Below are 55,182 nucleotides of genomic sequence, written 5' to 3'. Positions count from 1 at the left end.
CATGTTTCCAGGTCGTTGATGAGCCGATCCACGCGCGGATCGTGCGGATCCCAGTCGACTGATTGATCGCATGCGAGATACAGGCGAATCTTCTCGGGGTCGTCGAAGCCGGCGTTCTTGTCCCGTATCCACTGCGGCACCGCATGCGGGTCCGACGCCTGCATCAGGATCGACCAGTCGCGTTCGAGTCGGACCGTCCGTTCACTGACTCCGAGACTGCGAAGCCGGTTCAGTATGGCGACCATCTCGGGGTGCAGGACAAGCTCTTCGCCGCTTGCCAATTCGGCGATGCGGCGGCGATGCTCGGTGAGCTGCTCGATCTTGGTCTGCAATGCGGTGTCGATATCGGTGATGGCAGCTGCGAATTCGGTTGGTTGTGCGTGCAGCAGCGCATCGATGCGGGCCAGCGGCACTCCGGCATCGGCAAGAGTCCTGATCCGGACGAGATCTACCGCCGCCTGCGCGCTGTACCGGCGGTAGCCGGAGGCATCGCGCTCAGGCTCGGGCAACAGGCCGACCTGGTGGTAGTGGCGGACGGTGCGTACGGTAACGCGGGCGGTTGCCGCGAGCTGGCCGATCGTGAGCACCGTAGGCCTCCGGTCTTCGGGAAACATGGCCAAGCCGAGTTCAGGCGCGAGCCACCTGGTCGACGACGTCGCGGATCGCCTGGACCACGACATCGGGGCGCGTGAAGCACAGCTGGTGGTGGCCGACATCGGAGACGACGCGATGTTCCCCGAACGACACCGTGCTCACCACGGCCGTGGCCATCCTCCGTATGCCCTCCTGTATCGCACATATCGTCTGCTCCGGCATCGACGCCTGCGGGCCGGGGTCGGTGCCCTCGGCGGTGAGCGCGACCACCGGTACGTCGGGAATGTCCGGCCCGGCACGCAGTTCGTCGGCGAGTGCAACCAAGCTGCCCCGTTCGGCGATGCCGACCCGGAGCCATTCGTCGCTGACATGGGCTTCGATCAGCGGCTGCCGCATGTGTCGCGGGTAGTCCGCCACCAGTCCGGCGAACATCTCGTGCAGGGCTGGGCGCATCTGCCGGATCTGCTCGGGATCGAGCGCCGGCTGCCGGCCGGCAGCCGGGCTCGCCGCAGCGGGCATGAAATCCTCCCAGTCGCGGTGGAAGCCATCCAACCAGACCAGCCCGGCCGCCTCCTGCGGGTACAACTGCGTGAACCGATGCGCGTAGGCGCCGCCGAGGGAGTGCGCGACCAGGACGTACGGGGCTTCGAGGTCCTGGGCGTGCAGCAACTCGTGTAGTTCCATCGCGACCGCGGCGGCGGTGCGCGGCAGCGGGACCGGATCGCTGTACCCGCTGCCGCCACGGTCGTACACCACTGCGGTGCAGAACTGCGAAACCCCTTGCTGCACAGCGAAATAGTCCAGACCGACCGCACCCGCGCCCGGCAGGAACACGACGGCCGGCCCGCCACTGCCCAGCCGATGCACGAAAACGCGGCGGCCGTCGACCTCCTGAAACTCCCCGATCGGCGGAGCAGGCCGAGCCGCGGAAGCGATGTTCTTCGTCATGAAGCAAGGGTGCAACCCCGACGCAGCGTCAGGGTCAAGCCTTCCCCGACACCCTCGGGCTGTCGCGGAGTGGGGATCGAGTGCCCAGATCTGCGAAAAGCACTGTGTCATAGGCCATTTTGTAGGCCCTTTGATCTATGCCGATGATTTTTTGATGGTGACGCACCGACCGTTGTCCGAGGGTCCGCCGATGCCGGGGGCTTGTGCGTTCAGCGCGATTATTCGCGGGTTGCGGGGCCCTCGATCAACCCGTACTCGACAGCGGCGGGGGTCGTGAGTGTCCGTTGCTGTTCGAGGTCTTGACGGATCTGGTCTGTGTCGCGACCGGTGAGTTCCGCCAGTCGAGCGAGCAGTGTGTCGAACATGGCTCGTGCGTGTTCGAGTCGCGGTTCGACACGGCTGAGCCCGCCCTCCAGACGTACCGATGGCTCCCGCAACACGAACTGGGCACTTCTGTAGGCGTAGCGATGCTCGCACGATGCGAGCACTCCCAGCGCTGCACCGCCGAGCGTGCCGCTCACGTAGGCGCTCACGGGCGCGCGAAGCACGTCCAGCACATCGGTGACAGTGCTGGCGTCGAGCAGATCCGCTTCCAGCCCGTACATTTCGAGCCGGATCGGTCGGGCGCTCTCAGCGTCCAACGTCAGCAACCGAGCGCACAGCTCGGTGGCAGCCGCGGCGTCCAAATGCCCGCGCGCGATAACCGTCCGCTGCATGAGCAACGCTTCCGCCGGTCCGTCCGGGCGAGGATCGATCCACACCTGCGTCGAGGGCGGCGGGACCGGAACAGGCTGCGGTTGTTCACGTTTCGCCGGGTAGTAGTTCGGAAACTCCGACGGCCAGGGCTGCCACTGAGAAGTGGGTGTGCTCGTCTCGATTCTCAAGGTTGTTCTCCGATCCGATTCGATTCAGCTGTCGTACTCGTCACTTGCAACGTGATGCGGCTGTCGACCGCAGCGGCATACCGCTGCAGCGTCGAGGTCCGCACATCGACGTTCTCCGTCTCCAACCGCGCCACCGCCGACTGCGACGTACCCATACGGGCAGCAACTTCGGTCTGCGACAACCCCGCCGCCCGCCGCCGCTCCACCAGTTCGGCAATCAGCCGCGCACGATCCTCCGACATCCTGCGTAGCGCCATCTCCCGGAACCCGGGCAGCACCGGGAGAGGTTCCTCGCCCGGCGACTGGGTCACCTCCTCGCTCATACCTACAACGATATCTCACTTTAGATATAACGCCAGGTCCTGAACCGAAGCGTGTCAGCTGCACTAACGAGAAGGATCCGACGAAATCCACAATCCGCACCGCCGCGCCTTCTAACGTGCTCATCGGCTACAGGCGAGGGACCGGATTCGGTGCCGATGGACTCGGTGGTGTGCTGAGACTGGGAATCGACCACTGCCATGGTCCGCCGCGGCGCGATAGTGCGGCGTGTGGATTTCCTTGCGCCACAGAACGTTCAGGTCTTGATCGACCAGGCAGTGAAACGTGTTCTAGTATCTCGGCGAGCATCGCCGCGATGCGGCATAAGACCGGGAGGGGCGCGGGACGGTGGGTTCGTTCCGCTCGAAGCAGCATGGTCGGGGAAATTCTTGCGGCACTTTGGGACACCCGCGATCTGTGGTGGACCGTGATCTCCTGGCATGGCGGCATCTATCTGTTCGCGCCGGCCGGGGCCGCCGGCGCGGCAAGCGGCAGGAGCGGATGTTGCCCCGCAGAACTGCGTCCGAAAGGATGAGCCGCAACGAATCTGATACCGAATGTAGACAGGTGAAGTGATGTCCGCCTCAGCAGAGCGTCGATCGTCCGATTCCATCGCTGGGAGCCGAGGCACACGAGAATTGCCCAGCCCCAAGGTACTTCGGCTGATTATGAGCGCATATCCGCCACTCTTGTTCGCTGGTGTGCGCGTCGCTCATATCGCGGACGACTGGACCTCTGTGCGCGCGACCCACAGAGTTCGTCCATGGAACTGGAACCCCAACCGTTCCGCATTCGGTGGCACCTTGTACTCGATGACAGATCCGTTCTTCGGGATCATGGCCCGCGGTCAGCTCGGGCGCGGCTATCGTGTTTGGACGAGCGCTGCAAGCATTGAGTTCATCGCGCCCGGCCGTGAGATGGTGACCGCCACCATGTCGCTCCCGTCTGATCACGTGGCGGCGATCCGTGACGCTACGAGCGAGGGCGGCAAGTCGATCACAGCTCACACCGCCGAAATCGTTTCCGATCAAGGCGTTCTAGTTGCCCGAGCCACCCAGCAGCTGTACGTGCGTCGCGTCAACCAGTGACCACGACATGGCCCCACCACCTTCAATGCCGACACACAACGTCCTACACTCGACAGTAGCGGATGTTCCTGTGCCGCAGTCGGTCTCATCGTCAGCCGTGCCGCGCCGGCCGGTGCGGTCAGCGCGGTACGCGGTGCGGGATGGGATGTTGGTTGATCAGTTTGCGGCCGACGCGTGGCGTGCGGCCGACATTGGCTGACGGGCATCTGCAACGGCAGTCACCACACAGGTGCCCAACCGGCCGACGCGATCGTAGAGCGTTGCGGTGCCGACTGCGATCCCGTCGCCGGTGACCTGATCCTGAGCCTGAAGCCCGAGTTCGGGACCTTCGGGCAACCGCGAGAGCGTCAAGGTCATGTCGGTGTTGATGTAGCCGATCCCCGCAGATCCCCAATGGCAGACGAAATTCGTGGCGTCTCCCATAGCAGCTGCTCGCTGAAACGGGGAGATCGGTTCGCCCTCGATCAAGGGAATGAGATTCTGCCACAGCACTTTACGGTCGGCGTTCCGGCCTGCGGTCAAGTTGTCGGTCCACTCGGATTCGCCGCACTTGAGCAACGGCGGCTCGCCGTGCGGCGATGTCAGCTGAGCCTGCGGTGCGGGCAATGACGCCTGCGGCTGCCACATCTCACCCGGTGCCGCAGAAGCTGAAGCGAGGAAGACCACACTCGCCCGCGCACGGAGTTCGCCCTGCTGCACGATGGAGGCATCGGCGACGATCACCCGCGTGCCCTCGCGGATGACGGCGCTGCGCACCGCGATCGGTTCGTTGAGTAACGGCCGCAGCATATCGACTGTGAGCCGCGCGGGTATGAAGCCCTCCGCGGGGCAATGCGTTTCAAGCTGACGCGCCAACAGTCCACACACCGCCGGCCCGTTCACCTGCTTCGAAGACCACTGGCTGACCCCGAAGCCATGCGCTTGGTACCGCCCGTCTCGCGCCACGAAGAACGAAACCACCGCGATCGGCCCCCTCTGTTTCCGACTCGTCAAAACGCATCGATTAGAACACGTTTCATGGCCTCCCAGAAGATCATCCGACTCTAGTCGAGCGCACGGAATTCGACAATATGGCGCGTTGGCCAGGGCGCCCAGCGCGGCTGCCGAAGTGGTGTGGGACATCGGACCGCCGACAACACAGTGGGTCGGGTCGCCCCGCTTTCGGCCTTCCTGGCCAGGCAACGGCACGGGGCCGGTGCCGCGGATTCTGCGGCACCGGCCCGGCTTGATCGATTCGCTTACTTTGAGCCGATTCGGCTCGAATCGCTACTTGCGGCCGGTGAATTCGTCCATGGAGTGGTAGACGCCCACCGTGTTCAGGTAGAAGTCGCGGACCTTGAGCGGGAGGAGGCCGGAGATGGCGCGGTTGAGGCGGGAGGTCCAGGGTAGGACTACCAGGGCGGAGCCCTTCTTCATTTCGGTCCAGGAGGTGTCGACGACTTCCTCCTGGTCCAGGATGGGGGTGAACCAGAAACCCTTGGCGCCGTCGAACATTCCGGTGTTGATGTAGGTCGGGCAGACCGTGGTGAACTTCACGTGCTCGTTGCCGGACTGCTCGAGTTCCAGGCGCACCGAATCCGACCAGCCCAGTGCCGCCCACTTGGAGGCCGCGTAGACGCTCATGCGAGGGTTGGCCACCAGCCCGGCGGAGGAGGCGATGTTCAGAACGCGGCCCTCGACGCCCTTGTTCGCCACCATGGCGGGCAGGAACTCGAGTGTGATGTACATGGGCGCAAGCGAATTGATCGCCATGGTCTTGTCGATGTCGGCACGGTTGCCGGTCTCCCAGAAGTACCCGTTGCCGCGCACGATGCCCGCATTGTTGACCAGCACGTCGATTCCGCCGACCTCGGCGCGTACGGCCGCGCCCGCCTCGGCGATGGCGTCGCGGTCGGACACGTCCACCACATAGTGGTGAATCTTGCTGCCGCCCAGCGCCGCCAGCGCGGCCGCGGTCTCCTCGAGCGCCTTCTCGTTGATATCCCACAACACCACGTCGGCGGCCTGCTCGGCCACCGCGCGCTGCGCGAACGACTTGCCCAGGCCCATGGCCGCCCCGGTGACCAGGACCTTCTTGCCCGCTACGGTCTTCATACCCCTCTGTACCCCTGTCGAAATGAGCTGCGGAATCACTTCTGCCGCAGCGTCTTCATGACGCCCAGGTAGAGCGTCATCGTCTTGGCCCACAGCTGTTCCGACATGCCCGGCAGCGGTGCGATGGGCAGCACCCGCTGCACCGCGATGGTCTGGGTGTCGATGTACTTCAGCAGGCCCTCGGGCCCGTGCCGGCGGCCGGTGCCGGAGATGCCGAGCCCGCCCGAGGGCGCCGCCACCGAGCCCCACGCAGCGATGAAGCCCTCGTTCACGTTCACCGATCCGGCGCGCACCCGCGCGGCGACCTCGCGGCCGTGGGCGGTATCGCGGCTCCACACACTGGCATTGAGGCCGTAGGCGGTGTCGTTGGCCTGGGCGACGGCTTCGTCGTCGCTGGACACGCGGTAGACCGACACGACCGGTCCGAAGGTTTCCTCGCGGTAGACGGTCATGCCCTCGCGCACGCCCGCGAGAATGGTGGGCTCGTAGAAGTAGGGGCCGAGGTCCGGCCGCGCCTTGCCGCCGGCGAGGACCGTGGCGCCCTTGGCGACTGCGTCGTCGACGTGCTTGCTGACGGTGTCGATCTGGCGCGGGAAGGTCAGCGACCCGATCTCGTAGCTGTAGTCGAGAGTCTTACCGAGGCCCAGTTTCTTTGTGTGGGCGACGAATTCGGTGACGAACTGGTCGTACACCGTGTCGTGCACATAGATTCGCTCGATCGATTCGCACAGCTGCCCGGCGGAGGCGAAGCAGGCCCGCACCGCGATCTTGGCGGCGGCCGAGACGTCGGCGTCCGCGAGCACCAGCAGCGGGTTCTTGCCGCCGAGCTCGAGCGAGTATCCGATGAGCCGCTCCCCCGCCTGCTGGGCGATGGTGCGCCCGGTGGCACTGGATCCGGTGTAGTCGACGTAGTCGGCGCGCGCGATGACCTCGGTGCCGACCACCGCGCCGCGCCCGAGCACCGCCTGCCACAGGCCCTTGGGCAGACCGGCGCGCTCGGCGATGTCGATGGCCCAGAGCAGGGTCAGCGCGGTCTGGTTGTCGGGCCGCCCGATGACGGCATTGCCGGCCAGCAGCGCGGGCAGCGCGTCGGAGGCGCCCAGCGCGAGCGGGTAGTTCCACGGCGAGATGACCGCGACCACGCCCTTGGGCCGGTTGCGCACCTCCACCTGGGTGAGGACCGGCATGACGCCGCGCGGCTTGCGGTGCGCCAGAATCGATTTGCCCTCGGCCGCGTAGTAGCGGGTGTTCACCGCGACGTCGGAGACCTCGTCGAAGGCGTGCACCCGGGACTTGCCGGTCTCGAGCTGGATGATGTCGAGGATGGTGTCCTGCTCGGCCAGCACCAGGTCGTGGATGCGGCCCAGCAGTGCGGCCCGCTCCCCGACCGGCACGGTCGCCCATTCCTGCTGCGCGGCGCGCGCGGTGGCGAAGGCCGCCTCGATATCGGTGACCGAGGACTGCGGCAGGTCGGTGATCTTGGCGCCGGTGGCGGGCGCGAACACCTCCACCGAGGGCGCACCGCCCGCGACGGCGTGGCCGAGCAGGCGCTGGACCAGGTCAAAAGGCAGCGCATCGGCGGCGGCGAGCTGCGGGGCAGTCGTCATTGGTCGCCCTCTCGAGGAGTCGGGTGCGGGTGAAACCCATTATTAACTGAACATCGGTGTTACATGAACACTGGTGTTAGATTAATAGACGTGACGCACACCATGTCAAGCCCTCCGGCGGGCAAGGGCACCCCGGCTCGCCGCGGCCGGCCGCCGCAGACGGAGAAGCAGGCCGACCAGGTGCGCGCCCGCATCGTGCTGGCCACCGCCGAGGTGTTCGCCGAACAGGGTTCGCGCGGGCTGAGCGTGGCGCGGATCATCGAGAAGGCCGGGCTGGCGCGGCCCACCTTCTACCGCTATTTCGCCAATGCCGTCGAGCCGCTGCATGCGGTGCTCACGGTCTCCAACGAGGACCTGGTCGGCGGCATCCGGTCCGCGCTGGAACGCAGCGAACAACCGGTCGATCTCGGCATCAATATGATCGAGGCGTATCTGCACTGGGCGGGCGGCCACGGCCGGATGCTGGCGCCGCTGTTCGCCGAACTGCACGATCCGGGCTCGCCGGTGTCGGCCTATCGCGAGCAGGCCATCGACGACATTCGGGACCTGGTGCGCACCAAGATCACCGGCCTGGGGCGACCGGCCCCCACCGATCTCGACCTCGATACCGCGCTGCAGACCTGCGAATTTGTCGTCTACCGCATTTCCGCGGACGCACCGCACGGCGAACCCGATCAGGCCACCATCGACGCGGCCCGGCTGACCATGATCCGCGGGGTGCTCACCATGCTCGGCACGCGCGCGGATGTCGAATACGCGCTCACGATTCCGGGGTTGTTCGAAGCCACCCAGGACTAACCGGTCCAGCAGGTTAGCCATCGGCGACGTCCCGGGCTAGGCTCGGCGCATGCCGGAAACCACGCCGCCCCAATCCTTCTCGGCCGTCACCCGCACCATCGTCCAGGACATCACGGTGACGCCCGCCAAGCGCACCGACCGCATCCAGACCCGCCGCATCTCCATGCCCGCGGGCACGGCGGCCGGCCTGCACACGCACAATGGTCCCGTGGTGGGCAGCATCGTGTCCGGCTCGGTGGCCTACCGGATCGAGGGCGAACCGCTGGTCGTGCTGCGGCCGGGCGATGTGTTCTTCGAACCGGAGGCTGTCCGCATCGCCCAGTTCGACGCACTCGACGAGGACGTCGTGTTCCTGGGCCATTTCCTGCTCGGATCGGATCAGGATCCGGCCATCGAATTCCCAGGAAATTAGCCGACACCGCGCAGTCGCCCGTCCTATCGTCGATTCGTTCGTACAACGAAAAGAGCTGAGGATGAAGGCTATTCGCACCCGCGAGCCCGGCATCGACGGATTGGTCTACGAGGATGTCCCCGACGCGAAACCCGGTCTCTGCGATGTCCTGATCAAGGTCGAGGCGTGCGGTATCACGCACAACGAACTGGACTGGCCCATCTGGAACTGCCGCGCCGGCCACCCCCGGGACTCGGTCATTCCCGGCAACGAGGTCTCGGGTGTGATTGCCGCGCTCGGCTACGGCACCGCCGGATTCGCCGTCGGCGACGAGGTTTTCGGCCTCACCGACCAGCTGCGCAACGGCGCGGCCGCCGAGTACGTCGCCGTCGAAGCCCGCAATATCGCACGCAAACCCCGCACCCTCGATCACATCCAGGCGGCGGCGGTCCCGCGTGCCGGGCTCACCGCCTGGCAATCCCTGTTCGACCACGGGCACCTCGAAAAGGGCCAGACCGTCGTCATCCACGGCGCGGGCGGCGCAGTCGGCTCGATGGCCGTCCAGCTCGCGCACTGGGCCGGCGCGCACGTTATCGGTACCGGCCGCGAGCACTCCCGTTCCCTGGCACTCGAACTCGGCGCCGACCGCTACCTCGCCCTGGACACCGAGCAACCGGCCGACGCCGCAGGCCAGGCCGACCTGGTGGTCGACACGATCGGCGGTGACGTCCTCACCGGTTCATCGATCCTGCTCCGCCCCAACGGAACCCTCATCACCATCAAGGCAGCCGCCGAATTCCCCACCGACCGCGACGACATCCGCAAGGTCGTCTTCGTCCAGGAATCCAACCGCGCCCAACTGACCGAACTCGCCCGCCTCATCGACGAGGGCCGCCTCCGCCCCCAGGTCGGCGCCGTCTACCCCCTCGAAGAAGCGGTGAAAGCCTTCAGCGCCAAGGCCGCCGGCGGCCTCCCCGGCCGAATGATCCTCCAGCCGTGAACCGCTCGCCGATCACAATCACCATCGGATCGTCGGCCTCTCCCATCGCATCCATGGGGACCGTGTACCGGTTGCCGGTATCGGCGCAGATCACGTCGGCGATCTTGACCAGCGCTGGAAGGTCCCCGCACTCGAAATGGGCGAGACTCGGCATGATTACCTCGCCGACTCCCTCGGCGTAGGCGAGGTTCATCAGGCGGTTGATCGGCGCGCCCCGACGTGTTGGATCGGACGGTCGTCACGGCCGCCGAGCTTGATCGACTTCGGTCAACTCAGTGGTTTCATTGCTGCAGCCTTCATTGCTGCAGCTCGGGAATGGGTTGTTCTTCGAGGACCACGATTTCGCACTGCTCGGCCCAGTGCAGGTGGTGGTGATCGCCGACCATTTCCAGCGCCTCGTCCATGGAGGTGGCCTGGAGGATGGACATTCCGATCACTCCGCTGTCGGTCTCGGTGGTACCGGTCGGCGTGATGCGGCGCGCATTGCCGAGGGGTTTGCCCGCGTCGACGAGGCCGGTGCCGATCCGGTTGCTCCAATCCGCCCACAGCTGCATGCCTTTCGCGGCTTCCGCGGGTGTGGCCTGGGCGAATCGTTCGGCGACCGAGAGGGGTGCGAGGTAGAGGACTATGTAGCGTTTCATGTTTCCGAAGATAGGTGACCAAATGGTCACATGTCAACGCTCATGTGACCGATTGGTCTCGTATAAAGTGGGGGCGTGGACGAGGATGTGGTGTTCAAGGCGCTGGCCGATCGCACCCGGCGGCATCTCCTGGACGCGTTGTTCGCCAAAGACGGCCAGACGCTGACCGAGCTGGAATCCGGGCTGGAGATGACCCGCTTCGGCATCAGCAAGCACCTCCGTTTGCTCGAGGAGGCGGGCTTGGTGACGGCGGTCCGCAGCGGGCGAAAGAAGTTGCACTACCTCAATCCCGTGCCGATCCGGCTGATTCACGATCGATGGATCGACAAATTCACCGAACAACAGCTCTCCGCACTGGCCGATCTGAAGAAGGACCTGGAATCGTGAGCTTCAAGAACGTCCTCTCGCGTGCACGCCCGGAGACGACCCAGATCCATCGCGTGATCATCGCCGCACCGGCCATGCGGATCTGGCAAGCCGTGACCGATCCCGACTGGACCGTGCGTTACGGATTCGGCGGCCGCAGCGTGCTCGAGCCTCGGGTCGGTGGCGCGTTCACGGTCTTCGCTCCCTCCGGACCTCGTCCGATCGACAGCGAACCGGAGGTCATCATCCGCGGCACGGTCACCGATTACGACCCTCCGGTGTTGTGGGGTGCGCGCATACGTTTCCTGGGCGATGAGAACCTTGCCGCGGAGCCGGAAACCTATCTGCGATACGCAGATTCGTGATCGCGGCGACGGCACCTGCGCCCTGACCGTCATCCACGATGTCGCCGGCGCTCCGCTCATCTCGATCATCGTCTCCGGCGATCTGGAATCGGAAGGCTTCGGCGGCGGCTACCCGTTCATGCTCAGCGACCTGAAATCCCTGCTGGAGACCGGGCGGTCGCTACCCGTCAGTCGCCCCACCAACAAGAGCTGATCACATGAACTGCAATGGATTTGCTTCCACCGGGGTCAGGCCCGCTCGAAACGCATGGCGGGGTCGGTGATTCGGCCGTAGCGGAGTTTGGGGAGGTCGCGAAGGTAGTTCATGTAGAGGCGCCAGGGGGCGCGGTCGCCCGTTTTGGGGAGGATGTCGAGGGCCCGGAGCACGTAGCCCGGCTCGAAGTTCAGGAAGGGCGCGGTGCCGATGGACGGGTCGCGCACCGGGGTCGCCGTGGCGTAGCCGTGGGCGTCCATGTGGCGCAGCAGGCGAACCACGTACTCGCACACCAGATCCGCCTTCAGCGTCCAGGAGGCGTTGGTGTAGCCCATGATGAAGGCGAAGTTGGGCACATCGGAGAGCATCGTGGCCTTGTAGGCCATGGTGTCGGGGAGGTGGACCTTGCGGCCGTCCACCACCAGTTCGACGCCGCCGAAGGGGATGAGGTTCAAACCCGTTGCGGTGATGATGAGGTCGGCCTCGAGGTCGCGGCCGGATTCGAGGCGCAGGCCGGTCTCGGTGAAGGTGTCGATGCGGTCGGTGACCAGCTCCAGCCGCCCCTCGCGGATGGCGCGGAACAGATCGCCGTTGGGCGACAGGCACAGTCGCTGATCCCACGGCCCGTAGGGGGGGTTGAAGTGGGTGTCGATGTCGTAGCCGTCGGGCAGCCAGCGCTTCTGAAAGCCGCGGATCCAGGCCCGCATGCGCTTCGGATAGCGTTGCGACAGTTGGTACATCAGCGTGCTGAGGGCGACGTTCTTGGCGCGGGTCAGGCCGTAGGCGATGCGCGCGGGCAGGTACGCGCGGGCGCGGTCGGCGAGGTCGTCGCGGTCGGGCAGGGAGATGATGTACGACGGTGACCGCTGCAGCATGGTCACGTGCGCGCCCTCCTCGACCAGGGCGGGGCCGAGGGTGACGGCGGTGGCGCCGGAGCCGATGATGACGACCCGCTTGCCCTCGACATCGACGTGGGCAGGCCAGTGCTGCGGGTGGATGATCGGGCCCGGGAAGCGTTCGGTGCCTGCGAAGTCCGGGGTGTAGCCCTCGTCGTAGCGGTAGTAGCCCGAGCAACTGAACAGGAAGTTCGCGGTCATGGTCACCGACCGGCCGTCATGGTCGGCGGTGACGGTCCAGCGGTGGTCCGCCGAGGACCATTCCGCCCGAACCACCCTGTGCCGGTAGCGGATGTGCGAGTCGATTCCGTTCTCGGCCGCGGTGTCGCGCACGTACTCCAGGATCGAGTCGCCGTCGGCGATGGCCTTCTCCCCCAGCCACGGCCGGAACCGGTAGCCGAGGGTGAACATGTCCGAGTCGGAGCGAATCCCGGGGTAGCGGAACAGATCCCAGGTGCCGCCGCTGGCCTCGCGCATCTCCAGAATGGCGTAGGTCCGCCACGGGAAGGCGCGCTGCAGATGGTAGGCGGCATCGATACCGGACAGTCCGGCCCCGACAATCAGCACGTCGACGTGCTCGGGCGTAGTGGCCATAGCCCCAGCCTATCGACCGCGGTGAGCGAGACCACTACGAACGCGACAAGAATTCGCCCACCAAGCCCGCCACCCGATCCGGATCGCCCTTGTCGATGCCGAAATGGTCGAGTCCCGGCACGGTGACGCGTTCGCAGTGCGGGATCACCGAGGCCAGCCGCTCCTGATCGGAGGCCGTCCACGCGCGCCGATCCTTGTCGCCCTCGAGCAGCAGCACCTCGGCGGTGATCTCGGCGTAGTGGTGGTAGGTACCGTCCAGCCGCACGTACTGGCGGTGCTCGGTGAGATTCAGCGGCAGCTGCGCGATGACCATGTCCATCTCGGGCGCCTCCATGAACTTGGGCATCATGCGGCGGAACATCCAGCGCGGGACCTTGCGCGCGCCGTCCGGGCCGATCGCACGGATGAATTCGACGAAGGCGTCGAAGGGTTTGCCCTGGGCCAGGTACTTCTCGTAGGGACCCATCCAGTCGGACGGCATCGAACCCCGCACCGACAGGCCCGGCTCGTACGCCGCGACCTTGCGGGTGCCCGGATTGTTCCGCGCCGCCTCGAGGGCGACGAACCCGCCGTACGAATGCCCCACCAGGAACGCCGCACCCGTCTTGTCCTGGAGCGCGCGCACATCCGCGCAGTCGTCCTCGACACCGTGGCCGGGCCGCTGCGGGCCACTGTCCCCGCGCCCGCGACGCTCGATCGTGTGCACCGTGAACGCGGTGGCCAGCGCGTCGGCGAACCCGCTGTACCCCTGTGCCAGCGACAGCACCCCGGGGACGACGATCACCCCCGGCCCCGTTCCCTCGGTCACGTAGGCGATCCGCGTGCCGTCCGCCGACACCACGGCATCCGTGGACCGCTCGCCTTCCCTCTCGGCCATGGGCAACCTTCCGCTTCGGCCGCACGCGCCACTTTCGGCCGCACACATTCCGAAAGACCACGGCGACAGCCGTATCGGGCCCCGTCCACGCTACGCCGATCGCGCCACCGCGGGCCGGCCTACCAGCGGGATACTCCGGCGCCGGCCAGGTGTTCCGAGGTCGGCACGGCGAGTCATTCCCGGTTGCGCAGGCCGCTGGCGCGCAGCACGCGGCGGGCGATGCCGGAGCGGATGGATTCCTCGGTGCCGAGGATGCGGACGTGCCGCCGGGCGCGAGTGATGGCCGTGTACAGCAGTTCGCGGGTGAGCAGCGTGGACTCCGGGCCGGGCAGCACGACCGACACGGTGTCGTACTGGCTGCCCTGGCTGCGGTGGATGGTCATGGCGTAGACGGTGGTCACGCCGGGGAACTGGGTGGGGTGCACCAGGTAGGGCTCGGTGCCGCGCTGCAGGGCGGCGCGCAGGGCGCCGTCGGCCGCGCGGACGATGACGCCGGTATCGCCGTTGTAGATGCGAGCCTCGTGGTCATTGGCGGTGACCAGCAGCGGCTGGCCCGGGTACCAGTGCCCGGTGCCGGGATCGGCGCTGATCCCGGCGGCGGTGACCCAGCCGGCGGCCAGGCGATCCCAGCGCTCGACACCGTAGGGGCCCTGGCGGTGGGCGCACAGCAGGCGATGGGATTCCAGCGCGGTGAGCGCGGTGGTCGCGTTGCCGTCGACAGCGGCGTCGGTGGCCTCGCGGGCGGCGCGCAGGACGTCGGCGCGTACCTCGGTGATGTCGTCGGGCGGGTAGAGCGACAGTTCGTCGCCGCCGTCGGCCAGCAGGGCCAGGGCGGAGTCCGCGTCACCGGCCCGGATCGCGACGGCCAGTTCGGCGATGCGCCCACCGAAGCGGCGGCCGCGGGTGAGCCGGACGATGCCGCCGCGCAGGCGTTCCCGCTCCCGCCCGGACAGGGCGTCCGGATGGGCGGCGGAGGCCGCCGGGTCGCCGCCGAGAATGCGTTCCAGCGCCGGATTCGCCTGTCCCGGAACGGGTCCCGCGACCAGGTCGGCGAGCACCGCGCCCGCGTCGACCGAGGCCAGCTGGTCCGGGTCGCCGACCAGCACCAGGCGGGCGTCGGGCCGCACGGCGGGCAGCAGGCGGCTCATCATGGTCAGCGACACCATGGAGGTCTCGTCGACCACGATGACGTCGTAGGGCAGCCGGTTGAACTCGTTGTGCTTGAACCGGCCCGCGCCGCCGCGCTGCCAGCCCAGCAGGCGGTGCAGGGTGGCGGCGGTCAGCTCGGGCAGGCCGATCTCGCCTGCCTGCTCGCGCACCGATTCCTGCATGCGGGCGGCGGCCTTGCCGGTCGGGGCGGCCAGGGCGATGCGCAGGGCGGGCGCACCGGGCACGGCCCGCTGATGCGCGACCAGCAGGGCCAGCACCCGGGCGATGGTGTGGGTCTTGCCGGTGCCGGGGCCGCCCGCGATCACGGTGGTCCACTGGGTGGTGGCCAGGGCGGCCGCCAGCCGCTGCCGGTCCGGCGGCTCGCCGGGTCCGGCGTGGTCGGGGAAGAGCCGATCCAGTTCACGCCGCACGAGTTCCGCGTCCACCATGGGATGGGTGGCGGCGCGTTCGGTGAGGACGCGGCGGATGGTCTCCTCCTGCCGGTAGTACCGGTCGAGGTAGAGCAGCGGGCCCGAGTCGTTCGCGCCGGGCGGGTCGATGAGCCGCAGCGGGCGCAGCGGCCCGGACGGGCTGCCGGTCACCAGCGGACTCACCCGCAGCGCCGCGATGACCGAATCCACGTCCGGCCACGGCAGGGTGGCCGGGTCGATCGCCGATTCCTCGGCGCCCTCGGCGTCGACACCGATCTCGTGCATGCGCCGGACCTCCAGGCACACCGACCCGGAGCGCACCGCGCGCACGGCCAGCGCGGTGGCGAAGACGACGGCCGGGGACCTTTCGCCGCCGAGCCGCGCGAGCCGCAGCGCCACATGCACGTCGGCCGCCGACAGCACCCCGGCGGCATTGAACACCTGCAGCGGGCCGGTGCCGCGCTGCGCCAGCTGGATCGCGGTCATCGCGCCACCTCCGGGTCCCCGGCCAGCAGGGCCGACAGCTCGACGATCAGGTCCGCGGGCGGCAGCCAGTCGAAAACGCCGCAGCCGTCCGGGGTGTCGGGTCCGACCATGCCGCGCACGAACAGGTAGCGGATGCCGCCGAGGTGGGCGGCCGGATCGTAGCCGGGCAGCCGCCAGCGCAGATACCGGTGCAGGGCAACGGAATACAGGATGGCCTGCAGCGGGTAGTGCGAGCGCATCATCTCCGCGGCCATGCGCTCGTGGGTGTAGTGGGCGACGGTGAGGTCACCGGTGCCGAGTCGGTTGGTCTTGTAGTCGACGACCACGAATCGCGGTCCAGTGGTGCGCAGCACGGCGTCAATGCTGCCGGTGAGGTAGCCGCGCAGCGGGGTGTCGTCGAGGTGGGCCAGCTGGTCGGCGTAGGGGGCGAAGACATCGTCGGCGGGCAGATGGCGGCGCAGCAGGTCGGCGATGCGCGGGACGGTCACCCGCGCCGCGACCGGATGGTCGCCACCGGCCAGCGGGAGCTCGAAGTCCAGCTCGCTCAGGCGATCCCGGGTCGAGAAGTCGGCGAGCGAACCGAAACCGATGGGCGTGTGCATGACTGCCAGCAGCGCGTCCGACAGCACGTCCGGGTCGGCGTCGAACATCTGCTCGCTCACCGCGTGCTGGACCCGCGCGCGGATCTCGGCGGCCAGGTCGGGGGCGTCGGTATCGACGTATTCGAGGACCTCGTGCACGAGCGTGCCGAACTCCGCGCCGTAGGGCAGCGAATTCATCAGCGACGGCCGGGCTCCCGCGAAGGCGGTGAGGTCCTCGGCGAGCACGGATGGAGTGGCCGGTTCGTCAGCGACACCGCTGCCCTCGGGCAGGTCGGCGGCGGGCAGGGCGTCGTGCGCGCCCGCCGTGAGCGCCGAATAGGAGGTGCGCCGCCACGCCTGGTCGAGGGCACGGCCGAAGTGGGCGGCCGCCAAAGGCTCGGTGGCGGTGGCGGTGTCGTCGAGAGGCAGCCGGGCGCGGGTGATCTCGCGCACCGGCTCGACGGCGATCACGCCCGGTGCGGCGGTGGCGGCCCACTCCCGGATGCGTTCCAGCAGCACCGAATCCGCAGGCACCGGCACCTTGTCGGCCACGGCCGGACTGCCGGGCTCACGGCCCAGCAGCATGCGGTGCAGGGGCGCGGTCTGAGTGTCGTAGGCGGGCGCCCACCAGGCCACGATCTGCGCGCCGGCCCGGGTGAGGGCCACATACAGCAGGCGCAGTTCCTCGGCCTGCTCCTCGGCCTCGGCACGCAGACGGCGAGAACTGTAGCCGGGCGCGTCGGGGCCGCCGACATCGAGGACGCGGCGGCCCTGCTCGTCGTGGAACAGCAGGGTGGGCGGGTTGCGCAGTTTGGCCGCGTCCCATGCGAAAGGCAGGTACACGACCGGGAATTCGAGGCCCTTGCTGGCGTGCACGGTGGCGACCTGCACGGCGGCGGCGTCGCGGTCCAGGCGGCGGCTGCGGTCGGCGACGCTGCCGGAGGCCGGATCACGCACCCGGTCGGCCAGCCAGCGGGTGAGCGCCGACAGGCCCAGGCCCTCGCGCAGGGCCGCGTCGTCGAGCAGCTGGGCGATCTGGCGCAGGTCGGTGAGCTGGCGTTCGCCGCCTTCGAGAGCGAGCAGGCGGGGGGCCAATTTTGTTTCGGCGCTGAGTTTTTCGGCGACCGCTGCGAAGCCCGCGCGGGCGAACAGCCGGGCCGAGTCGCGCAGCTCGGCGCTGAGACGGCCGACCAGATCCGCTCCCCCGGCGTCGATGTCCTCGGCGCTCAGCCCGAGCAACGCGGTGCCGGCGGCCAGGCGCACCCGGTCGGCGCGGTGCGGCTGCTCCAAAGCGTGCAGCACCCACAGCCATTCGGTGGCCGCGGGCGTGCCGAACACGCTCGCGCCACCCGCCAGCACCGAGGCGACACCGGCCGCCTCCAGTTCGGTGCGCACCATTTCCAGCTGATTCCGGTTACGGACCAGGACCGCGATATCGCCCGGCCCGATCGGTCTTTCGCCGGGTGTGCCTGCGTCGATGAGCACCCCGGATTCGAGCAGGCCGACGATATCGGCGGCCACGTCGACGGCGACCCGTTCTCGCTGGCGGCCGACCGTCGGATACCCGGACTTGTTGAGCGGACCCGCGCCACTGCGCGGCAGGCACCGCAGTCGCAGGGGCGTGACCCGCTCCGGCGCACCGGACAGCCGCGAGAACGGCCTGGTCGCCGCCACCCGGTGCACAGTGATCTCCTTGTGCCCCAGGGCCGCACCGCCGTGGAGATGCTCGAGCGCGGTCAGCAGGCCCGCGTCGCTGCGCCGGTTGGTGGTGAGCTCGCGCTTGCTGTCGGCGTGCGCCACCGCGTCCAGATAGCTGAGCACCTCCGCACCGCGGAAGGCGTAGATGGCCTGCTTCGGATCACCGACGAGCACCAGCGTGGCGTGCCCGTGGAAAGCGCGGCGCAGGATGTCCCACTGCAGCGGGTCGGTGTCCTGGAATTCGTCGACCAGCGCCACCCGGTACCGGTCCCGGATGCGCTGGCAGGCGCGCGGCCCGTGCTCGGGATCGGCCAGCACCTCGTGCAGCAGCACCAGCAGGTCGTCGAAGTCCCGCAGGCCCGAAAGCCGTTTCCGCCGAGCCGTTTCCACCCGCACCGCCGTCGCGAACGCCACCCGCTCGGCCGCCGGATCCTCCTCGCCCTCGGCCTCGGGCAGCAGCAGGGCGTGCGGATCGCCCACCGCCGCCGCGGCCAGCCGCTGCGCATCGGCGGGCCCGAACGGCGCGCCGCCACGTGCGTACCGGCTCAGATACAGGTCATCGGCGACCGTGGACACCACATCCTCGATCCCCTCCACCAGCCGCGCTCCCGGATCCTGCTCCCCAGCCAGCCCCAGCTCGTCGAGCATCCGCTGACAGAAACTGTGCGTGGTGGCAATGGTTCCCGCGTCGAAGTCCGACAGCGCGGCCAGCAGCCGCTCCCGCCGCGTCGCGATCTCCCCCGGATTCCCCTGCGCCAGATGCCGGATCAGCTCGTCCCCCGACGTCAGCGCCAGCTCCGGATCCCCCAGCGCCGCCGCCACTCCCACGAACCGGTCCCGCGTCCGCTCCCGCAACTCCTGCGTCGCCGCCCGGCTGAATGTCACCAGCAGCAACTCGGAGACATCCACCCCCAGCTCGGCCACGAACCGCACCGCCAGCCCCACGATGGCGTAGGTCTTCCCGGTCCCCGCACTCGCCTCGAGCACGGTGGTCCCGACCGGCAACGGCCCCGTCAGCTCGAACCGATTCCCTGAATCCCCGAACGAATGGGAAATTGCGGACATGGCGACCGAATCATCCTGCGGCCCAGCATCATCGCCGACGTCGCCGGGCGCATCCCACAGCCCGTCGGCGGCGGTCCCGGAATGATCGCGGTCCGGTTCGCCGCCCGACATCGCCGAATCCGGCTCGGCGGCAGACAGATCGAACAGGTCCGGGGCGTCGCTGCCCGTGGGCACGGCGTCCCGGCGGCGCCTCTCCCCGGCAGGACCGTCGCTGCTGCGGCGGGTGCGGGTGGCCGGTCGCGGGGCCAGGTCCGGATCGGTGAGGGAGAAGAGGTCGTCGGTCATGCCGGGCTCCCGGGCGCGGTGATGGGCAGGGGGTTCCTCCTCGGGGTGGTCATGGCTGACCTTGATTCTCGTTGGTGAGCAAGGGGTTCCAGAGCCGGCGTGCCAGTTCGCCGAAACGGGTGGGTTCGGAGTCGACGCCGGGGAGCGCGGGTGCAGCGGCCTCGGTGAGCTGGTCGAAGCGCGGGGAACGGCCCAGGATATGGCGGAAGTAGCGGTCGGTGTGTTCGCCGAAGCGGTCGTCGAAGTCCTGTCCGGCGGCATGCAGGGCGTCCTCGGCGGAGGCACCGGCAAGGCGGCGTTCCGCATATGTGGCCGAGGCCGAGGGGGCGATGGGCAGGGGTTCGGACAGGCCCTCGTCGCGCAGCAGCACCAGGTCGCGCAGGATGCCGCGGGCCAGCGGCGCGGTGGGTGAGGTCAAGGTGGACTGCCAGGCGGGGCGATGGTGTTTACCGCGGCCGATGGTGATGGCCCGCCACGACTGATGGGTCCCGCTCGCAGCCAGCGCGAGCAGGCGAATCCAGGCCGCCATCCGGTGTTTCGGAGCCAGCCGCGAGAACGTGGTGCGCAGCAGCGCGTCGTCGTGGACGTCGGGAACGGTACCGGTGAGGCGGCGGCCGTCCCCCAGGTCCACGGCGATATCGATGGTGCGCGCGGGGATCTCGTGCAGCGGGCGAGCCACCCGCACCAGCTGGTCGACGGTGCCCTCCACCTCGTCGAGCACGGCCGCGCCCATGGTGAACGGCGGCAGGGTGCCGCGCCGCCATTCAGCGGCGCGCAGCACGTTCGGGTCCACGCCGGTCAGGCGCGCGGACAGCATGCGCTCGCCCATGTTCCATTTGGTCAGGCCGTCGAGCTCGATGGGGAGGCGGTCGGCGATCTCCTCCTCGTCCTCGGGCACCCGGATCCCCAGGCGCTGCCACAGGAATGCCCGCACCGGATGCTCGGCGAAGGCCACCAGATCGGCCAGCTCCACATCGCCGCGTTCGCGCGCGGGCAGCGGCGTACCCAGGAACAACGGCCGCGGCTGCGGCGAGCGCCCCGCGGCCAGCGCTCCCGCGAGCGCCACGGTGTCGAAGCTGAACGGCTGCTCGGGCCGGAAGTTGCGGCGATCGAAGGGCTGCAACGGATGTCGCGTCACCACCCGATCCAGGGCGGCCGCACCGACATGCGCGCGCACCGTGTCGAGCAGCTCGGCCAGCGGAATCGCGGGCGGGCGGTGCGCACCCGACACCGGATCGGATCCGGTGTGCAGCAGGACGAGTCGCTCCCCGGCGGCCATGATGGCGTCCAGTAGCAGCTGCCGGTCCTCGCTGCGCGGATCCCGATCCCCGGGGCAGCGGTGCCGGGCCAGCGCGTCGTCACCGTCCACGCCGCCCGCACGGGGGAACACCTCGTCGTCGAGGCCGAGCAGCACCACCACCCGGTGCGGCACCGACCGCATCGGCACCATGGTGCACACCGTCAGCTCGCCGGTGCGGAAATTGGCGCGCGAGGGCCGCCCGGCCAGCCGGGCGGTCAGCAGCGCCCCGATATCGCTGAGCCGCAAGGGAATCCCGCCCGCGGGCTCCAGCGCGATCGCCAGTTCCCGGCGGGCCTGCACCCCCATCCAGCCCTGGCTCGCGGGCATCTCGGTGAGCAGGTCCAGTGCCCGGCCCAGCACCGCCGCCCATTCGGCCGCGGGCCGCGCGGTGCCCGCCGGTTCCTCCAGCGTGGACCCGCGCAGATCGCGCAGGCAGACCGCCAGCCGGTCCACGAATTCGGCGAACCGGCCTGCCAGGTCGATGTCGTTGCTGTCCACATCGTCCAGCGGCAGCACCAGATCCAGCCAGTCCTCGCTGGATTCCCCGGCCGCCACCCCGAGCAGAATGCGATCCACCGCCGCATTGAGCGTGTTCTGCGCGAAGTCGCCGAGCCCGAACGCCTGCCGCTGTCGCTGCCCGATCCCCCAGCGCGCCCCGGTCTCGGCGGCCCATTCCCGCAGCCGCTCGATATCGTCGTCGTCGAAGCCGCAGCGCACCCGAACCGGTTCGGCCGCACACAGATCCAGCACCTCGGTCACGGTGACGCGCCCGTCGGCCAGCTCCAGCAGCGTGCCGACCACATCCAGCACCGGATTGACGGCTCGCTGCGCGCGATCGGCGAGCCGCACCCGCAGCCCGTGCGCCGGATGCCCGGGCTCGGCCCCGTCGAGGGACCACTGCCCGAAGGCCGCGCGCACCAGCGGCGCGTAACGCTCCACATCCGGGCACATGACGATGACGTCGCGCGGCTCCAGCGTCGGGTCGGCGGCGAACAGTCCGAGCAGCGCGTCGCGCAGCACCTCCACCTGTCGCGACGGCCCGTGGCAGGAATGCACCGCGACGGTCCCGTCGGCCAGGCTCGGCTCCGGCACGAGCGACCACCGGTCCTGCCGCACGGCGGCCTGCAACTCCGACAGCAGCGTGCGCGGCGCGACCGTCTCCGGGCGCGGGTGATAGGTGTCGATGTGGTCGTACCCGGACAGCCGCTGCTGCAGCTCCCGCACATCCCGGCCCAGCGCCGCCAGCAGCGGATGCCGCACGCGCACACCGGGACTCGGGATCACCTCGGCATCGGCGAGCTTGGTCCACAGCGCGGGGCTGGGATGCACCAGCCACAGGTGCACCTGCCGTCCCGACGACAGCGCCGAGAGCACCTCCAGCTGATCGGTGGTCAGCCGGGTCACGCCGAACAGCGAAATCCGTTCCGGCAGCGACACGATGGACGGTTCCACCCGCAGCCGCGCGCACGCCGCGCCCAGGCGCTCGGCGGGACTCGCCACCCCGACCACGCTGCGCAGCCGCCGCCACAGCAGTGGCTGCCACACCAGATCCGCGGGCAGCGCCCGGCCCGCGCCGTCGGTGTCGCGGCCGTCGGACCACTCGTTGATCATGGCCGGGCGCTGGGTGGCGTAGCTGTCGAACAGCGACGCGATCCGCGCGGCCGTCGCGTACCGGCGGCCGACCCGATGACCGCCCGCGTCCCCGTGCCCGAGATGGCGCGCCAGCACCGCGGCCCACGGCTCGGCCAGCACCCCGTCCAGCACCGGCAGCAGAGTCCACACCAGCCGCTCCGGCGACCACGGATCCTGCTCGGGATCCACCCCCGTCGCCTCCGCCAGCGCCGCCGCCACCAGGGCCGCCGGATCCGCGAAACCGATATTGGCCGAAATACCGTCGGCCGCGGCGCCACAGCCGAGCACCGTGGCCAGCCGCTGATTCAGCCAGCGCTCGATCCCCTTGGCGGGAACCGCCACCACCTCCGGGGTGAACGGATCGCCGAGCGGATCGGCGAGCAGCTCGGCCAGCGCGTCGGCGAGCGTATCCGCTCGTTCGGCCCGGTGAATGTGCACGAGCTGTGTTTATACAGTCGGCGAACGACATGCAAACACCGAGCGCCCCGGCTCGCCGGGTGACACCTGCCACATGCCCAGGATTTGCTAGGGCGCGTCACCCCGAAATTCGAGTGTGGTATGCGACAGTGCCTTTCGGGGAGGTTCGAAGTTCTCAGGAAAGGCTGGTCCGCGTCGATGTCTGCGTCGGTGATTCCGCTCGTGCCCAGAACCGGGTTCACCGTTCGGCGGGTGGGAGACCGCTGGGAACTCGTCAACTCCCGGCATTACGGACGCGGCGTGGTACTGCAGTCGTGGCCGCGGGAGCGGCACACCGAGGCATTCGAGCACTGCTACCGCCTCAATGGGCGCAGCATCGAAGAGCTACAAGCGGCTTTTCACTGACGCGCGCGAAAGTCTGTGCAACAGTGTCGATTCGATAACACACATACCGATTCACCTCAAGACGTGCGTATCGGGCATCGTCCCCTCTATTGTGTTCCCTCGTGCGTTCCCCCAAGGCCCGGCGCGTGGCCTCCTCCGCTTGTGTTCTCGCTGCCGCGGCCCTCATTCCGGCCGCCCCCGCCTTCGTCCCCATGGCCGGTGCCGCACCGGTGCACACCCAGGGCCCTATCGCGGGATTCGACGCCGATATGAGCAGCCGCATCGCGGCCGTCGACAATTACCTCGGCACCCGCCCCGGCGTCACCGGCTACGTGATGCGTGACCGCGTCACCGGCGGCATTTATCGAAACGGCAACGCGGACACCAACTTCTGGACCGCCTCCACCATCAAGCTGGCAATCGCCGAGGATCTGCTGAACCGCGCCCGGATCGGCGCCATCCAGCTCGGCCCCGACGACCGCGCGCTGATGGAGTCCATGCTGGCAACCTCCAACGACAATGCCGCCGACATCCTGTGGAACAAGTACGCCGGCATCGACCGCATGTCGTTCAACAACGCCTTCCGCGCCAACGGCATGACCGGTCTGGTCCCCATGCCGCCCACCACCTCGATCGAGCAGGTCAAGCTGTTCCCCGACTGGGGTTTCCAGCAGTGCTCCCCCGCCGACCTGGACCGGCTGATGGACAACGTGCTCACCCGCATGCACCCGGACGACCGCGCCTACCTGCTCGACCGCATGCGTCACGTGGACACCAACCAGCACTGGGGCGTATGGGGCGCGGGCGCGGCCATGAACCCGGGCCTGAAGAACGGCTGGTCCGACGAGCAGGGCGGCTGGGTGGTCAATTCGGTCGGCTTCGCGGGCCCGGGTGAGCGCTACACCCTCGCCATCATGACCGAGCAGGGCGATCAGGGCGGTTACGCCGACGGCTCCGAAACCACCACGCACGTGGCGCAATTGCTGTTCCAGGGGCGCTGACACCGACGCTGCGCGCGGGCGGTTCCGGCACGGCCGGGGCCGCCCGCGGCGCGCTTCCCGGCAATCCTCGCTGGACGACCGACCATATTGTAGTTTCAAGGTCGTTGTCTGAAAGGTCTGTTTTCGGTCGATCCTGATTGGTCTGCGCTACTCACACTGCACTACCGTTACGGGTGAGTTGTCGTACTTTCCCCGTCTGGCGAGGAGCAGGAACTAGATGAACGCCGAGAAATCCGTCGCACAGCGTCATCGCGTGGTGGTGATCGGGTCCGGGTTCGGTGGACTGTTCGCCTGCAAACAGCTGCGCAAGGCCGACGTCGACATCACCCTCATCTCGAAGACCTCCACGCACCTGTTCCAGCCGCTGCTGTACCAGGTCGCCACCGGCATCCTCTCCACCGGTGAGATCGCCCCCGCCACCCGCATCGTGCTGCGCCAGCAGCAGAACGCGCGCGTCGTCATGGGCGAGGTCACCGACATCGACGTCGAGAACGGCACCGTCACCTCGCGCCTGCTCAACCAGGACTACGTCACCCCGTTCGACAGTCTCATCGTGGCCACCGGAGCGCAGCAGTCCTACTTCGGCAACGACCACTTCGCCACCTATGCGCCCGGCATGAAGACCATCGACGACGCCCTCGAACTGCGCGCCCGCATCCTGGGCTCCTTCGAAGAGGCCGAGCTCGCCACCGATCCCGAAGTCCGCGACCGCTTCATGACCTTCGTGGTGGTCGGCGCCGGGCCCACCGGCGTCGAATTGGCCGGACAGATCGCCGAACTCGCCGACCGCACCCTGGAAGGCTCCTTCCGCAATATCGACACCCGCGATGCGCGCGTCATCCTCGTCGAGGGCGCGGGCGCGGTGCTCGCCCCGATGGGCCCCAAGCTCGGCGGCAAGGCGCAGCAGCGGCTGGAGAAGATGGGCGTGGAGATCCAGCTCAACGCCATGGTCACCAACGTCGACGCGCGCGGCGTCACCATCAAGGACCAGGACGGCTCCGAGCGGCGCATCGAATCCGCCTGCAAGGTGTGGTCGGCCGGCGTGCAGGCCAGCGGCCTGGGCAAGATCCTCGCCGACCGGTCCAAGGGCACCGAGGTGGACCGAGCCGGGCGCGTCATCGTCGAACCCGACCTCACCATCAAGGGCTACCCGAACGTCTTCGTGGTCGGCGACCTGATGTCCGTGCCGGGCGTGCCCGGGCAGGCGCAGGGCGCCATCCAGGGCGGCACCTACGCCGCGAAGGCCATCAAGGCCGAGGTCGCAGGCAAGCAGACGGTGGCCGACCGCAAGCCCTTCAAGTACTTCGACAAGGGCTCCATGGCCACGGTGTCGCGGTTCAGCGCGGTGTGCCAGGTGGGCAAGCTGGAGTTCAGCGGCTTCTTCGCGTGGCTGGCCTGGCTGGGCCTGCACCTGTGGTACCTGGTCGGCTTCCGCAGCCGTTTCGTCACCGTGCTCGAATGGTTCGTCTCCTTCCTGGGCCGCCACCGCGGTCAGATGGCCGCCACCGAGCAGTGGGTGTTCGCGCGACTGGCGCTCGAGGCGCTCGACGATCCGGCCGAGGCGCGTCAGCTCGCCAAACAGATCGGCGGCGAAAGTTCTTCCGGTAACGGCAAATCCGCGGCGAATGAGGAAGCGGAGAAGTCCTCGCAGCAGCGCGCGGGCTGACAGTAAGCCCGACCCGATGTCTACCGAGGCCGGAATCCCCGAACTGGGATTCCGGCCTCTTTCATGGCTTTTCACGAGCACAGTGGCTAATTTCCAGTTATGGCAATGATTTTCAGCTGTCCACTTTGTCACCAATCCAGGCGACCGGTGGGTTCGAATGCCGAGCGTCGATGTACCCCTAGATGTTCTGCCCGAACAGAAAGGTTCTGCATGGCCGCAGGTAAGCACCGAGCACTCAACCCGCACCGGAACAAGGTCGGCAATGTGGTTGCGGCAGGGGCGGTTCCACTAATACTGGCGATCGTCGGACCGGGCACCGCGAACGCGGCACCGGCCGAGGTCGCTCCGATGGCACAGCAGGGCGACGCGCCCAGGGCGCAGTGGCCGGCCGCTGACGCCCCGAACGTGAATCCCTATGAGGGCCTGCACATTCCGGGTGACATCAAGAGCTCCATCCAGTGGTCGAGTCAGGCCCCGGACACGAGCTACCTCGCCCCCGTGGGCGTACTGCACCCGCCGGCCCGGATCCCGGTCCCGGACAACGCAGCGGACGCTCGCATCGTGCCCGGGCCCGACGGGCCCGGGCACGCAGGCGCCGCAGTCGGTGCGTTCAACGCGTTCAATGCTCAACCCCGCGTCGTCGGCGACTGACCCTCGCCGCCGAGCAGCTCGATCGAGCACCGCTGTGCTCGCGGTGGGAACCGGCGGTGAGGGCCGGTTCCCACCAGCCCCGCCATCCCACCGCGCCGATACGGGCCACGTCCTCGGTCAGTAGGGAATGGGTTTGTTCGCCTCGGCCCAGCCGCGCTCGATATGGCTGCCGGGCGGGGGCGGGAACAGTCCACCGATCATCCAGGTGTCCCGGGGTACCTCGTTGATATTGAATTCGAGATGCAGCCCGCGGTCGTGGGTATACGGGGCCATGAGGGTGTGCAGGCGCTCGCTCATGTGCTTGCGCAGATCGGGGTCGTCGAGTTGGCGCGCCAGATGGTCGATGGTGATCCGCACCGCGGGGATCGATACCCCGCCGACGTAGAAGGAGTCGGCCGGGACCTCGTGGAAGAGCGCCACCGCGTAGAACTCCGGCAGCCCGAAGCGCGCGTAGTAAGCCGTGATGTCCTTGGCGAAATTCTGTTTGTCCTCAGCCGTGAGGGTGTCGGCGGGGTGATAGATGTGCCACAGCGGCATGATGAACTCCCTTGGAAGAGACGGATTTTCAGCGACCGAGCGGCAGCACGAGGCCCTCGACCGGGCCGGACAGCGCCGCCTTCACCTGCCTGGTGAACTCGTCCACGAGCACCTCGGTCGCCCCCTGCTCCAACCCGTCGGCGACCGCCGCCGCCACCTCGGCCGGGCTGATCTTCGGCGCCGCGATGGCCTTGACCATGTCGGTGTCGGCGAACCCGAGATGCACACCGACCACCTGCGTACCCTGCCCCGCCAGTTCGATCCGCAGGGAATTGGTGATCGACCACAGAGCGGCCTTCGACGCGCCGTACGCGGCCGCCCCCGAACCCCAGGACAGCACCGAGTGGATATCCACCAGCGCCCCACCACCGTTCGCGGCGAGGATCGGCGCGAAAGCCCGAGCGATCCGCAGCGGCCCGAAGACATTCGTCTCGAACGTCTCCACCACATCCGCCATCTCGGTCTGCAACAGCGGAGCCGGCCGCAACACCCCCGCATTGTTCACCACAATGCTCACATCCCCGGCCCGCTCCGCGACCGCGGCAATCGAATCCGGATCGGTGACCTCCAGCTCGACCGGCACGATCCGCGGATCGTCACTCGACTCCGGCTTCCGCGCGCTCACGTACACCTTGGCCGCACCCCGGTCCAGAAACTCCCGGGCAAACGCACGGCCCAACCCGCGCTGCCCGCCCGTCACCAGAACATTCGCACCCTCGATTGTGGTCATATCTACCTCCTGAGTCACTGACTGCCGTATCTGACTATATCCAACTATAGCCACCTTGTGGGAGTGGGTACAGGTGGCAGATCTGCCGTCCTCGGAATGGGCATCGATCTCGCCGAGGCCGCTGCGAGACCACCTGGCCTCGCCATCTCGCGCCCGGGCCGGGAAGTAGCGACGCGCGTCGCCGGCCAGGCACCCCGCGTAGCGCGATGATCGGGGGCCCGAATCTGTTGCGGCGCAATGCTGGCGACAAGATCAGGGGAGCTCCCAGAGTGGGAAATGGCAGAATTCCGCAGTGACGGCTCCCTGATCTTGATCGTCCAAGTCTGGTGAGCGCGTGGCGCTTTCGCGGTACAACCTGGAATGACCGCGATTTCCTGTCACACCCCGGTTCTAGCGTCAGGGAGGTGGAGAGGACACCGCGGTTCCGCGCCGCTCATCGGGCGGCGCTCGACCACACACTGGAGCTGATCGCCGAATCCCCTTGGGGCCGTGGGCTGGTGCTGCGCGGGAGTATCACCATGGCCGCGTGGGTCGGCGACAAGGCGAGGCCGCCGGCCGATCTGGACTGGATCGTGCCCGACCCGACCGATATCGCCTTCACCGATCCGGCCGACCCGTTCCCCTATGTCGACGACATGTCCTGGGTACAGCACTGGCCCGAGGCCGCGTTCGGAGCGGTGACCGGCGAGATATGGGAGGACGAGCAGTTCGAGTCCTTCGGGCTACGCCCGATCCTGCCGCCGGAGGGCCTGCACTGGGTGGACCCGGACGATTACAGCGAGAACCACACCTGGACTCCCCTGCTGGACAACCTGATCGAGACGATCCGGCAGCGACCGGCGACCCCGGCAGGCGTGGTCCTGAGCGCCGACGGTATCGACGACGTTGCGGACGGGAGCTATGCCCTCGACTACTACGACACCCCCGGCCTCAGGGTCCGCGTGCCCTGGTACACGACCGGCCCCGACGCGATGGCGGGCGAGGTCCAGTTGGATTTCGCCGCCGACCAATCCCTCCCCGACTCCCCCATCTGGACCCTCGTGCCGCGCGGTGACGGCAGCGCGCCCACCCCCTGCGTCACGGCGAGCCCGGAACTGTCCCTGGCATGGAAACTCCTGTGGCTGTTCACCGAATCCACCAGAACCTCGGAGTACGTCGACATCCGCGACGGCGGCGCAGGCAAGGATCTCTACGACGCCGTGCTCCTGGCGGAGTCCCCGCGCATCCACCTACCCCGGCCGCTGCTGCGCAGAGCCCTCGGCACGGCAGCCGACGATTTCGAAGCCGACGACATCCTCACCTGGAACGTCCACTGGGACGCGTTCCGGCAGAACCATCCTGACGTCACCGGCAGCCTGCGCGAATGGCTCGAACGACTGGTCCGAGCGCTCACCCGAGCCCGGGCATAGGACTCCCCGCGAGGCGATTGCGGTCAGCGGGTCAGCAGGCGACCCGTCCGGGTGAACAGGGTGCCGCCTACGGCGAGGGGTAGGAGTACTGCGTCCAAGCCGGTGGTGTCGGCTGGGCGGTCGTCGGGGTAGGTGAGCACACTCTCCAGTGCGCGCGGGGCCGAGAGGGCGTCGTCGGTGATGGTGTCGGCGCCGAGTTCGAGGCGGTGGCGCAGGAGTGGGGTGGCGCCGATGTCGGCGGTGAGCTCGCCGCTCCAGTAGCCGTGGTCCTCGCCGGTACGGCCGATCTGGATGCGTTCCCGAATGCGCAGGCGTGCACCCTCTTCCAGCCGGATGGTGGTGAAGGTGTCGTGCTCGGCGCCGCCCGCGACCACCGTCGGTTCGGGATCGACATCGAGTTCGCCCCCGGCGGCCACGTCGAAGTGCCAGTGCGCCACGGACTTCCGGGTCTCGCGCCCGGGCAGCGCGATGGTGGCGGCCACCGACCGGACCGTCAACCGTGCGCCCTCACCCACCGAGACGACGATGTCGAGCACGTCGCCACCGAGCGGGGTGGCGGCGGTGCCGATGATATGCACCGTGTCCACGCCGGTGTGCCGCGCCGCCAGGCCGCCGACCGCGTGGATGTGCGGCAGCGTCCCGGCGGTCGCGGTGATGCGGAGCTCAGTGCGAATGGGCACTGCCCGCCGCCGCGTCCTGTTCGGCCGCCACACGCAGCTGCTCGCGCACCCAGGCCAGGACCGGCGTCGCGGCCGGGTCCTCGGTGAGGGAGGTGAACACGAACGGCCGGCCCTCGCGCACCTTGGTCGAATCCCGGTCCATGACAGCCAGATCCGCGCCGACCATGGGGGCCAGGTCGGTCTTGTTGATGACCAGCAGATCCGACCAGGTCACGCCCGGTCCGCCCTTGCGCGGCACCTTGTCACCACCGGCCACGTCGACCACGAAGATCTGCGCGTCGATCAGGCCGGAGGAAAACGTGGCGGTCAGATTGTCGCCGCCCGATTCGACCAGGATGAGATCCAGCGGCGGGTTCGCCTCGATCAGGTCGTCGATGGCATCCAGATTCGCGGTGATGTCGTCGCGGATCGCGGTGTGCGGGCAGCCGCCGGTCTGGACCGCGGTGATCCGCTCGTCGGGCAGCACCGCGTGCCGGCGCAGGAAGTCCGCGTCCTCGGTGGTGTAGATGTCATTGGTCAGCACGGCCAGCGACAGCTCGTCCCGCAGCTGCCGGCACAGGGCCGCGGTCAGCGCGGTCTTCCCGGACCCGACGGGCCCGCCGATCCCGATCCGCAGCGGCTCGCCCGGCGTCCGCTCCCGCTTGGGCCGGTCGTGGCTGTGGTCGTGCGGTTCCCCGTCGATCAGGTGAGGTGGCATGTGCGGCTCCTTTCACCCCCATCCTTGCCCAGCCACGTAAACCGGTTGTTACCAACCCGGTGACCGGCTAGGACGCGAACAGCGGCATGTCCCGCCGCAGGTGCCGCTCGGCAAGCACGTCCTGCAGCGGGTCGGAGAGCGCGGCAAGCGATTTCGCCGCCTGCCGCGCGGTGGCGTCGCACAACTCGGCGAGCCGGACGGTGCAGGCAGCGACCGCGGCCGGATCGAGGGCCAGCAGTCGCTGCGCGGCCGTCGCGGCCCCGGTCATGGTGGTGTAGACGGTGACAGCGGCGATGTCCTCCGGTGCGGCGTCGCACACCGTGCCGACCACCCCGAACACCGTGGACAGATGCGGTCGAGCGCCGAGCGCCCGCCAATCGGCCTGCGGCCAGACCTGTTTGGCCAGCCGAAGCAGCCCGCGCCCCTGGGCCCGCGACGCCGCCCGGGCCGCCGGCGACGGCGTCCGCGCGTCGGCCTCGAGTTCGGCGCGCCCCGGTTCGAGGGTCCCCGCACAGACGGCGGCGGCCAGGGAGGCCGCCACCAGACCGGAGGTCCGGATGCGCCGCCGCAGGTAGAGCTCGACGCTGGCGACATCGCGCAGCAGACCCGAGGCGACCGCCTCCTCGACCCCGCCCGAATGCACGTGCCCGCCGATCGGCAGCCGGGAATCGGCGAGGGTGAGGAGGGTGGCCAGGCTCATCGCCGCACGTCCGGATATCGCATGGCCCGATCCTAGGCCGTGGCCGGCCGCGTCCTCTCGGCTAGGTGAGCAGGCAGGGCATCGAGGCCGAGATGCTCTTCAGGGCGCAGGTGAAGGAATTGAGCGTGCCCGCGGAACCGGTCTCGGGGACCAGCCCGGCGACGGGGTTCACTGCGGCCGGTTCGGGGGCGGCGGGTTGCAGCGACAGCGGAGCGGCCAGGGCCGGGGCCGCGCCGAGTCCGGAGCCGATGGCCGCGATCGCACAGGCTTTCAGCACAACGGTTTTCATGAATCGTCCTCTCTCACAGCAAGCTCACAGGAAGCGGAGCGCAGCGAGACTAACCCGAAAGCCATGAGTGTGAAGGCAATTCGTTTCAAATTGCGGGGGGGATTCAACGCCGCAGGCGGCGGACCCACGCAAGGGAACTTGACCTGAACCAATGTTCAGGTTGCAGGCTTGGGGGCACGTTCATTGCCGAGACTAGGAGTTGCTGTGCGCGCCATCCGTCTTCACGAGTTCGGACCTGCCGAGAATCTGCGGTTCGAGACGGTCCCGGACCCCGAGCCCGGTCCCGGCCAGGTGCGGATCGCGGTCCGCGCGGCGGGGGTGCATCTGCTGGATACCGCACTGCGGCAGGGCTTCTCGGGATCGCCGATGCCGATCCCGGAACTGCCGACCATCCCCGGCCGGGAGGTGGCGGGGACGGTGGACCGGGTCGGTTCCGGAGTGGACGACAGCTGGCTCGGCCGCGCGGTCGTCGCCCACATCGGGCAGGTGCCGGGCGGATACGCGGAACTCACCGTGACCGAAGCCGAACGGCTGCACACGATTCCGGACGGTGTCGATGCCGGGGCCGCGGTCGCGATGATCGGCACCGGACGCACCACGCTCGGGATTCTCGGCTTCGCCGAGGTCAGCGCCGAGACCGTGGCCATCGTGCCGTCCGCGGCAGGTGGCATCGGCACCCTGCTGGTGCAGTACCTGGCCGCCGCGGGCGCGACCGTCATCGGACTCGCCGGCGGCAAGGCGAAGGCCGATCAGGTCTACGAGAACGGCGCGGATCTGGCGCTGGACTACCTGGATCCGGCATGGCCGGACGCGGTGCGCGCCCGCTACGGCGACCGCCCGGCCACCCTGCTGTTCGACGGTGTCGGCGGCGAGATCGCCCGCACCGCGGTCGATCTGCTCGGCGCCGGCGGCGTGCGACTGGTGTTCGGCTGGTCCGGCGGACAGATCGACCTCGACGAGCAGGCCCTCGCCGCCCGCGGCATCACCTCGCAGGTCGTGCTCGGCCCGCCCATGCTCGAACGCGCGGGTGGCTTGCGCGCCTTGGAGACTCGCGCGCTGGCCGAGGCCGCGACCGGTCGTCTGCGCCCGGCCGTCCAGTCCTTCCCACTCGCGCAGGCCGCCGCCGCGCACCGGGCCCTGGAATCCCGCGAGACGACCGGGAAAGTGGTGCTACTTCCCTGACCTGCGACCCATGCCGCGCTCCATGAACCGTTGCGCGGCCCCGCGCCGCAGATCCGAGAACGCCTGCACCGGACCGGTCCACCAGGGCGAGATCTCCAGCGGTCGCGCCACCACGGCGTGGCAGATGAGATCGGCCGCCTCGTCGGCGGTGAGCCCGGGCACGCCGGAGAAATCGGTGGGCGCGCTCATGCGGGTGTGCACCAGCGGCATGTACACCGAGGTGGTGGTGACACCGTCGGCGGCGATCTCGGTCGCCACGGTGCGCAACCAGATGTCGAAGGCGCCCTTGGACGCACCGTAGGCCGACCACCGCGGCGCGGGCGGCATGCGCAGTCCCCAGGTGGAGATGTTCACGATGTGTCCGCGCCGGTGCTCGCGCATGCTCGGCAGCAGGGTGAGCAGCAGCCGCACAGGTCCGAGGTAGTTGACGTCGATGGTGCGGGTGAAATCGTGGAACCGGTCGTAGGATCGGTCGATCGGGCGGCGAATCGACCGGCCCGCGTTGTTGATCATCACGTCGACCCGGCCGTGCTCGGCCAGCACCCGCTGTCCCAGCGCCTCGACGGCATCGAATTCGGTGATGTCCGACTGGTAGACGTGCGCCGTCCCGCCCGCTCCCCGGATCTCGGCGGCCACCTGTTCGAGGTCCTCCAGCGACCGCGCCACCAGCAGGACCGTCGCGCCCGCGGCCGCCAGTTTCCGCGCCGCCGCCTTGCCGATGCCGTGCGAGGCGCCGGTCACCAGGATGACCTCGCCGGACACGGCCTCGCGCAGCGCCTTCTCACGCGGCCGGGAGGTCGGATAGAAGAGTCTGGTCGCCACGCGTTCCGCCAACGGACGTCCGTTCGACCCGGCCGGTCGCGCACTGTTCGGAGCGTCTTGCTCAGCCACGTTTCCGAGCCTAACCGTCGGACCGGTATGTGATCGGGAACTGAGTGGAAATACCCTGGGCGCAGCCCACTTTCCGGCACCAGGATGGGAGGCGGTCTACGGGGGAAGGAATCCGTCATGTCGCATCGAGCGCCGGAAGAGCCGACGCCGGAAACGTCTCGATCCTGGGGTGGATCGCCCGCGGCATCGTGCTGGTGCTGTTCGTGCCACCGCGGCTGGTATGGGAGGCGCTCACCCGGATACCGCGACTGATCGCCGCGGCATTCAGGCTGTTCAACGAGCATCTGGCACGACCGCTGGCGATCTTGTTCCGGGACTGGGTCTTCCGCCCGCTGCGCAATTTCGTGCGCAACTATCTCTGGCACCTGCTGATCCAGCAGCTGCTGTTCGGCATGGTCCTCACCCCGATCGGGGCATTCCTGCTCGCCTATGTCCTGCGCCCGATCCAGCGCGCCATCGAGGAGTGGCTGTGGCGGCGGGTGTTGAAGCCGGGCATCCCGTGGATCTTCCGCACCGTGGTGAGACCGATCGCCGAGGCGATCGGGTGGACGCTGGCCATGGCGTGGAAGTGGCTGGTCGCCGTCCCGATCTCGGCCCTGTGGCGGCGAATCCTGCGGCCCGGCGTCCACTGGCTGCTGGTCACCGTGATCGAACCGCTCGTCACCTGGTTGATCGTGTGGCCCGCGGAGCAGCTGTGGCGATGGGTGCTGCGTCCGCTGGTCTACGCCGTGATCGTGACGGTCCTGTTCGGCTGGCGGGTGGCCACCACCGTCGTCCACATCACGGTGGTGACCCCCTGCCGCTGGTTCAACCGCACTGTCCTGCAACCACTCTTCGCGGCCGTCGCCCGCGCCTGGCGTGCCCTCGTGGGCCCGGTGCGCTGGGCGTATCAGCGGGTGGTCATGCCCTGGCGCGCCCGCGTCACCGAGGTGTGGACCACCCTGTTCGGCTAGTGCGCGGAACCGGCCGGCACCGCGGCGCTGGTCGCAGGGGCGCCGGACTTGGCGAAGAACGCCACCACCGCCATCGCGGCCAGCAGCACCGCACCGGTGGTGGTCGCCACGTGCATGCCGGTCACGAACGATTCGCGCGCCGATTCGACCAGGGCGGCATTGCCGCCGGCCTGGGCGACGGTCTCGCCCAGCGTCGGCCCGAAGTCCCCGCCGGAGCGGAACACCAGGGCCGCCAGGGATCCCAGCAGCGCCAGGCCCAGCCCGTTGCCGAGTTCGAAGCTGGTCTCGGAGATGCCGACCGCCGACCCGGCCCGCTCGGCCGGGACCGACGACACCGCCACCTCCGACACCAGCGTGAACGCGATGCCGAAGCCCGCGCCCGCGACCACGGAACCGGCGATGTACCAGCCGATCCCGCCGTCCACACCGACCCCGAGCAGCATGAGATTGCCGAGGGACGCCATGCTCAGCGCCAGCACGAAGGTGGTCTTGGTGCCGAGCCTGCGGCCGATCCGCGCGCCGCTCATCGAGAACACGAACACCACCACGGCCCCCGGAATCCCGAGCAGCGCCGACTGCAGCGCGTCGCGTCCGGTCACCGATTGCAGGTACATGCTGGTCAGGTAGCTCATGCCGGCCAGCGCCAGCATGCCGACCGTGCTGGACCCGATGGCCACCGAGAACAGCCCGCGCCGGAACAGGCTCAGATCCAGCAGCGGTTCGGCCAGCGTGCGCTGCCGCCGGATGAACGCGGTCAGCAGCAGCACGCCGAGGATCCCGATGCCGACGGCCGGCAGGTCGAATCCCTCGGCCGCGCAATGCTTGACCGCGTACACGAGCGGCAGGATGCCACCGATGGACAGCAGCACGCTCACCCAGTCCAGGCGCCCGCGCCCGGCGTCGCGGTGCTCGGGCAGCAGCAGCGGACCGAAGACCAGCAGCACCAGCAGCACCGGCGTATTGATGAGGAACACCGAGCCCCACCAGAAGTGGTGCAGCAGGATGCCGCCGATGATGGGCCCGACCGCCGACCCGCCCGCGAAGAACGCGGTCCAGACGCCGATGGCGGTGGCCCGCGCCCGATCGTTCGGGAACAGCGTCGAGATCAGGGCCAGGCTGGACGGCAGCAACGTCGCGCCGCCGATGCCCATGAGCGCCCGCGCCGCGATGAGCACGCCCGCGCTGGGTGCGAAAGCGGCCAGCGCCGAGGCGATTCCGAAGACCGTGGCACCGGCGAGCAGAATATTGCGGCGCCCGATGCGGTCGCCCAGATTGCCCATGGTGATGAGCAGTCCGGCGATCATGAAGCCGTAGATGTCGAGGATCCAGAGCTGCTGTGTCGCGGACGGATCCAGGCTCTGGGTGAGTGTCGGCATGGCCAGGTAGAGCACCGACATGTCCATCGACACCAGCAGCACCGGCAACAGCAGAACCGCCAGGCCCGCCCAGGCGCGGCGCGGCGTCTTCACGTCGGGACGCGCGAGGGTACTCGTCATGACCTATCCTTCGGGCTGATTTCGGGCTTGCAAGAAAATGCGCGCGTACGTTGTACGCACGAGCGCGAGTACAGTGTACGCATCCCCTGCGCGGAAGGGAACAATTCGTCCGATGACCGAGGCCAAGCTCACCCGGGCCGCCATCGTCGACACCGCCATCACCCTGGCCGACGAGTCCGGACTGGATTCCCTGTCCATGCGCCGCATCGCCGATCGGATGAACTCCGGCGCCATGTCGCTGTACCGGCACATCCCCAACAAGGACACCCTGCTGGCGGCCATGACCGACGAGGTCTCGCGGCGCAACCCCTACCCGCCGGCCGAGGGCCAGGACTGGACCTGGCGGGACCGGGTGCGGATCGCGGCCGAGGTGGATTGGCGTCTCTACCAGGAACATCCGTGGGTGCTGTTCACCTTCGCGGTGCCGCGCTACAACTTCGGCGAGCACAGCCTGGTGGTGCTGAGCTGGCTGGTCGAGGGGTTCGCCGAGCTCGGCGTCGACACCCGTGAGGCGACCCGCATGTCACTGTCGGTGTGGAGCTACATCGCCGGGGTCGCCCTGCAGGAGGTCAGTGCCCGGCTGCTGCAGGGCCGCGACAGCAGCGCCGACGAACGCTCCGGGCTCACCGCGCTGCTCGACGGCGACCCGCGCTGGCCCACCCCGCCCCCGCTCGCCGGTCTCGTCGGCACGGGCGACACCGCCCTGCTGAATCCGGAGCACCTGCTCGACACCGGTCTCACCGCACTGTGCGACGGCTTCGAGGCCCGCGCCGCCCACTGATCCGCTCGAAATCACCATCATGGGCGCCACCGAATCCCGTTGCAGGGCATCGCCTGCATAATTGCATGGACTGCAACGATGCGGACGATGCAGTTCTGCTGCTTCTGCGTGCAGACCGGCGACGGCGTCTTGTGCCCCTGTTCGATCACTCGTAGACTCGAACACTCTCTTTCGAGTTCCCAGGCAAGGCCATCCGGGTCGCAGGCCGCGATATCCAGCGGGACACCGGCGCCGGCCACATGCTTTTGCCGTCAATATGATTCGGCATCCGTTCCGTCCATCGATCGGTGGTCGATGTGTACCGAACTCGGAACCGCGCCCGAACCCACCCGGCGCTCACCCAGGCTTGGCGGAGATGGCCACCGTCGTGACCGCCGCGGCGATGTTCGTCGGTACCAACATCGACAATGCGGTCGTGTTGACGGTGCTCAACGTCACCTCGCGCAGCACGGGGATCCCGAGGCGGTGGCAGATCTGGGCCGGGCAGTTCCTCGGCGTCGGGCTGATCGTGGCGGTCTCCGGGCTGGCGGCGCTGGGACTCTGCGCCGTCCCGGTGGAGTGGATCGGACTGCTCGGCGTGGTCCCGCTGATCCTGGGGATCGGGATGCTGGCCAGGGCCCATCGGCGCTGCGATCGCACACCGCCCCCGGCCGGCACCGGGCTGTGGTCGGTGGTGGGACTGACCGTCGCCAACGGCGGGGACAATATCTCCGTCTACACTCCGGCCTTTCGCATCATGGGACCGGCGGACGCGTTGCTCACCGTCATGGTGTTCGCCATCCTCACCGCCGCTTGGTGTTCGGCCGGCATGGTGCTGATACCCCATCGCCGGCCGGCCGAGACCCTGCGGCGCTACAGCCGTTGGCTGATGCCGGTCGTGCTGATCGTGCTCGGGCTCTACATCATCGACCGTTCGGGCCTCGTGTTCGGCCAACCGCTGCTTTGAGTCCATTCCGGTCGGTACTCTTCTATCGGAACGAGAGGCCGGTGAGCAGCGAGAGTTCCGGACACCGGAGTCCAGGAATGGCATGGTCACCGACGCGTCGATGAACTCCCAGCGGTATCGCCGGAGCTGGGTATCACTACCAACGATTCTCCTTTTCCAGAGGTGAATGATGGCCAGGAAGTTCGCAGGACATGTCGCCCTAGATATCCGTGACTCGGTCGCCGACTGGGAGCCGTACGCAGAGCCGACCGCGAAGCAGGGTGCGCCCAACGTGCTGTATCTCGTGTGGGACGACATCGGAATCGCGACCTGGGACTGCTACGGCGGTCTGGTCGACATGCCGAATATGAAGCGGATCGCCGACCGGGGCGTGCAGTTCACGCAGTTCCACACCACCGCACTGTGTTCGCCCACGCGTGCCTCGCTGCTGACCGGGCGAAATGCGTCATCGGTGGGCATGGCGACGGTCGAAGAATTCAGCGATGGATTCCCGAGCCTGTCGGGTCGCATCCCTGCCGACACCGCGTTGTGTTCGGAGGTGCTCGCCGAGCGCGGGTGGAACACCTACGCCGTCGGCAAATGGCACATGACGCCGCTCGAGGAGGAGAATCTCGCGGCGTCGAAGCGGCATTGGCCGCTGGGGCGCGGGTTCGAGCGGTTCTACGGCTTCCTGGGCGGCGAGGCCGACCAGTGGTATCCGAATCTGGTGTACGACAATCACCCGATCTCGCAGCCGTATCCGCCGGAGGACGGGTATCACCTGTCGAAGGATCTGGCCGACAAGTCGATCGAATTCATTCGCGACGCAAAGGTGATCGCCCCCGACAAACCGTGGTTCATGTACCTGTGCCCGGGATGCGGGCATGCGCCGCACCACGTCGCGCACGAGTGGGCCGACAAATACCGCGGCCGGTTCGACATGGGCTACGAGAAGTATCGCGAGATAGTGCTGGAGAACCAGAAACGCATGGGCCTGGTGCCGGAGAACACCGAGCTGTCGCCCATGAACCCGTACATGAACGTCACCAGTGCCGACGGCAAGCCGTGGCCGGCGCAGGACACGGTACGGGCATGGGATTCGCTGTCCGACAACGAGAAACGGCTGTTCGCGCGGCAGGCGGAGGTGTTCGCCGGATTCCTGTCGTACACGGACGCGCAGATCGGCCGGTTGCTGGACTATCTCGAGGAGAGCGGCCAGCTCGACAACACCATCATCGTGGCCTTCTCGGACAACGGTGCCAGCGGCGAGGGCGGTCCGAACGGTTCGGTCAACGAGATGAAGTTCTTCAACGGCTACATCGACACGATCGAGGACAGTCTGGCCAAGCTCGACGAGCTGGGTTTGCCGACCACCTACAACCACTACAGCATCGGGTGGGCGATGGCCTTCAACACCCCGTACAAGCTGTACAAGCGGTATGCCTCGCACGAAGGCGGCATCGCCGATCCATGCGTGATGTCGTGGCCGGCCGGCATCCCGGCCCGCGGCGAGATCCGCCACCAGTACCTCAACGTCTGCGACGTCACCCCCACCATCTACGAACTGCTCGGCATCACACCGCCGGACACGGTGAAGAACGTGGAGCAGCGCCCCCTGGAGGGGGTCAGCTTCCGGGCCCTGTTCGAAGACGCCGACGCCGATGTCGGCAAGCACACCCAGTTCTATTCGATGCTGGGCACGCGCGGCATCTGGCATCGCGGGTGGTTCGCCGACACCATTCACGCGGCCTGCCCGTCCGGCTGGGGACATTTCGACAAGGACCGCTGGGAACTGTTCCATCTCGAACAGGACCGCAGCCAGATGCACGACCTGGCCGAGGTTCATCCCGAGAAGCTGGAGGAATTGAAGGCACTGTGGTTCTCGGAGGCCGAGAAATACAACGGGATGCCGCTCAACGATCTCGACATCATCTCCGCGATGGTGCGCTATCGCCCGACCTACGCCAAGGGCCTGGACCGGGCCGTCTACTACCCGGACAGCGCGGAGGTCGGACCGGGCGCGGCGCTCGAGATTCTGGGACGCTCGTTCGCGCTGCTCGCCGAGACGACGATCACCAGCCCGGACGCGGAGGGGGTGCTGTTCGCCCACGGTGGGCGGCTCGGCGGGCACGCCTTGTTCGTCCAGGACGGTCGCCTGTGCTACATCTACAACTTCCTCGGCGAGGAGGAACAGGCCATCGTCTCCGACCGCCGGGTACCGCTCGGCGATCACATCCTCGGGGTGCGGTACGAACGGCACGGCACCCGGCCCGACCACTTCACGCCCACGGGTGAGGCCGTCCTCTACATCGATGAGAACCCTGTGGGTTCACTCGACGACATGCGGATCCAGCCGACCGTGTTCTCCGGTGTCGGGGAGGGCGTCCGGGTCGGCCGGGACACCGGTCAGTCCGTTTCGGCGCGGTACCGGTCACCGTTCCCGTTCACCGGGGGGACCATGCACCAGGTGATCGAGGACGTGAGCGGAAAACCGTACCAGGATCTGGAACTGGCGGCGGCCGCAGCCTTTTCGCGCGATTGAGGAGAGCTCCCATGGCCACCGCGATCCGCGCACAGGTCCACCGCGGCATGGTCCGGATAGCCGGCGGCGATTTCAGCATGGGTTCGGAGGATTTCTTCCCCGAGGAGCGGCCGGTGCATCGGGTGCGAGTCGATTCGTTCTGGATCGACCCGCACCCGGTGACCAACGCCGCCTTCCGGCGATTCGTGAAGCAAACCGGATACATCACTGTCGCCGAACGCATTCCGGCGGCCGAGGACTACCCGGATGCGGAGCCGGCGGACCTGACACCGGGCGCGCTGGTGTTCCGGCCCACCTCGGGTCCGGTGTCGTTGGACAACTGGCGCCGCTGGTGGCGGTACGTTCCGGGAGCCGGCTGGCGCCATCCACACGGGCCCGGCAGTACGCTCGACGGGCTCGACCGTCACCCGGTCACCCAGGTCGCCTACGAGGACGCTTCGGCCTACGCGGCCTGGGCCGGCAAACAGCTGCCCACGGAGGCGGAATGGGAGTACGCGGCCCGTGGCGGACTCGATTCGGCGACCTACGCCTGGGGTGACGAATTCGAACCCACCGGCCGGCGCCTGGCCAATGTCTGGGTCGGCGCCTTCCCCTGGAAGTTCCATCCCGGCCGGGGACAGACGTCCACGCCCGGCACCACGGCGATCGGCACCTATTCGCCCAACGGTTACGGTCTGTACGACGTGACCGGCAACGTGTGGGAGTGGACAGTCGACTTCTTTCGCCCCGGGCACTCGGCGTCGTCCTGTTGCGCTCCACGCAACCCACGGGTGGACACACCCGAAGTCGAAGCGGCGCAACGCTTTCCACGCCGGGTGGTCAAGGGTGGATCGTATCTGTGCGCGGCCGACTACTGTCTGCGCTACCGCCCGGCCGCCCGCCAGGGGCAGACCGAGGACACCGCCACCTGCCATCTCGGATTCCGTTGTGTCGTGCGCGACGAAGGTCCGTGACAAGTGATGCGGCAGAAGCGAATCCGCTGATCAGTTCTCGAAATCGCCGTCGAGGTAGACCCATGCCCCGTGGTCGCGGCGGAAGCGACTGTTCTCGTGCAGCTGTCCCGCCCTGCCGTGGGCCCGGTAGTGGGCACGGAACTCCACCGTGCCCTCGGTGTGGAACGGTCCCCCGCCGGTCGTGCCGAGGATCTCGAGCCGGTCCCAGCGCAGTCCCGGGTCGAAATCCACATCGGCGGGCCGGGTTTCGGGGGCCCAGCTGCGCAACAGATACGCCTCGTCCCGCACCGCGAAGGCGCTGAAGCGCGACCGCATGAGCTGTTCGGCGGTGCTCGCAGTCACCTCGCCGCGATGCAGGCGCCCGCAGCAGTCGGCGTACGCGGCGGGCAGCCCGCACGGGCAGTCCTCGGGCACGGGACGGGGAATGCGGCGCTTCGACATGGGCTTAAGGGTAGAAGCTGCGTCCGGTTGGTCCACCGGACGCCGACCAGACCTCGACGATCCGCCCGCTCTCGAATCGCAGGATGTCGGTACCGCTGATGTCGCGCACGACGGTGCCGTCCGGATCGACGATCCGGGCCCCGTAGGGCTGTGCGATGAGTCCGGATCGGCCGTCGGTCATGTCGACGACGGGCACGCCCTGCGGGTCGTACTCCAGACCCGGCCGCTCGGCGCGGAACGCGTCGACGACGGCGGCGAGGGCCGCGGGGTCGTGGACGTCGTCGAAGACGGTCGCGCCGGGCTGGGCGTAGCGGAGGGTGAATTCGGGGGCCATGATCTCGCCGGCGATGGCGAGGTCGCCGTTCCAGAGGGCGGCCCAGCGGTTGTACAGGTCGATGGCGTAGTCGCGCATCCCAGCTCCCATAGTCTCATTGATACGGTATGGCGGGAATGAATGTATAGTCTCAGCGATACCGTGTCAACCCGAGAGGAGTTGCCGAATGACCGACCTCGGCCCGCAGGACCACATCGTGCTGGGCCTCATCGCCCGGCACGGCCCGCTGACGCCCTACGACCTGAAGGTCCGCCTTGAGGAGAGCGTCGACAAGTTCTGGCCCATCCCGCACGCCCAGCTCTATCGCGTCCCGCCGCGCCTGGCCGAGCAGGGCCTGCTGCACGAGGAGGCCGAGGAGAGCGGACGACGCCGCCGCGTCTTCCATCTGACCGACGCCGGCCGCGCCGAACTCACCCGCTGGCTGGGCGACCCGACCGCGCCGCCGCCGGAGACCCGCGATCCCGCGCAGCTGAAACTGTTCTTCGCCGATCTCGGCGAGCCCGGTGACGTGGTGGCACTGGCCCGCAATCAGGCCGCCGAGCATCGCGGCTGGCTGGAGTTGTACCGGACGCTGTACAGCGAGATCGATCCGGACGACAGCGAGCGCGCGACCTCACGCGCCCGCGTGCTGCGGCTGGGCATCATGCACGAGCAGGCGTACGTGGACTACTGGGAGGAGTTGGCCGCGAACCCGGACGAAACGCCCGGTTCGCGAGAGTGATCGCCCGCAGGACAGGTGACAGTTGTTGCCCCGCAGGGCATTACGACGCGTGCACGACCGGGATCACCGGACCGGCCGACACGGTGGTGGAGACCCCGGCCCGCTGGTTCCGGCCGGGGTCGGCGGTGGCCGGATGCTCACCGCGATAGATGACGACGGCGAGCACACCCACCGTCCCGACGAGCGCGACGACCGGCGCGGCCACGAACGCGGCCGAGCGCAACCGCTCGAGCGCGCCGGGTCGGTGGCCGGGTTCCGGCGGGGCCACGAAGGCGGGCGGCGGAAAGGTCGAGCCGTACGGGTCCGTCATGCGTACGACCGTATTGACGACATCCACAGGATGACAAGCAAACGTGCAGCAAATTTTCCGGTACGAGGTGGACCGGGCAGCGTATGCCCAGTTCACCCTCCGTTCAGTGACCTGAAGCTCAGTCGTCCTCGCCGAGCACGACCGCGTAAGCGAAACCGTCCCAGCCCTTTCCGCCGACGGTCTGCAGTACGGTCCCGTCCAATCGCGGCTCGGCGGCGATCAATTCGATGACCTCCCGGCTGGCCCGCACCGCCGCATCCGCCGACGCGGCGTCGGCGATGCCGCCATTGCGCACCACATTGTCGACGATGATCACCGACCCGGGCCGGGTCAGCCGCAGAGCCCACCGCACATAGTTGGCGTTGTTGACCTTGTCGGCATCGATGAAGACCAGATCGAACGGTTCCGGCTGCTCCTCGGCCAGCACCGGCAGCGAGTCCAGCGCCGCGCCGACCCGGATGTCGACCCGCTCCCCCACCCCCGCGCGATCCAGATTGTGGCGCGCCACCTCGGCGTGCTTCGGCTCGTATTCGAGGGTCACCACCCGGCCGGCCTTCCCGACGGCCCGCGCCAGCCAGGTGGTGCTGTATCCACCCAGCGTGCCGACCTCGAGTACGCGCCGTGCCCGCACGGATTTCGCGATCAGATACAGGAACTTGCCCTGCGGCGGCGAGACGTCGATGGCGGGCAGTCCCGCCGCCGCGTTCGCCCGCAAGGTTTCCGAATCCTCGTCTCCCACCAGGGTTTCGACGAGATAGCGATCAACTTCGGCCCACTCGGCAGTCGTCATATCCGAAGTCTGCCACCGCCTCCGGCGCACTCCCAGCATTGCGCTCACGCCGAGAGATTTCCCACTCGGGAGCCGGGCTCGGTGCCGGGCGCGCGCTCGCCGCGCCCGGCACCGGCTCCGTTCAGAACAGGAAGTACCGCTGTGCCATGGGCAGTTCGGTGGCGGGCTGTTCGGCCCACACCTCCCCGTCGATCCGGACGGTGAAGGTGTCCGGCTCCACCTCGATGCGGGGCATGGCGTCGTTGTTGGGGAGGTCGGCCTTGGTGCGGCTGCGAACATTGGCCACCGGCACCAGTTTCCGGTTCACCCGCAGCCGGTTCGCGAGGCCGTCCTCGATAGCCTGCTCGGACACGAAGTGCAGCGAGGTTCCCGCCGCCACGCTCGGCGCGGCCCCGAACATCGGGCGCGGCAGTACCGGCTGCGGAGTGGGAATGGACGCGTTGGCGTCGCCCATGGCGGCCCAGGCGATCGTGCCGCCCTTGATGACCGCGTGCGGGCGGACCCCGAAGAAGGCGGGCTCCCACAGCACCAGATCGGCCAGTTTGCCGACCTCGATGGAGCCGATCTCGGCGTCGAGGCCGTGCGTAACCGCCGGGCAGATGGTGTATTTCGCGACGTAGCGCCGCACCCGGTTGTTGTCGGCCGCGCCGTCGCCGGGCAGCGCGCCGCGACGGCGCTTCATGACGTGCGCGGTCTGCCAGGTGCGCATGACCACCTCGCCGATGCGGCCCATGGCCTGCGCGTCACTGCCGATCATGGAGATCGCGCCCAGATCGTGCAGCAGATCCTCGGCCGCGATGGTGGAGGGCCGGATCCGGCTCTCCGCGAAGGCCAGATCCTCCGGAATGGACGGGCTCAGGTGATGGCACACCATGAGCATGTCCAGATGCTCGTCGAGGGTGTTGATGGTGTGCGGCCGCGTCGGGTTGGTGGAGCTGGGCAGCACATTGAGATGCGAAGCGACGGTGATGATGTCGGGTGCGTGCCCGCCGCCCGCACCCTCGGTGTGATACGAGTGGATGGCCCGGCCCCGGATGGCGGCGAGGGTGTCCTCCACGAATCCGGCCTCGTTCAAGGTGTCCGAGTGCAGCGCCACCTGCACGCCGGAGGCGTCGGCCACGGTGAGGCAGTGGTCGATGGCGGCCGGGGTGGTGCCCCAGTCCTCGTGCAGTTTGAAACCGCCCGCGCCGCCGCGCAATTGCTCCCACAGCGCGTCCTCGCGCACGGTATTGCCCTTGCCCAGCAGCAGGATGTTCACCGGCCAGGAGTCGGTGGACTCCAGCATGCGGGCCAGATGCCAGGCGCCCGGGGTGACGGTGGTGGCCTTGGAGCCCTCGGCGGGTCCGGTGCCGCCGCCGACGAGGGTGGTGATGCCGCCGGCCATGGCCTCGTCGAGGATCTGCGGGCAGATGAAGTGCACGTGGCAGTCGATGGCGCCCGCGGTGACGATGCGGCCGTTGCCGGCGATGATCTCCGTCGAGGGCCCGACCACCAGGTCCGGGTGCACCCCGCTCATGGTGTCGGGGTTGCCCGCCTTGCCGATGGCGACGATGCGGCCGTCACGGATACCGATGTCGGCCTTGATGATTCCCCAGTAGTCGACGATCACCACGCCGGTGATGACGGTGTCCGGGGTGCCCTCGGCGCGGGTGGCGCGGGCCTGGCCCATGGATTCGCGCAGCACCTTGCCACCGCCGAAGACGGCCTCGTCACCGGCGAGACCCGGTCCGCCGCTGCGGTCCTCGGTGATCTCGATCAGCAGATCGGTGTCCGCCAGGCGGATTCGGTCGCCGGCGGTGGGCCCGAACAGTTCGGCGTAACGGGCGCGGGACAGTTCGGCCATCAGGCATCCAGCTTTCCGGGTGGGGTGAGGCTGATCCCGTGCACCTCGCGGGCGCCGCCCAGCGGGACCAGCGAAACCCGCTGCCCCAGACCGGGTTCGAAGCGCACCGCGGTGCCGGCGGGAATGTCGAGGCGGTGACCGTGAGCGGCCGCGCGGTCGAATTCCAGGGCGGTATTGGCCTGCGGGAAGTGCACGTGCGAGCCGACCTGAACCGGCCGGTCACCGGTATTGATCACATCCAGTTCGATGCGTTCCGCGCCCGCGTTGAGCTCGATCGTGCCTTCGGCACAGAGGTATTCGCCAGGAATCATGGCCGTCATCCGATCGGGTGGTGGACGGTGACCAGCTTGGTGCCGTCCGGGAACGTGGCCTCGACCTGGACGTCGTGGATCATCTCCGGGATACCGTCCATGACGTCGTCGCGGGTGAGCACGGTGCGGCCCGAGGCCATCAGCTCGGCGACGGTGCGGCCGTCGCGCGCCCCCTCGAGCACGTGATCGGTGATGATCGCGATCGCTTCCGGGTGGTTCAGTTTGAGTCCACGGGCCTGTCGCCGCCGGGCCAGCTCGGCCGCGTAACTCAGCAGCAGGCGCTCCTGCTCGTGCGGCGACAGTCGCATTCGGACTCCTCGTCGAATCGCGGGGACGGATCGTCGGTCATTCTGGCACGACCTGCGTTACCAGCATGTTTCGGTGATATACGATCCGCGGACGACGAGTTCCGACGCGGCGATTCCGGTTCCGCGCCTTCAGTTCTGGGGGTTGAGGTTCTGCAGCCGGACCTGACCGCGCGCCACCGTCCGATCCTGTTCGTCGGTGATCACCACCTGCCACAGCTGCTGCGAACGCCCGCGGTGGACCGGGCTCGCGACACCGGTCAGCTTGCCCTCCCGCACCGCGCGCAGGAAGTCGGTGTTGTTGTTGACGCCCACCACGGTCCCGCGATCGCCGAGCCAGGCGCCGGCGGCCACGCTGGCGAGGGTCTCGATGACCGTGCAGTACACACCGCCGTTGACGATGCCCGCCGGCTGATACTGCTGCGGCGTCACCACCCACTCCGCGGCCACCCCGTCACCGCTCAGCGCGGTGAACTTCAGTCCCAGCAGGTCGGTGAAAGTGCCCTCGCTGAGCTTGTTCATCAGCTCCGGGGTGATATCGGCCAGGGACTTGATCGAGGAGAAGTCGTCGCTCATGGCTCCACGTTCGCACGCGGGATCTTGGTCCGAACCGCCGGGTCGACGCCCTTGCCTAGTTAGGTAAGCCTGACCTATACTGGCTTCGGCGTCAGGATCGAGCGAGGCCCCGAGGGCTGCGGTGGCCCCGATCCCCTGCCGGTGGTGGGTTCCGTCGTTCGACGGAACCCACCACCTTCGTCCTATCCGGCCATGCCCACAGCATGCGGATCCATCCCGGGTATCGGGCGCTCTCCACCTCGTAGAGCTGCAGATCGAGCGGGACCCCGGTGCCACTTCATGTTCCGCGCCGATCAGCGCGCGGCATCGACCTCGAGGCCCCAGCGCGCCGCGGTGGTGGCGGCGACGGTTCGGTTGGGCGCGTTCAGTTTCCGCAGAATGCGTTCGATATGGGTGGCGACGGTGGAGGGTTCGACGCCGAGGTGGGCGGCGATCCGGGCATTGGATCCGCCCGCCGGGAGCAGCGCGAGGACCCCGAGTTCGCGCAGGGTGAGCGCGTGCGGCGGGTCGATCCGGCGGTAGGCGACCCGGGTGCCGCCGGAGCGGGCCGGGCGCATCCGGGTCCGGTAGACCACCCCGCCGACGAGCAGCAGATGGTCACGCGGACAACCGGATTCGGCCACCAGCCGCGCGAGCTGGAATCCCGCGGTACCGGGCGCGAACAACCCGGGCACGGCGAACTCCGTCACCGCGTGCACGTCATTCCCTGGGCCGACGAGCACGACCGATTCCCCGGGGTCGACCGCGGTCTCGGGGCTGCGGCACGGATCGAGCGCCGCGCCGACCACGTCGGCGAGCAGGGCGAGCGCGGTGATCGACGACCGCGAGAACGGCACGCCCGCAGTGCCACTCATGTTCAGCATGCCCAGGTAGCGGCCGTCCACGCCGAACAACGGCTGGGTGAGGCCCTGCCGGTAACCGAGCGGCACGATGACCCGTTCGAACACCGGTCCGGAGCGAGCCGTGGCCGGAACCGCACCCAGTTCGAGGGGTACCCGCTCGTCCCGGAGACGGGCGAACATCGGATGCGTGTGCAGGCAGGTGTCGATGACCTCGAGCGCGCCCGACGGATACCCGACGCTGGCCGCGGTGCGATGCACTCCGGCGACCGGATCGAACCGTGTCAGCGCCGCGTGCTTGAAGGCGACGACCCGCGACAGCTCGAACAGCACCCGGCCCAGACCCGGCCGGTCCGGTGTCGCCGCCGCGATCGACGTCCGGACCCGCAGGGCGACGGCCGGGTCCAGACCCTCATCAGATGCGGCAACCATCCGGCCAGTATGACGCCGGTCACGATTCCCGCGGCCACGGGACGGTGTGCAGACAGCACCCGGACCGCTGAACCGCGTCCGTCGATCGACGGACGCCGCACCCGGCGCAGCGACCTACGTTCTGGCGCACCAGCACACAGCACCGGGAGGCTTCCGATGGATATCGCCGACTACGCGGCACACGACGCGACGGGTCTCGCCACCCTCATGCGGCAGGGACAGGCCGGGGCCGCCGAGGTCCAGGCCGCGGCAGCGGCCGCGATCGCCCAGGTCGATCCCCAACTCGGGGCGGTCGTGGGCGAGGTGTTCGAGCGGCCGCTGGACTACGACCCGTCCGGTCCGTTCGCCGGCGTGCCGTTCGCGATCAAGGATCTGATCATCCACGCGGCGGGCGTGCCGCAGCGCAATGGCAGCCGGTTGTTCGGCGAGGGTGTGGCGCACCCCCACGACACCGCGCTGATGACCCGCTTCCGGCGCGCGGGCCTGGCCACCATGGCGGTGACCACCTCCCCCGAGCTCGGTTTCAACGCCACCACCGAAGCACGCGCCTACGGTGCGCCCACCCGCAATCCGTGGGATCCGGCGCGCAGCGCGGGCGGATCCAGCGGTGGCGCCGCCGCATTGGTAGCTGCCGGGGCGCTGCCGGTCGCGCACGCCAATGACGGCGGCGGATCCATCCGGATCCCGGCGGCGGTGTGCGGACTGGTCGGGCTGAAGCCGAGTCGCGGACGGGTCTCCGCCGCACCCGATTACGCCGATCCGCTGCTGGGCATGGGTGTGGAGTTCGCGGTCACCCGGACGGTGCGGGACTGCGCGGGCCTGCTCGACGCCGTGCACGGCAGCGAACCCGGGGACAAGTACCTGTTCCCGGCCGAGCCGGCCGACTTCCGCACACTCATCACCCGGCCCGCGCCCGTGCTGCGCATCGCCGTGACCGCCGACCTGTCGCAGGCCGATCCGGACTGCGCGCGGGCGGTCGCGGACATCGCCCGCGAACTGGCCGACATGGGGCATCAGGTCGAACTGGCCGATCCCGCTGTCGATTACGAGGCGTTCCACCGCGCCAACCTCGACGCCTGGTGCAGTTTCCTCGCCGACGCCGTCAGCACCGCCGCGGCCGCGCTGGGCGTCACGCCGGGCGCCGATCACCTCGAGGCCACCACCCGCGCCTGTGTCGCCTACGGCGCCACCCGCACCGCGGCCGATCTGTACGCGGTCGAGTCGACCTTCAATACGGCTCGCCGCGCGGTGGCCCGGCTGCTGACCGACTACGACCTGTACCTCACCCCCACCACCGCGCGCCCGGCGCTGCCGCTGGGCCACCTCGACGCCGACGATCCGGCGCTGACCGCACCCGAGTGGTATCGCAAGATCTTCGAATTCGGCTCGTACACCGCGCTGTTCAATGCGACGGGCAACCCGGCCATCTCGCTGCCGCTGGGCCGATCGGCCTCGAACCTTCCGGTCGGCGTGCAGTTCGTCGCCGGCTACGGACGGGAGGCCACCCTGCTCGCGATCGCCGCCGACCTGGAGCGCCGACTCCCCTGGCACCGGCAGCGCCCCGGGATCTACGCGCACTGATCCTGCGCCGAAAACCCTGGGACGACACGGCGGTGGGTTTGCGAGGATGGCGCGGTGACCGCGACCGCTCCCCCGATCTTCCACGGCGACTTCGAAGCCCACCTCACCGTGCGCGCGACCGATGCCGGACGCCTCGAACGGTACGCCGCCGCACACGGATTGAAGTTCGTGCACATCGTGCTGGAGCGCGGCCGCGTCATCGACCAGCCGATGCTCACCGTCCACGCCGCGGGATCGCTTCCCGCGGTTGCGAATTCGATAGCGGCACTGACCGCGCGGCTCGATGTTGCGGGATTCGAGGTGGTCCGCACCAAGATCGAGGCGACACCCTGGGCGGCAGGCGTGCCCGCCACCGATGACGCCGCCGTCGCACTGGGTGCCGGCTACTACTTCGAGCACCACATCAAACTCCTGCTCACACTCGGCACCGAGGTGCGCGCACTCGCCCGCCTCGCCACCGAACACACCGCACACCTGTCCGCCAATGCCCGCCGCACCCGGCCCGACGGCCGCACCGAGCGGTTCGTCACCCAACGCTGCCGCCTGGTCGGAAACACCACCGCCACCGCCCGCCACACCGCCCTACTGACCGCGCTACAGGCGAACAACTACGAAGTACTCTCCGCCGAACGTGAATTCGTCGTCCTCGACACCGACGAGTCGATCGACGCCGGCTGGATCACCGAGGGAGGAAATCGGCCATGACGGCCACCCCGTGGACCGCACTGGGGCCCGGCCCGGCCGCCGCCATGCTCGCGGCCGGCCCGGAACTGTCGCCGACGTGGAAACCGCTGTGGCTCACCGACGACCGCTTCCCCGAGGGCAAGGACCTCTACGACGCCGTCCTGCTCGCCGAGCACTGCACGCCGACGCCGGAACTGCTCCGCGCGGTCACCCCGGACACCCGGTTCATCCAGCTGCGGCGCGTCGCCATCGACGCCGACTGGGCCGAGTTCGCGAAGGACCGTCCGGACCTGGCGGACCAGCACGAGGCCTTCGCCCAGCGGCTGACCGAAGCCCTCGCGCCGGCCTTTCCCCCGGAGGAGGTCGGTGAGCAGCGCTGACGGGATTGCCGCTCATGTGCTGAATTTCTGTGACCGGTGGGCGGGGCGCGGCGGGACGTGTTACAAACCAAATCTGCGGTTTTAGCCGTGTTCGCCTGTACGAGAGAGACGCATCCGCATGACCGGTCCGGTCGAGTACTCGCTGTTCGGTGCGATCGAGGCGTGCGTCGACGGGACCCGGGCGGCCCTGGGCGGGCCGAAACAGCGGTGCGTGCTCGCCGTGCTGCTGGCCGAGCGTGGCACGGTCGTCAGTGTCGATCGGCTCACCGACGCGCTGTGGTACGACGAGCCGCCTGCCAAGGGGCTGGTATCACTGCGGTCCTATGTCTCCAATCTCCGCCGGTGCCTGACGGCCGCTGACACCGATGCCCCGGTGACGCGCTTGGAGACCTTGCCGCTCGGCTATCGGCTGACTCTGGTGGGCGAGGATCGGCTCGACCTCGCCACCTTCGAACACCTCGTCGATGAAGGCCGTGCGGCGCTCGGCCGCGACGACGCGAAACTCGGGTTCGACACGCTGACCACCGCGTTGCGACTGTGGCGCGGCAGGCCTTTCGGCGAATTCGCCGATCACGAGTTCGCCCACGCGGAAGTGCTGCGGTATTCGGCGCTGCGCAGGCTCGCGATCGAGTCCCGATTCGATGCCGCGCTGCGGCTGGGCGGTGGCAGTGAACTGATACCCGAACTCGAGGCCGCCCTCGCGAACGACCCGGTGCACGAAAAGCTGTGGGGCCACCTGATGCTCGCGCTCTTCCGCACCGGACGCGGGCCCGACGCGCTGGGCGCCTTCGAGCGCGCCCGCGACACACTCGACCGCGAGGTGGGGGCACCACCCGGCGAAGATCTGCGCACCCTGTATCGCAAGATCAGCGACAACTCCACCGATCTGCTGCTCGAAAGACCCTCGCCCGCACCACTTGCCGTGGCCGGACCGGACGCCCGCCGACCGGCCCTGGTCGGCCGCGCGGTCGAACTCGAAGCGCTCATCGACTCGGTGACACGCGCCCACTCCGGGTCGGGCGGTCTGATCGTGGTGACCGGGGAGAGCGGAATCGGCAAGACGGCGGTGGCCGACGCGGTATCCGGCCGCGCCGGCGCAGCTGGTCTGACGGTCGCCTGGGCGGCTCACCCCACCGGCATCCGCGTCCCCCAACTGTGGATGTGGATCCAGATCCTGCGCCGGCTGGGTGACGAATTCGGCGAGGCGGGCCGGAACGCGGTGCGCCACAGGGCACCCGGCGTCATCGACGCGCTGGTGCCCGAATGGCACACCGGAGCGGCGGCCACGCCCGGGCCCGCCGCGACCGGCTTTCCTCTCTTCGAGGGCATCGTGACCGCCCTGGCCGAGCTGGCCGCCCTGCGCCCGCTGCTGCTGGTCATCGACGACCTGCACCTCGCCGATGCCGCCTCCGGCAGCGCCTTGCTCCTGCTGGCCGCACGCATCGCCCGCCTGCCCATCCAGATCGTCTGCACCTGGACGTATTTCGGCAGCGGCCGCCCGGTCAACCGGCAGCTGTACGAGAAGCTCACCGGATCGAGCGAGATCTCGACCGTGCCCCTGCGGGGCGTCGATCGCGACGCGGCCGGCGAGCTGATCGAGCGGCTCACCGGCACTCCCGCCACCCCCGAACTGTCGGAGCACCTGTGGGCATATGCCCGCGGAAATCCCTTCTACATCAAGGAATTGGCGCGGGCGCACGCGGTCGGCGAACACCCGGGCCCCGCCGTGCCCGACCTCGACGCCGTCCCCGATGCCATCGCCGCCGCGGTCGGTCGCCGGCTGGCGGTGCTGGGCAAGCCCAGCCGGCGCGCGCTCGCCGCGGCCGCGGTGATCGGCCCGGAGTTCGATGTCGCGACGCTCGCGGGCATCCTCGACTCGCCGGTACCGTCGGTCCGGGCCCGGCTGCGACCGGCCTACGAGACGGGTCTGCTCGACGAGCACCGCGAACGGCCCGGCGTGTTCTGCTTCAGTCACGGCCTGCTGCGCGACGCGGTGCTGGCCCGGATTCCGGTGGCGGAGCGGACCGCCACGCACTCGGCCATCGCGTCGGATCGCGCTGCCGCGCTGCCGACCTCGCCCTACGAGGAGGCCATCGCCGCCGCCGACCACGCGTGGCGGGCGGGCACCGAGATCAATACCCATGCGGCCCTGGCGATCCACGAGACCGTGATCCAGCGCGCCCTCGCCCGATCCGCCTACGTGGACCTCGTCACCCTGGCCGAGCATGCACTGCAGATCTGCCGCCGCCTGCCCGCCAAACCCGAACTGCTGGAACGACAGTCGGCCCTGTGGCTGCACCTCGCCGGGGCCCGCGGCATCCTGCACGGCCAGACCAGCGCCACGGCCCTGACCGCCGTGCAACGCGCGTTCGAACTCGGCGAGCAGATCGACGGACGCGACTTCTACGGCGCGGCGGCCATGCGCTGCATGATGCTGTGCGCCCGCGGCCGGCTCGACGAGGCCGAGGTCATCGCCAACGGCCTCCGGTCCCGGTACGAGGCCTCGAACGATCCCGCCGCCGGGGTGGCGAGCCAGTTCGTGGACATCATGACCACCGCACTGCGGGGCGACCGGGACGACATGCTGGCCCGCGCCCGCCGCATGCTCGAGACCTTCCCGCCACCGCAGACGGTCAGCGACCCCACACACTTCTTCCATCCCCGGGTGTACTGCTGGATGGGTCTGATGGAGGCGCTGCGCGGCGACCGTGACGCCGCCGAAGAATGCTGCCGAATGTCGTTGGAGCTGGCCCGGACTCGCGGTGACGTCTTCAATATCCTGGCCGCGCGGCTGACCTTCGTGGAGGTCTACGGCGTGCTCGGCGTCACCGAAGGCACCGCGGGCGCCGCCGCGGCGGTGCACGCGGAACTCAGCGCCGCGGGCGGTGGACAGTGGGCGGCCTGCGCCAAGGTGGTCGAGGTCTGGGCCCGCACACTCACCGGCGACGACACCGATCCGGCCGCCGCCTTCGCGGCGTACGAGGCCATCACCGAGGACGGCAGCACCGTCATGGCCCCGTTCTTCCTGGCCCTGCTCGCCGATATCGAGAAACACCACGACCGCACCGCCGAGGCGCGCGGATTGCTCGCCCGGGCACAGCGCATCGCGGACGCCACCGGCGAGCACGCGTGGGATCCGCTGCTGACGGCCCGCGTCGCCGGGCTGACCCGGGACGCCACGCACGAATAACACGACCGCTGGGCACGTGGCCGCTCCTTGGGTTCCGGAGTACCGGCTCGTCGCCGGGTCTCTCGGACGGTAATCGGCCCGGATTGGAACCGGCATGGACGGCGGTTTCAATCGAATCCCAATCCCGGGTGGCTACCTTTCGACGGCTCGATTCGACAAGGAGGTGCCCATGATGATGGGAAATCGCGGCCTGATCGGGGTCGCCGTGGCGGCGGTGGCGGTGAGCGTGGCGCTCACCGGCTGCGGCGGCAAGGACAGCGCGAAGAGCGCTCCGACGTCCTCGGCGGCGGTGACCTCGAGTGCGGCCAAGCCGACCACATCGGCGAATCCGGCCAACAGCAAACTCGCACCGCGCACGCTCGACACCACCGGCGGCTCGAACTACACGATCGCCGACTACATCAAAGACCAGCACATCACCGAAACCCCGGTGCACAACGGCGATCCGGGCGCACCGGCGATCACCCTGCCCTACCCTGCGGGCTGGGCCGATGCCGGATCCGACACCCCCGACTACGCCATCGGCGCGATCGTCTACAGCGGCCCCGACGCGGTAGGGGCGAACTACACCCCGAATATCATTGCGCTGCTGTCGAAACTGCAGGGCACGGTCGATCCGCAGAAGCTGATCGCCGACGCCGCCGGCGAGATGAAGAACCTGCCCGGCTTCACCCAGATCGGCACCGGCTCGGTCACCGCCGTCTCCGGATTCCCCGCTTACCGGATCGCGGGAACCTACACGCTGCAAGGCATTCCCGCGGTGTCCGCACAGGAGACCGTGGTCATTCCGGGAGCCGGCGGCGTCTACTACGTCCTGCAGCTGAACGCCACCAGCAACCAGGACCAGGCCGGGGTGCTGCAGTCGGCCATCGAGACCATCGACCAGCAGATCACCATCACGGTCTGAGGAGCGAGGCCCGACAATGTCTGTGGCGTGCTGTGGGTTCTGCTCTGGCCCTTGCATTCCCGGCGGAGGCCCGACTCCACCCGGGCCGCGGACGATGCAGCAGGGCCGGTGTCCGTCTCCTGACCCCGGTCGAGACCGGATCCGGTCTCGACCGGCCGACGCCAGGTGTGGGTCGGGCCTACCTGATGCAGGCCCGGCGGACCGGTAGACCGCGGTCCTCGAACGCGGCCAGCATGGCCTGGCCGCGGCGCGCGCCCTCCGAGGAGGAGGTGCGCGACAGCGCGGGCACGTAGGTCGCCGCGCCCACAATGGATTCCGCGACCAGGCCCCAGAAGCGCCGGATGCCCAGACCCGCGCAGCGCGCCATCGC

At 68.8% G+C, this 55,182-nt stretch carries 56 protein-coding genes (2 of these 56 cut by a window edge); 24 read left to right on the top strand and 32 right to left on the bottom strand.

Going from position 1 to position 55,182, the window contains the following annotated elements; all coding sequences use genetic code 11:
• From ACFXIV_RS24695 to ACFXIV_RS24680, 4 genes are all read right to left on the bottom strand, one after another.
• A protein-coding gene (locus ACFXIV_RS24695) for a MerR family transcriptional regulator (RefSeq protein ID WP_379400194.1) crosses the window boundary here: on the bottom strand, positions 1-587 show its 5' portion. The gene continues 151 nt to the left of window position 1, outside the view; only the first 587 of its 738 coding nucleotides appear in the window; it begins with the start codon at positions 585-587; its stop codon lies beyond the left edge, outside the window.
• A 40-nt stretch (positions 588-627) separates the two neighbouring features.
• Positions 628-1,542 carry an alpha/beta fold hydrolase gene (locus ACFXIV_RS24690; protein ID WP_379400195.1) on the bottom strand — a complete coding sequence of 305 codons (915 nt, stop codon included), beginning with the start codon at positions 1,540-1,542 and terminating at the stop codon, positions 628-630.
• A 218-nt stretch (positions 1,543-1,760) separates the two neighbouring features.
• A complete protein-coding gene (locus ACFXIV_RS24685) occupies positions 1,761-2,426 on the bottom strand; it encodes an ATP-dependent Clp protease proteolytic subunit (RefSeq protein ID WP_379400196.1) in 666 nt (221 codons plus the stop codon).
• Positions 2,423-2,749 (bottom strand): helix-turn-helix domain-containing protein, encoded by a 327-nt coding sequence (locus ACFXIV_RS24680; RefSeq protein WP_379400197.1) that lies wholly within the window; start codon positions 2,747-2,749, stop codon positions 2,423-2,425. The genes ACFXIV_RS24685 and ACFXIV_RS24680 overlap by 4 nt, the downstream gene beginning before the upstream one ends.
• Positions 2,750-3,322: 573 nt before the next feature.
• Here ACFXIV_RS24680 and ACFXIV_RS24675 point away from each other — a divergent pair.
• On the top strand, positions 3,323-3,835 hold the full coding sequence (locus tag ACFXIV_RS24675) for a DUF4442 domain-containing protein (protein ID WP_379421331.1): 513 nt from the start codon (positions 3,323-3,325) through the stop codon (positions 3,833-3,835).
• A gap of 156 nt (positions 3,836-3,991) precedes the next feature.
• Here the strand turns inward: ACFXIV_RS24675 and ACFXIV_RS24670 are convergent, their stop codons facing one another.
• The 3 genes from ACFXIV_RS24670 to ACFXIV_RS24660 all read right to left on the bottom strand — a co-directional run bounded on the left by ACFXIV_RS24670 (position 3,992) and on the right by ACFXIV_RS24660 (position 7,536).
• Positions 3,992-4,795, bottom strand: a complete 804-nt coding sequence (locus ACFXIV_RS24670) for a thioesterase family protein (RefSeq protein WP_379400199.1) — start codon at positions 4,793-4,795, stop codon at positions 3,992-3,994.
• A 306-nt stretch (positions 4,796-5,101) separates the two neighbouring features.
• The gene (locus ACFXIV_RS24665; protein ID WP_379400200.1) at positions 5,102-5,929 is read right to left on the bottom strand and encodes an SDR family NAD(P)-dependent oxidoreductase; all 828 of its coding nucleotides are present in this window, start codon (positions 5,927-5,929) and stop codon (positions 5,102-5,104) included.
• A gap of 35 nt (positions 5,930-5,964) precedes the next feature.
• Positions 5,965-7,536, bottom strand: a complete 1,572-nt coding sequence (locus ACFXIV_RS24660) for a succinic semialdehyde dehydrogenase (protein WP_379400201.1) — start codon at positions 7,534-7,536, stop codon at positions 5,965-5,967.
• A 90-nt stretch (positions 7,537-7,626) separates the two neighbouring features.
• On the opposite strand from ACFXIV_RS24660, the gene ACFXIV_RS24655 reads away from it, so the two are divergent.
• The 3 genes from ACFXIV_RS24655 (at position 7,627) to ACFXIV_RS24645 (ending at position 9,725) form a co-directional block, all read left to right on the top strand.
• Complete coding sequence (locus tag ACFXIV_RS24655; protein ID WP_379400202.1) at positions 7,627-8,334, top strand: TetR/AcrR family transcriptional regulator; 708 nt, start codon at positions 7,627-7,629, stop codon at positions 8,332-8,334.
• Between the two features lie 49 nt (positions 8,335-8,383).
• Positions 8,384-8,746, top strand: coding sequence for a hypothetical protein (locus tag ACFXIV_RS24650; RefSeq protein ID WP_379400203.1), 363 nt, complete (start codon positions 8,384-8,386; stop codon positions 8,744-8,746).
• Positions 8,747-8,807: 61 nt separating this feature from the next.
• The gene (locus ACFXIV_RS24645) at positions 8,808-9,725 is read left to right on the top strand and encodes an NADP-dependent oxidoreductase (RefSeq protein WP_379400204.1); all 918 of its coding nucleotides are present in this window, start codon (positions 8,808-8,810) and stop codon (positions 9,723-9,725) included.
• Here ACFXIV_RS24645 and ACFXIV_RS24640 read toward each other — a convergent pair.
• The gene (locus tag ACFXIV_RS24640; protein WP_379421330.1) at positions 9,673-9,918 is read right to left on the bottom strand and encodes a hypothetical protein; all 246 of its coding nucleotides are present in this window, start codon (positions 9,916-9,918) and stop codon (positions 9,673-9,675) included. The genes ACFXIV_RS24645 and ACFXIV_RS24640 overlap by 53 nt on opposite strands.
• A 103-nt stretch (positions 9,919-10,021) precedes the next feature.
• The gene (locus ACFXIV_RS24635) at positions 10,022-10,366 is read right to left on the bottom strand and encodes a hypothetical protein (protein ID WP_379400205.1); all 345 of its coding nucleotides are present in this window, start codon (positions 10,364-10,366) and stop codon (positions 10,022-10,024) included.
• A gap of 75 nt (positions 10,367-10,441) precedes the next feature.
• Here ACFXIV_RS24635 and ACFXIV_RS24630 point away from each other — a divergent pair, with 75 nt between their 5' ends.
• From ACFXIV_RS24630 to ACFXIV_RS24620, 3 genes are read left to right on the top strand one after another with little or no spacing between them, the layout of a single operon-like run.
• Positions 10,442-10,753, top strand: a complete 312-nt coding sequence (locus ACFXIV_RS24630; RefSeq protein WP_379400206.1) for an ArsR/SmtB family transcription factor — start codon at positions 10,442-10,444, stop codon at positions 10,751-10,753.
• A complete protein-coding gene (locus tag ACFXIV_RS24625; RefSeq protein ID WP_379400207.1) occupies positions 10,750-11,097 on the top strand; it encodes a hypothetical protein in 348 nt (115 codons plus the stop codon). Before ACFXIV_RS24630 ends, ACFXIV_RS24625 begins: the two co-directional genes overlap by 4 nt.
• The gene (locus ACFXIV_RS24620) at positions 11,045-11,290 is read left to right on the top strand and encodes a hypothetical protein (RefSeq protein ID WP_379400208.1); all 246 of its coding nucleotides are present in this window, start codon (positions 11,045-11,047) and stop codon (positions 11,288-11,290) included. Before ACFXIV_RS24625 ends, ACFXIV_RS24620 begins: the two co-directional genes overlap by 53 nt.
• Before the next feature lie 35 nt (positions 11,291-11,325).
• On the opposite strand, the gene ACFXIV_RS24615 is transcribed toward ACFXIV_RS24620, so the two are convergent.
• From ACFXIV_RS24615 to recC, 5 genes are all read right to left on the bottom strand, one after another.
• On the bottom strand, positions 11,326-12,780 hold the full coding sequence (locus ACFXIV_RS24615) for a flavin-containing monooxygenase (RefSeq protein WP_379400209.1): 1,455 nt from the start codon (positions 12,778-12,780) through the stop codon (positions 11,326-11,328).
• A gap of 34 nt (positions 12,781-12,814) precedes the next feature.
• Positions 12,815-13,657: an alpha/beta fold hydrolase gene (locus tag ACFXIV_RS24610; RefSeq protein ID WP_379400210.1), complete on the bottom strand. Its 843-nt coding sequence runs from the start codon at positions 13,655-13,657 to the stop codon at positions 12,815-12,817.
• 173 nt (positions 13,658-13,830) lie between these two features.
• A complete protein-coding gene (recD, locus tag ACFXIV_RS24605) occupies positions 13,831-15,723 on the bottom strand; it encodes an exodeoxyribonuclease V subunit alpha (protein WP_379400211.1) in 1,893 nt (630 codons plus the stop codon).
• Entirely contained in the window at positions 15,720-19,067 is a 3,348-nt protein-coding gene (locus tag ACFXIV_RS24600; protein WP_379400243.1) for a UvrD-helicase domain-containing protein, read from the bottom strand. The genes recD and ACFXIV_RS24600 overlap by 4 nt, the downstream gene beginning before the upstream one ends.
• A gap of 334 nt (positions 19,068-19,401) precedes the next feature.
• Positions 19,402-22,722, bottom strand: coding sequence for an exodeoxyribonuclease V subunit gamma (recC, locus tag ACFXIV_RS24595; RefSeq protein WP_379400212.1), 3,321 nt, complete (start codon positions 22,720-22,722; stop codon positions 19,402-19,404).
• Between the two features lie 231 nt (positions 22,723-22,953).
• On the opposite strand from recC, the gene ACFXIV_RS24590 reads away from it, so the two are divergent.
• From ACFXIV_RS24590 to ACFXIV_RS24575, 4 genes are all read left to right on the top strand, one after another.
• Complete coding sequence (locus ACFXIV_RS24590) at positions 22,954-23,106, top strand: hypothetical protein (RefSeq protein ID WP_326361853.1); 153 nt, start codon at positions 22,954-22,956, stop codon at positions 23,104-23,106.
• Positions 23,107-23,195: 89 nt separating this feature from the next.
• Positions 23,196-24,086: a tat pathway signal sequence gene (locus ACFXIV_RS24585; RefSeq protein ID WP_379400213.1), complete on the top strand. Its 891-nt coding sequence runs from the start codon at positions 23,196-23,198 to the stop codon at positions 24,084-24,086.
• A 217-nt stretch (positions 24,087-24,303) separates the two neighbouring features.
• Positions 24,304-25,752, top strand: a complete 1,449-nt coding sequence (locus tag ACFXIV_RS24580) for an NAD(P)/FAD-dependent oxidoreductase (RefSeq protein WP_379400214.1) — start codon at positions 24,304-24,306, stop codon at positions 25,750-25,752.
• 210 nt (positions 25,753-25,962) lie between these two features.
• Entirely contained in the window at positions 25,963-26,403 is a 441-nt protein-coding gene (locus tag ACFXIV_RS24575; protein ID WP_379400215.1) for a hypothetical protein, read from the top strand.
• Positions 26,404-26,520: 117 nt separating this feature from the next.
• On the opposite strand, the gene ACFXIV_RS24570 is transcribed toward ACFXIV_RS24575, so the two are convergent.
• The gene (locus ACFXIV_RS24570) at positions 26,521-26,940 is read right to left on the bottom strand and encodes a tautomerase family protein (protein WP_379400216.1); all 420 of its coding nucleotides are present in this window, start codon (positions 26,938-26,940) and stop codon (positions 26,521-26,523) included.
• 28 nt (positions 26,941-26,968) lie between these two features.
• Positions 26,969-27,670 carry an SDR family oxidoreductase gene (locus ACFXIV_RS24565; protein WP_379400217.1) on the bottom strand — a complete coding sequence of 234 codons (702 nt, stop codon included), beginning with the start codon at positions 27,668-27,670 and terminating at the stop codon, positions 26,969-26,971.
• A 404-nt stretch (positions 27,671-28,074) separates the two neighbouring features.
• Here ACFXIV_RS24565 and ACFXIV_RS24560 point away from each other — a divergent pair, with 404 nt between their 5' ends.
• The gene (locus tag ACFXIV_RS24560; protein WP_379400218.1) at positions 28,075-29,079 is read left to right on the top strand and encodes a nucleotidyl transferase AbiEii/AbiGii toxin family protein; all 1,005 of its coding nucleotides are present in this window, start codon (positions 28,075-28,077) and stop codon (positions 29,077-29,079) included.
• Positions 29,080-29,102: 23 nt separating this feature from the next.
• Here ACFXIV_RS24560 and ACFXIV_RS24555 read toward each other — a convergent pair whose 3' ends face one another.
• The 4 genes from ACFXIV_RS24555 to ACFXIV_RS24540 form a co-directional block, all read right to left on the bottom strand.
• A complete protein-coding gene (locus tag ACFXIV_RS24555; protein ID WP_379400244.1) occupies positions 29,103-29,753 on the bottom strand; it encodes an urease accessory protein UreD in 651 nt (216 codons plus the stop codon).
• Positions 29,743-30,456, bottom strand: coding sequence for an urease accessory protein UreG (gene ureG, locus ACFXIV_RS24550; protein ID WP_354831895.1), 714 nt, complete (start codon positions 30,454-30,456; stop codon positions 29,743-29,745). Before ureG ends, ACFXIV_RS24555 begins: the two co-directional genes overlap by 11 nt.
• A gap of 67 nt (positions 30,457-30,523) precedes the next feature.
• Positions 30,524-31,156, bottom strand: coding sequence for an urease accessory protein UreF (locus ACFXIV_RS24545; RefSeq protein ID WP_379400219.1), 633 nt, complete (start codon positions 31,154-31,156; stop codon positions 30,524-30,526).
• Positions 31,157-31,217: 61 nt separating this feature from the next.
• The gene (locus tag ACFXIV_RS24540; protein WP_379400220.1) at positions 31,218-31,445 is read right to left on the bottom strand and encodes a hypothetical protein; all 228 of its coding nucleotides are present in this window, start codon (positions 31,443-31,445) and stop codon (positions 31,218-31,220) included.
• Positions 31,446-31,649: 204 nt separating this feature from the next.
• Between ACFXIV_RS24540 and ACFXIV_RS24535 the strand changes: the two genes are divergently transcribed.
• The gene (locus ACFXIV_RS24535) at positions 31,650-32,627 is read left to right on the top strand and encodes a zinc-binding dehydrogenase (protein WP_379400221.1); all 978 of its coding nucleotides are present in this window, start codon (positions 31,650-31,652) and stop codon (positions 32,625-32,627) included.
• Here the strand turns inward: ACFXIV_RS24535 and ACFXIV_RS24530 are convergent.
• Positions 32,616-33,518 carry an SDR family NAD(P)-dependent oxidoreductase gene (locus ACFXIV_RS24530; protein ID WP_379400222.1) on the bottom strand — a complete coding sequence of 301 codons (903 nt, stop codon included), beginning with the start codon at positions 33,516-33,518 and terminating at the stop codon, positions 32,616-32,618. The two genes, ACFXIV_RS24535 and ACFXIV_RS24530, sit on opposite strands and share 12 nt — an antisense overlap.
• 188 nt (positions 33,519-33,706) lie before the next feature.
• Between ACFXIV_RS24530 and ACFXIV_RS24525 the strand changes: the two genes are divergently transcribed.
• The gene (locus ACFXIV_RS24525) at positions 33,707-34,471 is read left to right on the top strand and encodes a hypothetical protein (RefSeq protein ID WP_379400223.1); all 765 of its coding nucleotides are present in this window, start codon (positions 33,707-33,709) and stop codon (positions 34,469-34,471) included.
• On the opposite strand, the gene ACFXIV_RS24520 is transcribed toward ACFXIV_RS24525, so the two are convergent.
• The gene (locus ACFXIV_RS24520) at positions 34,468-35,967 is read right to left on the bottom strand and encodes an MFS transporter (protein WP_379400224.1); all 1,500 of its coding nucleotides are present in this window, start codon (positions 35,965-35,967) and stop codon (positions 34,468-34,470) included. The two genes, ACFXIV_RS24525 and ACFXIV_RS24520, sit on opposite strands and share 4 nt — an antisense overlap.
• A 112-nt stretch (positions 35,968-36,079) precedes the next feature.
• Between ACFXIV_RS24520 and ACFXIV_RS24515 the strand changes: the two genes are divergently transcribed.
• The 4 genes from ACFXIV_RS24515 (at position 36,080) to ACFXIV_RS24500 (ending at position 41,168) form a co-directional block, all read left to right on the top strand.
• Entirely contained in the window at positions 36,080-36,748 is a 669-nt protein-coding gene (locus tag ACFXIV_RS24515; RefSeq protein WP_379400225.1) for a TetR/AcrR family transcriptional regulator, read from the top strand.
• Between the two features lie 355 nt (positions 36,749-37,103).
• Positions 37,104-37,694, top strand: coding sequence for a cadmium resistance transporter (locus ACFXIV_RS24510; protein WP_379400226.1), 591 nt, complete (start codon positions 37,104-37,106; stop codon positions 37,692-37,694).
• 169 nt (positions 37,695-37,863) lie between these two features.
• On the top strand, positions 37,864-40,215 hold the full coding sequence (locus ACFXIV_RS24505) for an arylsulfatase (protein ID WP_379400227.1): 2,352 nt from the start codon (positions 37,864-37,866) through the stop codon (positions 40,213-40,215).
• Between the two features lie 11 nt (positions 40,216-40,226).
• Entirely contained in the window at positions 40,227-41,168 is a 942-nt protein-coding gene (locus ACFXIV_RS24500; protein ID WP_379400228.1) for a formylglycine-generating enzyme family protein, read from the top strand.
• A gap of 30 nt (positions 41,169-41,198) precedes the next feature.
• Here ACFXIV_RS24500 and ACFXIV_RS24495 read toward each other — a convergent pair whose 3' ends face one another.
• Both ACFXIV_RS24495 and ACFXIV_RS24490 read right to left on the bottom strand, forming a co-directional pair.
• Complete coding sequence (locus ACFXIV_RS24495) at positions 41,199-41,609, bottom strand: YchJ family protein (RefSeq protein WP_379400229.1); 411 nt, start codon at positions 41,607-41,609, stop codon at positions 41,199-41,201.
• Between the two features lie 4 nt (positions 41,610-41,613).
• Positions 41,614-42,033, bottom strand: a complete 420-nt coding sequence (locus ACFXIV_RS24490) for a nuclear transport factor 2 family protein (protein WP_379400230.1) — start codon at positions 42,031-42,033, stop codon at positions 41,614-41,616.
• A gap of 76 nt (positions 42,034-42,109) precedes the next feature.
• Here ACFXIV_RS24490 and ACFXIV_RS24485 point away from each other — a divergent pair, with 76 nt between their 5' ends.
• A complete protein-coding gene (locus ACFXIV_RS24485) occupies positions 42,110-42,664 on the top strand; it encodes a PadR family transcriptional regulator (RefSeq protein ID WP_379400231.1) in 555 nt (184 codons plus the stop codon).
• A 40-nt stretch (positions 42,665-42,704) separates the two neighbouring features.
• Here ACFXIV_RS24485 and ACFXIV_RS24480 read toward each other — a convergent pair whose 3' ends face one another.
• From ACFXIV_RS24480 to ACFXIV_RS24450, 7 genes are all read right to left on the bottom strand, one after another.
• Positions 42,705-42,974 carry a hypothetical protein gene (locus ACFXIV_RS24480; RefSeq protein ID WP_379400232.1) on the bottom strand — a complete coding sequence of 90 codons (270 nt, stop codon included), beginning with the start codon at positions 42,972-42,974 and terminating at the stop codon, positions 42,705-42,707.
• 118 nt (positions 42,975-43,092) lie between these two features.
• The gene (locus ACFXIV_RS24475) at positions 43,093-43,764 is read right to left on the bottom strand and encodes an O-methyltransferase (protein ID WP_379400233.1); all 672 of its coding nucleotides are present in this window, start codon (positions 43,762-43,764) and stop codon (positions 43,093-43,095) included.
• A 121-nt stretch (positions 43,765-43,885) separates the two neighbouring features.
• On the bottom strand, positions 43,886-45,607 hold the full coding sequence (locus ACFXIV_RS24470) for an urease subunit alpha (RefSeq protein ID WP_379400234.1): 1,722 nt from the start codon (positions 45,605-45,607) through the stop codon (positions 43,886-43,888).
• Positions 45,607-45,918: an urease subunit beta gene (locus tag ACFXIV_RS24465; RefSeq protein ID WP_379400235.1), complete on the bottom strand. Its 312-nt coding sequence runs from the start codon at positions 45,916-45,918 to the stop codon at positions 45,607-45,609. Before ACFXIV_RS24465 ends, ACFXIV_RS24470 begins: the two co-directional genes overlap by 1 nt.
• Before the next feature lie 5 nt (positions 45,919-45,923).
• Positions 45,924-46,226 (bottom strand): urease subunit gamma, encoded by a 303-nt coding sequence (locus ACFXIV_RS24460; RefSeq protein WP_326310528.1) that lies wholly within the window; start codon positions 46,224-46,226, stop codon positions 45,924-45,926.
• Positions 46,227-46,355: 129 nt separating this feature from the next.
• Positions 46,356-46,799 carry a PaaI family thioesterase gene (locus ACFXIV_RS24455; protein WP_379400236.1) on the bottom strand — a complete coding sequence of 148 codons (444 nt, stop codon included), beginning with the start codon at positions 46,797-46,799 and terminating at the stop codon, positions 46,356-46,358.
• A 293-nt stretch (positions 46,800-47,092) separates the two neighbouring features.
• Entirely contained in the window at positions 47,093-48,070 is a 978-nt protein-coding gene (locus ACFXIV_RS24450) for a LuxR C-terminal-related transcriptional regulator (protein WP_379401986.1), read from the bottom strand.
• Between the two features lie 156 nt (positions 48,071-48,226).
• Between ACFXIV_RS24450 and ACFXIV_RS24445 the strand changes: the two genes are divergently transcribed.
• From ACFXIV_RS24445 to ACFXIV_RS24425, 5 genes are all read left to right on the top strand, one after another.
• Positions 48,227-49,651, top strand: coding sequence for an amidase (locus ACFXIV_RS24445; protein WP_379401987.1), 1,425 nt, complete (start codon positions 48,227-48,229; stop codon positions 49,649-49,651).
• Positions 49,652-49,705: 54 nt separating this feature from the next.
• Positions 49,706-50,356, top strand: coding sequence for a hypothetical protein (locus ACFXIV_RS24440; RefSeq protein ID WP_379401989.1), 651 nt, complete (start codon positions 49,706-49,708; stop codon positions 50,354-50,356).
• On the top strand, positions 50,353-50,715 hold the full coding sequence (locus ACFXIV_RS24435; RefSeq protein WP_379401990.1) for a hypothetical protein: 363 nt from the start codon (positions 50,353-50,355) through the stop codon (positions 50,713-50,715). Before ACFXIV_RS24440 ends, ACFXIV_RS24435 begins: the two co-directional genes overlap by 4 nt.
• A 118-nt stretch (positions 50,716-50,833) precedes the next feature.
• A complete protein-coding gene (locus ACFXIV_RS24430) occupies positions 50,834-53,905 on the top strand; it encodes a BTAD domain-containing putative transcriptional regulator (RefSeq protein ID WP_379401991.1) in 3,072 nt (1,023 codons plus the stop codon).
• Positions 53,906-54,074: 169 nt separating this feature from the next.
• A complete protein-coding gene (locus ACFXIV_RS24425; RefSeq protein WP_379401992.1) occupies positions 54,075-54,812 on the top strand; it encodes an LpqN/LpqT family lipoprotein in 738 nt (245 codons plus the stop codon).
• Positions 54,813-54,990: 178 nt separating this feature from the next.
• Here the strand turns inward: ACFXIV_RS24425 and ACFXIV_RS24420 are convergent, their stop codons facing one another.
• Positions 54,991-55,182, bottom strand: the 3' end of a protein-coding gene (locus ACFXIV_RS24420; protein ID WP_379401993.1) for a hypothetical protein. Its footprint extends 513 nt past the window's final position; 192 of the gene's 705 nt are visible here — the last part of the coding sequence; its start codon lies beyond the right edge, outside the window; its stop codon occupies positions 54,991-54,993.

The sequence above is a fragment of the Nocardia sp. NPDC059236 genome, from assembly GCF_042754085.1.
Lineage (GTDB): Bacteria > Actinomycetota > Actinomycetes > Mycobacteriales > Mycobacteriaceae > Nocardia.
Note: the sequence above shows the minus strand (reverse complement) of the source record. Positions and strands in the feature narration are given on the sequence as shown.

What these genes read in the sequence shown, in the direction of transcription:
- ACFXIV_RS24690 (WP_379400195.1), bottom strand. Translation starts at nt 1,542, where the DNA reads ATGACGAAGAACATCGCTTCCGCGGCTCGGCCTGCTCCGCCGATCGGG.
- ACFXIV_RS24680 (WP_379400197.1), bottom strand. Translation starts at nt 2,749, where the DNA reads ATGAGCGAGGAGGTGACCCAGTCGCCGGGCGAGGAACCTCTCCCGGTG.
- ACFXIV_RS24675 (WP_379421331.1), top strand. Translation starts at nt 3,323, where the DNA reads ATGTCCGCCTCAGCAGAGCGTCGATCGTCCGATTCCATCGCTGGGAGC.
- ACFXIV_RS24665 (WP_379400200.1), bottom strand. Translation starts at nt 5,929, where the DNA reads ATGAAGACCGTAGCGGGCAAGAAGGTCCTGGTCACCGGGGCGGCCATG.
- ACFXIV_RS24660 (WP_379400201.1), bottom strand. Translation starts at nt 7,536, where the DNA reads ATGACGACTGCCCCGCAGCTCGCCGCCGCCGATGCGCTGCCTTTTGAC.
- ACFXIV_RS24650 (WP_379400203.1), top strand. Translation starts at nt 8,384, where the DNA reads ATGCCGGAAACCACGCCGCCCCAATCCTTCTCGGCCGTCACCCGCACC.
- ACFXIV_RS24645 (WP_379400204.1), top strand. Translation starts at nt 8,808, where the DNA reads ATGAAGGCTATTCGCACCCGCGAGCCCGGCATCGACGGATTGGTCTAC.
- ACFXIV_RS24640 (WP_379421330.1), bottom strand. Translation starts at nt 9,918, where the DNA reads ATGAACCTCGCCTACGCCGAGGGAGTCGGCGAGGTAATCATGCCGAGT.
- ACFXIV_RS24635 (WP_379400205.1), bottom strand. Translation starts at nt 10,366, where the DNA reads ATGAAACGCTACATAGTCCTCTACCTCGCACCCCTCTCGGTCGCCGAA.
- ACFXIV_RS24620 (WP_379400208.1), top strand. Translation starts at nt 11,045, where the DNA reads ATGAGAACCTTGCCGCGGAGCCGGAAACCTATCTGCGATACGCAGATT.
- ACFXIV_RS24615 (WP_379400209.1), bottom strand. Translation starts at nt 12,780, where the DNA reads ATGGCCACTACGCCCGAGCACGTCGACGTGCTGATTGTCGGGGCCGGA.
- ACFXIV_RS24610 (WP_379400210.1), bottom strand. Translation starts at nt 13,657, where the DNA reads ATGGCCGAGAGGGAAGGCGAGCGGTCCACGGATGCCGTGGTGTCGGCG.
- recD (WP_379400211.1), bottom strand. Translation starts at nt 15,723, where the DNA reads ATGACCGCGATCCAGCTGGCGCAGCGCGGCACCGGCCCGCTGCAGGTG.
- ACFXIV_RS24600 (WP_379400243.1), bottom strand. Translation starts at nt 19,067, where the DNA reads ATGTCCGCAATTTCCCATTCGTTCGGGGATTCAGGGAATCGGTTCGAG.
- ACFXIV_RS24580 (WP_379400214.1), top strand. Translation starts at nt 24,304, where the DNA reads ATGAACGCCGAGAAATCCGTCGCACAGCGTCATCGCGTGGTGGTGATC.
- ACFXIV_RS24575 (WP_379400215.1), top strand. Translation starts at nt 25,963, where the DNA reads ATGGCCGCAGGTAAGCACCGAGCACTCAACCCGCACCGGAACAAGGTC.
- ACFXIV_RS24570 (WP_379400216.1), bottom strand. Translation starts at nt 26,940, where the DNA reads ATGCCGCTGTGGCACATCTATCACCCCGCCGACACCCTCACGGCTGAG.
- ACFXIV_RS24565 (WP_379400217.1), bottom strand. Translation starts at nt 27,670, where the DNA reads ATGACCACAATCGAGGGTGCGAATGTTCTGGTGACGGGCGGGCAGCGC.
- ureG (WP_354831895.1), bottom strand. Translation starts at nt 30,456, where the DNA reads ATGCCACCTCACCTGATCGACGGGGAACCGCACGACCACAGCCACGAC.
- ACFXIV_RS24545 (WP_379400219.1), bottom strand. Translation starts at nt 31,156, where the DNA reads ATGAGCCTGGCCACCCTCCTCACCCTCGCCGATTCCCGGCTGCCGATC.
- ACFXIV_RS24540 (WP_379400220.1), bottom strand. Translation starts at nt 31,445, where the DNA reads ATGAAAACCGTTGTGCTGAAAGCCTGTGCGATCGCGGCCATCGGCTCC.
- ACFXIV_RS24520 (WP_379400224.1), bottom strand. Translation starts at nt 35,967, where the DNA reads ATGACGAGTACCCTCGCGCGTCCCGACGTGAAGACGCCGCGCCGCGCC.
- ACFXIV_RS24515 (WP_379400225.1), top strand. Translation starts at nt 36,080, where the DNA reads ATGACCGAGGCCAAGCTCACCCGGGCCGCCATCGTCGACACCGCCATC.
- ACFXIV_RS24510 (WP_379400226.1), top strand. Translation starts at nt 37,104, where the DNA reads ATGGCCACCGTCGTGACCGCCGCGGCGATGTTCGTCGGTACCAACATC.
- ACFXIV_RS24505 (WP_379400227.1), top strand. Translation starts at nt 37,864, where the DNA reads ATGGCCAGGAAGTTCGCAGGACATGTCGCCCTAGATATCCGTGACTCG.
- ACFXIV_RS24500 (WP_379400228.1), top strand. Translation starts at nt 40,227, where the DNA reads ATGGCCACCGCGATCCGCGCACAGGTCCACCGCGGCATGGTCCGGATA.
- ACFXIV_RS24495 (WP_379400229.1), bottom strand. Translation starts at nt 41,609, where the DNA reads ATGTCGAAGCGCCGCATTCCCCGTCCCGTGCCCGAGGACTGCCCGTGC.
- ACFXIV_RS24490 (WP_379400230.1), bottom strand. Translation starts at nt 42,033, where the DNA reads ATGGGAGCTGGGATGCGCGACTACGCCATCGACCTGTACAACCGCTGG.
- ACFXIV_RS24485 (WP_379400231.1), top strand. Translation starts at nt 42,110, where the DNA reads ATGACCGACCTCGGCCCGCAGGACCACATCGTGCTGGGCCTCATCGCC.
- ACFXIV_RS24480 (WP_379400232.1), bottom strand. Translation starts at nt 42,974, where the DNA reads ATGACGGACCCGTACGGCTCGACCTTTCCGCCGCCCGCCTTCGTGGCC.
- ACFXIV_RS24475 (WP_379400233.1), bottom strand. Translation starts at nt 43,764, where the DNA reads ATGACGACTGCCGAGTGGGCCGAAGTTGATCGCTATCTCGTCGAAACC.
- ACFXIV_RS24470 (WP_379400234.1), bottom strand. Translation starts at nt 45,607, where the DNA reads ATGGCCGAACTGTCCCGCGCCCGTTACGCCGAACTGTTCGGGCCCACC.
- ACFXIV_RS24465 (WP_379400235.1), bottom strand. Translation starts at nt 45,918, where the DNA reads ATGATTCCTGGCGAATACCTCTGTGCCGAAGGCACGATCGAGCTCAAC.
- ACFXIV_RS24460 (WP_326310528.1), bottom strand. Translation starts at nt 46,226, where the DNA reads ATGCGACTGTCGCCGCACGAGCAGGAGCGCCTGCTGCTGAGTTACGCG.
- ACFXIV_RS24455 (WP_379400236.1), bottom strand. Translation starts at nt 46,799, where the DNA reads ATGAGCGACGACTTCTCCTCGATCAAGTCCCTGGCCGATATCACCCCG.
- ACFXIV_RS24450 (WP_379401986.1), bottom strand. Translation starts at nt 48,070, where the DNA reads ATGGTTGCCGCATCTGATGAGGGTCTGGACCCGGCCGTCGCCCTGCGG.
- ACFXIV_RS24445 (WP_379401987.1), top strand. Translation starts at nt 48,227, where the DNA reads ATGGATATCGCCGACTACGCGGCACACGACGCGACGGGTCTCGCCACC.
- ACFXIV_RS24435 (WP_379401990.1), top strand. Translation starts at nt 50,353, where the DNA reads ATGACGGCCACCCCGTGGACCGCACTGGGGCCCGGCCCGGCCGCCGCC.
- ACFXIV_RS24430 (WP_379401991.1), top strand. Translation starts at nt 50,834, where the DNA reads ATGACCGGTCCGGTCGAGTACTCGCTGTTCGGTGCGATCGAGGCGTGC.
- ACFXIV_RS24425 (WP_379401992.1), top strand. Translation starts at nt 54,075, where the DNA reads ATGATGATGGGAAATCGCGGCCTGATCGGGGTCGCCGTGGCGGCGGTG.